The sequence below is a fragment of the Candidatus Omnitrophota bacterium genome (assembly GCA_025453395.1).
Taxonomy (GTDB): domain Bacteria; phylum Omnitrophota; class Gorgyraeia; order Gygaellales; family Profunditerraquicolaceae; genus JAlOQK01.
The window spans coordinates 227,153-284,823 of sequence record JALOQK010000002.1 but is presented as its reverse complement, the minus strand read 5'-3'; the positions used below and the strand labels follow the sequence as shown (position 1 = coordinate 284,823).

Below are 57,671 nucleotides of genomic sequence, written 5' to 3'. Positions count from 1 at the left end.
AGAAATGGGCACGATATTAAGCTCCCTAACCGACCGAGAAAGAAAAATTCTTGTTTTAAGGTTTGGCATAACCGATGGTTGCCCAAGGACCCTTGAAGAAGTAGGCAACGTATTTAAAGTTACCCGCGAAAGGGTGCGGCAAATAGAGGCCAAGGCATTAAAGAAACTGCGCCACCCTACGCGTTCACGCAGGCTTAGAGCATTCTTAGACATGACCATCGAGCACCAAAGAGAGTAGGAAGATCGGTTTTAAGGTTTAAAGGTTACTCCAGGCGGCTGCTTACCAGCCGCCTTTTTCTTGTAAAAATCCCTTTGAAGCTTTTCCTTTGTATGATATAATTATTATTCTCTGTAATTATACTTTTTTGCCTGTTTTAGGGCCCATAGCTCAGTGGTTAGAGCAGGTGACTCATAATCACTTGGCCCGGGGTTCAAATCCCTGTGGGCCCATCGGGCGCATAGCTCAGTTGGTTAGAGCGCTACATTCACATTGTAGAGGTCATAGGTTCAAGTCCTATTGCGCCCATATATATAAAGAAAAGGATGCGGTTATGCCAGCTGATTTAAAAGCGCAAATAGCGGTTCTCTTAAGATTACAGGATATAGACCGGCAGATATACCTTTTGAATAACGAAAAACAAAATCAACCGCTCAAGCTTAAAGCAATTGATGAAGCCTTTGACCTTAAGAAACAAGTTCTTGCGCAATTAGAAAAAGCTTACCTTGACCTACAGAAAGCGAAAAAGGATTTTGAGCTTGAACTAGGTTCAAGAGAAGAGGCTGTTAAAAAGTTGCAGGGCCAGCTTTACAGCTTAAAAACCAATAAAGAGTACAATACTATGCTTGGACAGATACAAGACGCAAAAGCGGATATGTCTTTGATAGAAGACAAAATCCTTTCTTCTATGGATCAGATAGATAAAGCCAAGCAGGATATGGATAAAGAAAAACAGATGCTTGCTCAAGAAGAAAAGGCTGTTAATGAAGAAAAAAAGAAAATAACTGACAGCATCAAGTTAATAGACGAGAAAATCAGCCAATTAGAGGCGCAAAGAAGCCAAGTCATCCCTGAAGTAGATAAAAAGATCTTCGCAGAGTACGAAAGAATACTAAGCAATAGAAACGGCCTTGGCATAGTTGCGGTAAAAAATAATTCCTGCCAGGGATGCAATCTTTTTATGCCTGCCCAGGTGATTAATCTTATCAAGATGTACGACCATATTATTACCTGCGAGAATTGTAACCGCATGCTTTACATAGAAGAATAGATGCGAAAACTTGAAATTTATATAGATGGGGCATCTAAAGGAAATCCCGGGCACGCGGGGATAGGCGTTATCATCCTTGAGGGCGAGCAGGTGATTTGTAATATCGCCAGATACATAGGAGAGGCCACAAATAATATCGCGGAGTATACTGCTCTTATTTACGCCTTAGAAGAGGCTTTAAAACTAAAAGCGGGCCAAGTAGAAGTAAAAACTGACAGCCAGCTTTTGCATCGGCAAGTTATCAAAGAGTATAAAGTAAAAGATAAAAATATCGCTGTTTTGTACGGCCGGGTAACTCGGCTTTTGGAATCTTTCCCGCATTTTAAAATAGAGCATATCCCGCGGGAAGAAAATAAAGGCGCAGACAAACTGGCTACGATTGCCGTAAAAGAAAAATTAAGAGAAACCGCTCTTTGATAGCAGGTAAAATGTGGCTGCCCCCGCGTCTTGTTTTGCTTTTGCTTTTGCAAAAGCAAAACAGCGGGGGGGAGGAAAGTCCGGGCTCCGCAGGGTAAACGTAGTGGGCAACGCCCATCACTCAATTAATTTTGAGTAGGATATCCTTAATTTTAGGATCCCGCCGCTTAAGCTGGTTTTTCCAGTATTGGCGCCGCTTTGCTTCGCAAAGCGAAGCAAAGCGGCGGGGGGTGAAACGAGCAATCTCTACGTGGAGCAAGGCCAAATAGGCCCGGCGTTCCTATCGAAAGATAGGACGGAGAAGTCCCAGTCGATGCCTCTGATTTTGAGGAAGCCGGGCGGGTAGGCTGCTTGATCCTTTGCTGTAAGGCTTTAAGGACTAGAGAAATGGCCACAATTATACAGAACCCGGCTTATTTTACCTGCTATTTTAAAAACTAAAAACGTAAAGCGAAAAGCCTAAAAGTATAGAGTAAAATTCAAAATTTCTAATTTTGCTTATCATTTTGCGCTTTAAGCTTTTTGTTTTCAAAGTTTTAGATTTTACGCTGTAATTTTTAATTTTACACTTTAAATTTTTAATTAACCTAGTATTAAAGGAGGATTAAAATTATGTCCGGCCATTCAAAATGGAAGACGAATAAAGGCAAGAAAAGCTTAGCGGACGCCAAAAAAGGCGCGCTCTACACTAAGATTATCAGGGAACTTACTACCGTGGCCCGTGAAGGCGGAGGCAATCCCGACACCAATCCTAGGCTGCGCGCGGTAATGCTTAAAGCCAAAGAAGGCAATATGCCTTCGGATAATGTCAAGATGGCAATTAAAAGAGGCACCGGCGAGCTTCCCGGCGTTATTTATGAGAACGCTATTTATGAAGCCTATGGGCCGGCAGGAGTAGCCATATTAGTTGAAACCCTTACGGACAATAAAAATCGCACCAGCGCTGAAATAAGAAGTATTATGTCTAAACGAGGCGGAAATTTCGCCGGGGCGGGAGCGGTAAGCTGGATGTTTGCTAAAAAAGGATACTTTCTTATTGAGAAAAGCTCTGCCAAAGAAGAAGAGCTTATGAATTTAGTGCTTGAAGCCGGCGCGGAAGATATGAAAAGCGATGATAAAAATTTTGAAATCACCACCGACCTGCAGAATTTTGAAAAGGTTAAAGCTGCCATTGACCAAAAAGGCATAAAATGCCAGGACGCTGAAGTAACCATGATCCCTTCATCCACCATAAAGCTCGGTGAAAGTGAAGCAAAACAGCTGTTAGCCTTGATAGATGCCCTGGAAGAACACGATGACGTACAGCAGGTTTATGCTAATTTTGATATCCCGGATGAAATCATGGAAAAGATCTCAAACGAACAGTAGGAATTAATGGTGATCTTAGGGATTGACCCGGCGATAAATACCACCGGTTACGGCGTAATTGATTTTGGAAAAAACAGTTTACGCCTTTTGGAGGCGGGGGTAATTACCACTTCCGGGAAAAATGATATCGCTTCAAGGCTGGGTAAGATCTATTCTGAAGTATCAGCCTTGATTAAAGAAACAAATCCTAAGATAATGGTGCTTGAAAAGATCTATTCACATTATCAGTATCCGACTATTTCATATATGCTTGGCCAAGCAAGAGGAGTAATTTGTTTAGCCTGCTCTACCTGCCGTATTACGATGGTTGAATACGCGGCAACAAGAGTAAAAAAAGCTATTGTCGGAAACGGCCTGGCGTCAAAACATCAAGTGCAGCATATGATTGCCAATATACTGGGCATCAAGGACCTGCCCAAATATACTGATGTTACCGATGCCTTAGGCTTAGCGGTTGCGCATTGTTACATATCCAAGAGGGTATTATGATTGCGCGTATAAGCGGAAAATTGATTTCGCATGACCAAACAAGCGCCATTATAGATGCCGGTGGTATTTGCTATGAGGTATTAATCCCTCAAGCAATAATCCAGCGTATAGAGAAGAATATTACCGAAGATAATAAAATAACCTTGATTACTTACCATTACCTGCAGGCCGAGCCGTCAAAAAATACGCCGGTATTAATAGGTTTTTTGAATCAAATAGAGAAAGATTTCTTCTTAAGTTTTATTAGTGTCTCTGGCATCGGGCCAAGAGCGGCGGTTAAAGCTATTGATAAGCCGATTTCCCTTATTGCCAAAGCCATATACGAAGCAGACATGGATTTCTTGCGGTCTCTTCCGGGGATAGGCCAGCAAAAAGCACGAGATATAATAGCAAAGCTGCAGAATAAAATCGGAAAGTTCGGCCTTATGCAAGACGCCTCACAAGGACGGTTGCAGCCCGCGCAATCGGATTTAATTAAAGAAGCGGTTTCTGTTTTAATGCAGCTGGAATATAATAAATCCGAAGCGGAAAATATGGTCAAGAGGGCTTTTGAGAGGGCGAAAGATATAAAGACTACTGAAGAGCTGTTAAACGAAGTTTACAAACAAAAAAAGGCAATCTAAAATGGCAGAGAATAACTTGAAGGCTGTTGTAGAAGCAATGCTTTTTTCAACTGATAAACCGCTTACCATTGAGCAGATAAGAAAAGCCCTGGATAATCTGCCTTCGGCAGATATAAACGCGGTTATTCAAGAATTAAAAACAGATTACCAGGTTTCCAACCGCGGCTTAAGGATCAATGAAGTCGCAGGAGGTTTCCAATTAAGCACTCCCGTTGATTTCGCCCCATTACTAAAGAAACTGCATAAAGGGCGCAAAGTGGAAAAACTGTCGCGCCCGGCCCTGGAAACCCTGGCAATAATCGCCTATAAACAGCCGCTTACCAAGATAGAAATAGAGACATTGCGTAATGTCAATGTGGACGGGGTTATAGATAGCTTGTTGGAAAAAGATCTGGTCCGCGTAGCCGGAAGAAGAAATACGCCTGGATGCCCTTATGTATTCGGCACAACCAAAAAATTCTTAGAATATTTCGGGTTAAACAATCTTGAAGATTTGCCGAAAATCGAAGAATTAAAAATACCGGAAAATATAGAAATAGAGGAAATTGAAACGCAAAACACAAAAACCGAGGTCACGGAAAATGAAAATACAGAAGCTTCGTCAGAAAATAGATAAGTTAGATAAACAGATAGTGGGCGTCTTAAACAAACGCGCTAATCTGGTCTTGGAGATCGCCAGCAGCAAGAAAGACCAGGGCAAAAGCGCGTATGCCCCGGAAAGAGAATACGAAGTCTTAAATAAAATAAAATCTTTCAACAATGGCCCTTTCCCGTCTTCGGCTTTAGAAGCTGTTTACCGCGAGATCATGTCTTACAGCCTTGCGATCGGACGGAAGTTAAAAGTGGCATACTTAGGCCCGCAGGCAAGCTTCACGAATTTGGCCGCGATCAAACGTTTTGGATTACAGGTAGAATATATTCCCTGCGAAAGCATCTTTGATGTTTTTAACAGCGTTGAAAACAATCAGGCGGATTACGGCGTTGTCCCGATAGAAAACTCTATCGAGGGAGCGGTAACCCATACCTTAGATATGTTTATGCAGTCCGATTTGAAAATATGCAGCCAGATATTGCAGCCGATTGCGCATAATTTACTTGCTAAATGCCAGCTCAAACAGATTAAGAAAGTATACTCTATTTTACAAGTTTTCGGGCAATGCCGCAGATGGCTGCAGGATAATCTTCCCCACGCGGAAAGAATTGAAGTTTCCAGCACCACCAAGGCGGCACAAATTGTAAGCAAAGAAAGAAACAGCGCTTGTATCGCATCGCTTTTAGCGGCTAAGGTTTATAAATTAAAAGTCCTCTCTAAAGGCATTGAAGATTCGCCGCACAATATAACTCGTTTTATGGTTATCGGCAATACCCAGGTGCCGCAGATAAAACACAGCCGGACGTCACTTCTTTTTTCCATAAAAGACAGGGTAGGGGCCTTACATGATATGCTGAACACCTTTAAGAAATATAAAATAAACTTAACAAAAATAGAATCCCGGCCGTCTAAAGTCAAGGCATGGGAATATTATTTCTATGTGGACCTGGAGGGGCACTTGCAGGACAAGAATGTTTCAAAAGCTATCGCAGATTTGGACAGTAAATGCAAGTTCTTGAAGATTTTAGGCTCGTATCCGGAATCTTAATTGAAACAATTTCTATAATCGCAGGAGATAAAATGCAGCTGGCAAGAAAAAATGTGCAAAATATTACACCCTATGTTGGCGGAAGGCCCATTGAAGAAATAAAACGCCAATTCCGCCTTAAAGAAGTTATTAAGCTGGCTTCCAATGAAAACCCGTTAGGCGGCTCTCCAAAAGCGGTAAGGGCAATGCAAAAGGCCTTAAAATCGGTCAACCGCTATCCTGACGGACAGGGTTTTTACCTCAAAAAGGGATTGGCTGAATTTCTGAAAGTAGAACCGGAAAATTTAGTTTTGGGCAACGGCTCGGATGAGTTAATTGATATTATCATTAAGACTTTTGTCGAGGATGATGAAAATATCGTTACCTCTGAAGTAACTTTTCTGGAGTATGAAATCATTTCTAAAGTCAACAATAAAAAGGTAATAACTGTTCCTCTTAAATCTTTTAAATACGACCTGGCGGGGTTAAAAAACGCGATTTCAGATAAAACCAAGCTTGTATTTATCGCCAACCCCAATAACCCCACAGGAACATATCTTACAAAAGGCCAAATCCAGGATTTCTTAAAGGGCCTGCCCGAACATGTTATTGTGGTTTTAGATGAAGCCTATGATACATTTATTGATGTTGATGATTACCCCAGCGGCCTTGATTATTTTAAGGATGCCAATGTTATAACCTTGAAGACATTCTCCAAAGGTTACGGTTTGGCGGGCTTGCGCATTGGTTACGCTATAGCAAGAAAAGAATTCACTTCTTTTATGGAAAGGGTCAGGCAGCCGTTTAATACTAATCTTATTGCGCAAGAAGCAGCCCTTGCCGCCTTAGGCGATAAGGCCTTCCTGAAGAAAGCCCGCAGAATAAATGCGGAAGGTAAAAAATACTTTTCTTCAGCCTTAAAGCAATTAGGCATATTTTATGTAGATTCTGTCACGAATTTCATACTTATGGACGTGCAAGAGGATGGCGTAGGCCTATTTAAGAAAATGCTTGAAAAAGGAGTAATTGTCAGGGATATGAAACAATATAACTTAAATAATTTTATACGCGTTACTATCGGGACTGAAAAAGAAAACAAGAGATTCATTTCCGTGCTAAAAGAAATTAAGTTTGATAAGCGGAGGGCAAAATGATCATTGTATTAAAACCCGGCGCTGCAGACGCCGATATAAATCATATAGTCGAAAAGGTAAAAAAGATCGGGCTTACCCCGCATATATCCAAAGGCACAGAGCGCACTATTATTGGGGTTATTGGCCCGGAAGATATATTAAGGGTTACCCCACTTGAGGCTTTCCCCGGAGTAGAAAAAGTTATTCCGGTTTTGGCCCCCTATAAACTTGTATCCCAAGAATTCAAGAAAGAATCTTCAGTTATTGATTTAGGCAAAGGCGTTTTTATAGGAGGCAACAAGATTATTGCTATGGCAGGCCCCTGCGCCATAGAAAATTATGATACCCTTTATGAAATAGCCAAAGAAATCAAACAAATGGGGGTAAAAGTATTAAGAGGCGGAGCTTTTAAGCCTCGCAGTTCTCCATACAGTTTTCAGGGATTAGGAGAAGAGGGGCTGAAATATTTAAACAAGGTTGGCAAAGACCTGGAGATGGTCACATTAAGCGAGGTCATGGATACCCGCGACGTGGAATTAGTTGCCAAATATGTGGATGTCTTGCAGATAGGCGCGCGCAATATGCAAAATTTTAACCTGCTTAAAGAAGTGGGGCTTACCAAGAAACCGGTCCTTCTTAAAAGGGGCTTGTCTTCAACAATAAAAGAACTGCTTATGTCCGCGGAATACATTGTTTCCGGGGGTAATTTCAATGTGATCTTATGCGAAAGGGGCATACGCACCTTTGAAGATGCCACCCGCAATACCCTTGATATAAGCGCTGTTCCGCTTGTGAAGCAATATTCGCATCTCCCAATTATTGTTGACCCCAGCCACGCTGCGGGAAAATGGGGCCTGGTACCGGCTTTAGCCAAGGCCAGTATCGCCTCTGGAGCAGACGGGCTTCTAATTGAAGTGCATTCTCATCCTGAAGAGGCAATGTCAGACGGAGCGCAATCGCTTACTCCGGCCAACTTTGCTAATCTTATCAAGGAACTTAAAAATATCGCAAAAGCTATTGAAAGAGAAATTTAAACTGATGAATAACTTTAAGAATGTTTGCATATTCGGAACAGGATTAATCGGAGGCTCTATTGCCTTGGGGCTAAAAAGAAATAAACTATGCTCTTACATTACCGGGATAAGCTTGCACCAAAGCTCCATTATTAAAGCTAAAAAACTAAAAGTTATTGATCAGGGCTCAACAAATTTAAATATCGCTTCTAACGCGGATTTAATCATCTTGGCTGCCCCCGTTAAAACAATAATCTCTCAAGCTGCTAAAATAGGCAGAATCATAAAGCCTGACTGCATAGTTATTGACGTCGGAAGCACAAAAAAAGAGGTTGTTTGCGCTTTAGATAAAATCTTTCCCGGCAGGTATATCGGCACTCACCCCATCGCGGGGTTAGAGAAAAAAGGCGTTTCTTACGCGAGGCCGGATTTATTCCAAAGCTGTTTATGCGTGTTTACTCCGACTAAAGCCACAAGCAGCAAAGTCAAACAGCAGATTGCCGATTTATGGAAGAAATTAGGGGCGAAAGTCGTCTTCTGGGATGCGCGCAAGCACGATAAGATACTCGGGATTACCAGCCACTTGCCGCATGCAATAGCCTTTTCGCTTATAAGCTGCGTGCCGAGAGAATATTTGCCTTATGCTTCAGGCGGGCTAAAAGATACTACGCGCGTGGCGGCGTCAGCAGAGAACATCTGGGCGGATATATTTTTAAGCAATCCCAAATATCTGCTGGCAGGTATCAAAGAATTTAAAAAGAATGTTGCCAATTTGGAACAGGCTATCCAGAAAAATGGCCGGCAGAAACTTCTAAGGTTATTAAAAGAAGCCCGTTTAAAACGTGAGTCTATTATTTAAAAAATATGATTATTGCCATTGACGGACCGGCGGGAGCAGGAAAAAGCACCATTGCTAAGATATTAGCCCAGAAGCTTGGGTTTTTATATATTGACACCGGCGCCATGTACAGAGCGCTGACCTTAAAGGTCATTGAAAAAGGCCTGCCTGTTGATGATCTAAACGGCATTATCCATTTGGCAAAGCAGACAAAGATAGAATTGCTCCATGACAGCTGTACAGCGGAACTAAAAGTCCTTCTTGATGGAAACGATGTTTCAAAATCCATAAGGGAAACCCGGGTGACCAAGTTTGTATCTGATGTTGCCAAAATCAAAGAAGTCCGCGAAATAATGCTTGGGCTGCAGAGAAAACTGGGCTTAAGTACCAATAGTATCCTTGATGGCAGGGATATCGGAACCGTTGTTTTTCCTGACGCCCAGAAAAAAATATTCTTAGACGCAAATTTCCAAGAACGGACCTTGCGCCGTTATAAAGAGCTAAAAGATTCAGGATATCCGGTTTCTTTGCAGGAAATAGAAAATGACTTGTCTAACCGCGATAAAATAGATTCTACGCGTGAAACTGCCCCGCTTAAAAAAGCCGATGACGCGATACTTGTGGATACTACCAGCCTTTCCATTGACCAAGTTGTAGATAAGATCTTAAACATACTTAATTCGCCCAATGAATAAAGAGCTCATCAGGAATTTTTCTATCATAGCCCATATAGACCATGGCAAGTCTACCCTTGCTGACCGGATACTAGAGATAACCGGAGTAGTGGACCGCTCTCACAAGGGAGACCAGCTTTTAGATGATATGGACCTTGAAAAAGAAAGAGGCATCACCATCAAAGCTTCCATGGTCAGGCTTAATTTCTACTCCAAGAAAAACAAAAAAGAATATGTTTTAAACCTGATTGATACACCCGGGCACGTGGATTTTACCTATGAAGTCTCTAAATCGCTTGCCGCCTGCGAAGGGGCTCTTCTTGTGGTTGACGCGGGGCAGGGTATTGAAGCGCAGACAGTAGCGAATTACTATCTGGCTTTGGAAAACGACCTGCAGATGATCCCGGTAATAAATAAAATTGACCTTTCTTGCGCGGATGTGCCTAGGGTAAAAAAGCAGATTGTTTCTGTACTGGGATTCCGCCAGGAAGATGTTTTATTAGCTTCTGCCAAAGAAGGCACAGGGGTCCAAGAGATATTGGAACGCATCGTAGAAGTAATCCCTCCTCCAAGCGGCAATCCCGATAATCCGCTCAAAGCGCTTGTTTTTGATTGTAGATTCGATATCTATAAAGGAGTGGTAGTTTTTATCAGGATTATGGACGGGAAATTAGATGACAGAACCCCTCTTACCATGATGCATTCGGGCACAAGTTATAAAATAGAGGAACTGGGCACATTTAACTTAAAATACACGCAAACCGACGCCTTATCTTGCGGAGAGGTAGGTTATTTTACCGCTAATATCCGTGATCCGCGTGAAATAATCATAGGCGATACAATCACCGATAGTAAAAACCCGTGCAAGCAAGCGCTGCCCGGATACAAACAGTTGAAACCGCTTGTTTTCTGCGGTATATACCCGGTAAATCCCAGTGATTTTCCTTATTTGCGTGATGCTATGGATAAACTTAAATTATCCGACGCATCATTTGTTTTTGAGCCGGAAAATTCACAGTCGTTTGGCTCAGGTTTTCGTTGCGGGTTTTTAGGCTTATTGCATATGGAAATAGTCCAGGAGAGATTAGAGCGCGAGCATAATCTTAATCTTATTCTTACTGTGCCTAATGTAGTCTACCGCGTAACAACAAATAGCGCAGAAATTATTGAGGTAGACACTCCGGCAAAATTACCTGCCCCGCAGGACATCCAAGACACACAAGAACCCTATGTCAGCCTGCTTATGATCGTTCCGGTAGATAAAATAGAGGACGTGTGCAATTTTACCAAGTCAAGAAGGGGGATTTTCCGCTCTAATGAATACCTCGGAGAAGACAGGGTAAAAATCATATTTGATATCCCGCTTTCTGAAATTATCGTGGATTTTTATGACCGCATAAAATCTTTGACCAGAGGATATGGCTCATTGGATTACGAATTCAAGCAATATACTCCCACCAAATTAGTCAGGCTTGACATTTTAATAAACGGGACTATTTGCGATGCCTTTTCTTCAATTATGTTCAAAGACCGCGCGTATTCCCGGGCCCATGCCTTGGTATCAAAATTAAAAGAACTTATCCCCCGACAGTTATTTGAAGTAGCCATCCAAGCGGCGGTAGGGAATCAAATCCTTGCTTCAGAAAAGGTAAGGCCCGCGGGAAAACACATGACCAGTAAATGCTCAGGAGGGGATATTACTCGTAAGCGTAAACTTTGGGAAAATCAGAAACAGGGCAAAAAAAGGTTGAAGCAATTCGGAAAAATAGAAATTCCCCAAGAGGCATTCCTGGAGGTTTTAAAAATATGAGGCCTAAATCAAGGATAAGGGAATGGACAGAGTCTATTCTGGTTGCTTTAGCGCTTGCCATAGTAGTAAGGATATTGTTTTTTGAGCCGTATAAAATACCTACCGGGTCCATGCAAAAAACGCTAATGGTAGGAGACATAATTCTGGTGAATAAATTTATCTACGGGCCCAGGCTGCCCTTTGTGGGCTGGAGGCTGCCCGGATTTAGAAAGCCCCAAACCGCAGATGTAGTAGTATTTATTTATCCTGAAGACCCGAAAAAGAATTTCATAAAACGCTTGGTTGCCAAAGAAGCAGATACGGTTTTAATAGAAAACGGCACCATATACGTAAACGATAAACCGCTTACAGAGAATGTTTTTAGCCGTAATTTTTATTATAATCACGGCAACTACGCGCGCGAAGGAGAAAAAATAACTGTGCCTAAGGGCTCATATTTTGTTTTAGGGGACAACTCCGCTAATTCCCAAGACAGCAGGTTCTGGGGTTTTGTCCCGCAGGGCAACATTCTCGGTAAGGCCATTCTTATATATTGGCCATTGAACAGGATCAGGGCTATTAAGTAAACAGATGAATTTCGCCAATAAAATATCCATTTTCCGCATCCTTACTGTTCCGTTTTTTATCGCTACCCTTATTTATTATCAACCCCAAAAAGATTACCTGCGTTTTATAGCCTTAGGGATCTTTGTCTTAGGCGCGGTTTCCGATGCCGTGGACGGATATATTGCCAGAAAAGCAAAACAGGTATCCAAGGCCGGCATGGTACTTGATCCATTAGGGGATAAACTGCTTTTAATGAGCTCTTTTATCATGCTTTCCATTATTGATCAATTCCCGGGCAACATTAAGCTTCCTATCTGGGTGAGCCTTGTAGTTATAAGCCGGGACGTGATTATTTTGCTTGGCGCGGTTGTAATCTACATCGTAAAACAAAATATTGACATTAAGCCTACGCGATGGGGAAAATTGACCACTACTTTCCAGATGGCATCTGTAATCGCGGTTCTTCTGCAATTACAGATCGCTTTTATTTTTTGGGGTATTGCGGTATTTTTCACGCTTATTTCCGGTATGGATTATATCAAGAGAGGATTTAATTGGCTTTATGTTATTGATAACCGCAATCATCATTAGCTATCTAGTCGGCTCTATACCCACCGCGTATCTTGCCGGCAGGATTTTGAAAGGCATAGATATCCGCGAATTTGGTTCCGGTAATATTGGAGCAACCAATGCGCTTCGCGTTTTGGGCAAGAAAACCGGGTTTATCGTTCTTTTGGTTGACGTCTTAAAAGGGATCGTCCCGGTAATCTTATTAGGTAATTATGTCTTATCGCAGAATAAGGCCTTAAGCCAAGAGTTTGTGTATATCTGTATAGCCGCAAGTTGCGTTATTGGCCACATCTGGACTATATTCTTAAAATTTAAAGGCGGTAAAGGCGTAGCTACTTCTTTAGGGGTATTAATCGGTATATCCTTAAAGCTACACGCGGTAGCAATCAGCCTAGGCATAATGCTGGTGATATGGCTGGCGGTTTTTATGATTTTCAGAATGGTATCCCTGGCCTCTGTGATAGCGGCTTTGGCCTTTCCTGCCTGCATTTTTATCCTAAAACAACCCTTAAGCTTGTTTATTTTCGCGTTTATTTTAAGTTTTTTAGTGGCCTGGCGCCATCGCGCCAACATCCTTCGGATCATTCAAGGTAAAGAACCCCGCCTTAAGCTTTAGAAATAACCCGCTGTAGTAAAACCCCTGGAAAGCGCTTTCTCAAAAAGCATCATATACCCTTGAAAGTACTAAACTTATGATGTTATACTTTTTGTGTAATATCTCCCCACCAGCCATGGCATTAAAGGGGAAAGTTGCCGGATTACTGATAAAACAGGGGGAATAAATTATCCAGTAGTCCGGCTGTTTCTAAAAAAGGGGCCGAAATGAGGGATCTAGTATTTAAAAACCTGACTTGCGAAGAAAAAAACAGACGCATAATCTGCGCTTCGGAAATCGTGGACAAAGAAGGCATTAGAAGCGTTATCCGCAGGCATTTTATTTGCACGGTGCGCGAAGTGCGCCCGGAGAAAATAGAAAAGCCCCAGCCATACCTATATGTGTTAAAAGAGCATAACGATCAAAAACAGCAAGAAAGGTTTTTCTGCCGCCTTAAAGGCAGCATCTACGCCATAAATAATGGCAAAACTTATTTGATCTGTTTCATGCATTCGCTTAGGATTACTTTTAGCTCTATACCCAGCAACCTGATGCAATATAAAGATGAATAATTGAAGAATTTAATTATTTTTTCTTGACAAAAAGGAGGGATTTTATATAATTAGGACTTAATGAAACAGATACATGCGCAATATAAACTTAACCGGATTGGCCAAAAAGCCAATGCGGTTTTTTTATTGGTCAATTGATGAAGAAAAACTTTGCTAAAATATTCATAATAGCTTTTATCTTGCAGGGAATAGCAAATTTAGGCTATTCTCAAAGTATGGCCGCAGAGTATCTCTGCCAGAATGGGGTAAAATACTATAATCAGGGAGATTTTACTGCATCACTTAGAGAATTCTCAAAAGTCCTTATACTAGAACCAGATAATCAAACCGCCAATTATTATATCGCTAAGATCAATGCCCCCGCGCAAGGTTCTGCCGCGCAAGCCAAAACCAATAAGCTACATTCGGATAAAGCGTTAGAATTTGAAGATTCCGTAAAAAGAGAAAAGGAAATGGCCCGCTTGCTAGATTCTTTAGACAAAACGATCCCCAAAGAACAGCCGGATCAGGCAAAAACACAGCTTGCTTACGCAAGCCCTTATTACGCCGCGAAAGATAAAACCGCATTAGATACCGAAACCCAGAAAGAAGAACTTAAGGTAGGCAATATTGCTGTTGAGGGAGAAGCCCAGATTTCTCTGGGGGCGGATACTGATGATTTTATAGTCAACAGGGCCAACGCTGATTTGGATGAAAAAAACTGGAGAATACTTTCTACTGCCGGGTATAACCGCAAGGCTAATACCTTTGACACGCGCGTATATGACCGCTTAAGGGTTAATTTAGATACTCAAAATAAAGAAGGCTTGAACTTCCATGGCAATATTACCGCTGACCCGTGGAGTTATATCGGTAAAAGCGATAAGTTCACCGTGACAAGCGGCTGGGGTGATCCCGCCCAGATGCAATTATTATATCTAGGAAACACCAATTACACTCTGGCGCAAACTATCTACACCTTACAAAATGGAAATTCATTAAGCCTGCCGGAATTAAAAGTCCATAGCGGCAGCACAAGCCAAGCCACGGTACTTGGCGCTTTTGCTGATGTTGGCACCGGATTACACGACACCTTTATCATTCCTTCAAAGAAGATTAACGCTTACTTTCAGCCGCTGCGCGAATTCTGGGCGGATTACAAGCAAGAAGGGATAAAATTACGCGTGTTCCCCATAGCTTATCAGGACCAGGCTTATACATCAGATGATCCGCTGAAGCTTTCCAACAACCATATCTGGTGGCAAGAAAGCCCATGGATTGACGCCTGGAGGCAAGGTGAATATAACGATGGGGTTTCTGATTTTACTAAAGGCGGCATGGACGATTCTCTGGCCTATTTGGTGCGTGATTCAGACGGGACAAGGCTTACTAATTTGCGCGGCGCCAGCCTTTCATTAAGCACAATCGATAACCTGTCTATTGATTCCACGATTGCTGCTCCTAAAACACTTTGGGAAGATTACAGCTATATCAACAATATTATCAATGCCACGCGCCTGAAATATCATATGGCGGATAATTTCAATATCGGCTCCACCTTGACTTACCGCATGGGCTTTGATTCCGGCCAACGGGAAGATATGGTAAATTATGTATATTCGGTTGATACCGAATATGAGATTACAGACGGAGTTAAAACATATATGCAGGCGGCTGCCTCTAAAACGCGCCAGGATCTAAGCAATGAAACTTATAAATCAAGCTACCGGGGCAATGCCTACCATTTATCATTGATCGGTAATTTCTCCGGAAGAAGCATCATGAACCAGGAATACGGCTATTACGGCATGAAGCCGCAGGAAGGCGATGAGGCGTTTTGCAGATACAGATTATTCTTTACGCATATGGATGAAGGGTTTGACACTAAACTTTCTAATTATCATCAAACGCGCAATGACGCCTTTTGGTCGCGCCATCTGCATTTTCAGAAACCATTCGATTATTATTATACCGGTCTATACAAGCCCACAAATACCTGGGAAGACATCGAACCTTATAAAATAGGCGATGGTGTTGATATCGGAAGGGACGCGGTAGGCGCGCGCGTAGAAAATACATTTTTTGATAATAGCGCGAATAATTTGTTAGATGTCAGAAATGTGCATAAAACTAACGGCAAGCAAGTGGAGACTGTTGCCCGTGATGAATTTACCTATAAGATAAACCAGCGCCTGACTACAAAACTGCTGGGGATTTATCAGTATCTTCCTAAGACTAAAAACGGCATAGACCCATTTATAACTGATCCTAACACCGGAGAATACATTAGCAACTCTTCTATAACTGATGGCAAGGACCCTTCATTAAAAACCGGATCCCTGGGTTTAGAATACGAGTTTTTTGATGGGGTTTCTTTATCCGGTATCTGGGAACATACAAACGACTATACTTTAGCTTATGATAATTTTCCAAGAAGCCTGCTTAGTAATGCTAATTTAGGCACCACTTATTATGAATACGGAAATAAATACCGCGAGGAATTAAACTCGCTTTACAGCCAGGGGTTATTTCCGTTACCGCCTTATCCTTTTTATGATATTTGGAAAACAGGCTTAAAGCTTAAACCAAGCGATCAAATGCAAATCTACCTTGATTACACGCGCAATGAATTTAAAAGCGCCGGCGGGATTGATAACAACATCAACCACATAGGCATGGAATTAGCGTACCTGCCGACTAAGAAGCTTAACTTCTTTTTGCGTTACACCTATTCACGCTGGAACGACGTGAACAGAATGCTTGATGGAGAAAATAAGGTTTACTTAGGCCACCATAATTTCTTTGCCGAAGCAAGATATGCTGCTTCAATTGACGATGAGCTTATTATGCAATATGGCGATGGAGGAATAACCCCGTCAGCTATAAAATCTTACGATCCATTCTCAGGAGGGTATTCTGTCTTAGATACCCGCCATATAGTACGCCTCTATTACCGCAGAAAATTTTAATAGCAATCATTAAAATAACCAATAATCAAATTCCAATCACCAAATAATAACCAATTACCAATTTTCCAATAATCAAACCGTTTGGCATTTGGTTATTGATTATTGGATATTGTTTGCAACTTGGGATTTGGTAAATTGGTTATTATCCTAAATAGATGTCTATTTTCCCAATTTGGCAGGACCTGATTTGTTCGGCGTAAGGCGGACAGATAAAAGATGATTCTATTTCTATAAGTTTGGCATTTTTATCAAGGAAGGTGATTTTCTTAACCTGCGCCATATTTGCCCCAAAGGTATTCTTTCTTTTTGGGTTGTGATAAGTAACCATAGTTTTATTCAAAAATTTAAAAGAATAACTGCCGGTTTTTTTATCAAACATCCAAGCCTCAAGCGCGGGCTGAAAACGTAAAGCAAGCTGGCCTTTGTTATCCATAAAGAATGGCTGTTTGCCGGTATTGATTAAAAGCCAGATCTGCAAAAATTCTGCCGTTGAGCCGGATAGCCGCGCCACAAAACCAGCTCCATGTAATTTTTTGTCAAAATAGGCGCTTCCCACGATAAAAGAAGAATTTTCTAATATACTTCTTCCATAGACAAAAGGGTCAAGAAAGGGGATCAGCACATTCTTAAAATCAGCGTAAAATTCATCATAAAGCCCCTGCTTTAAGAGTTCAAGCAAATACTTATACTCCATATGCAGCCATATAGATTCATTTTCAAGCCAGCCGGGAGTAAACACGCGGCATCTGCCGATTTCTTCAGGCATAGCAGATAACGGGGCGTTTACCTTATACATTTTAAGTTTATTATCGTAAAGAGCGCTTTTCATAACTGCCTGATGCAATTGGCGAGCCTGCTTTTCATCAGAAGCTAATCGCAAAGCGTGCACTTGAGATTCCAAGAAAAAGGGCAATCTTATTTGCCTGAACTTAAGCGGCTTGATAAACCCATGCTCCAACTGGGAAAATTCAACTACCTCGTGCATAAAATACGCGTAGTACATCTTTGCTTTAGGATCATAGGCCTTGTTAATAGCCGAGTCAATTTTCTTTAAGGCATTATCCAAAACAGGCAATACATCTTTTGCTAAGATCTGAATATCATTTCCGCTAAATCCAAGAATGGTCTTTTTACGGTAAGCCTCTTTAAGGCTGGTTGCCTTATCCCAATAGACATAGTCTTTTTCATTGGAATCGCTCTGCAGGCTTTCTTTTATAATAGGGTCAAGGCTAAAGATAAAATCAATTACTTCTTCCGAAATCTGTATTCTCATGTTAGGCCCCAGATCCACGATATCCTTTAAAAAGAGGATCAGGCGCTTTAATTCAAAGGTCTCGCAGGATGATGAGCCAAATAAAGCCGGAAGCCCGTTTAAGGCATCATACCAGCCGGGTTTATTTGCTTCCATTTCAATGCCTGCCCCAAACGGGTCAAGAGAGGACATTTTATTCACGAACAAGCACAAAAGCTTAGCAAAGAGGCTGGTGGTATAAATATCTGCTGTTCCATATCCAGAGTGCATTGCGTGGGAAAGGCTATGGCGCTTTTTGATCAATTCTTTTTTATGGGAATCAACTCCCACGCAGTGTAATTGCCTTGGCTGTCCGTGATAAAGCAGGTATTTCTCAGCGCGCGGCTTAACCACCTCGCTATTATCAAAAAAAGTAAAGATTTTCTTTTCAAAACATAAATTTAATTTGTCTTCGGGATACATGGAGAAATAATTTTCCAGAAGGTCCAGATTATACGCCCAGTGGTCAATCCAGAAACCTTCGCCATGTTCAGCCTCTTGATACTCAACCGACAAAGATAGTATCTGGCCGATAAAATTTTCTAAAGAAGAAAAAAGCTTGATATCCTTCTCCAGTATAAGCTGAGCCAGGTCTCCAGGGGTAAACGGCTTGGCAAAGAAATCAATCAGGGTTTTTTCATCTTCTCCCCGCACAAAAGATTTTAATCGTGATCGAAGCAGATCCTGATCTTGGATAAGAAAACTTACGCCCTTAACCACTAAAGGGTTAAACCCGTCAGTTTGAATCAGATTCAAGAAAGAAACGATATTGTTTTCCTTTACCAGCGGGTTAAACCAGCAGTCAAGACGTCGGTTTTGGTTGATATCGCGGTAGTTACCATTGCCCTGGGAGAAATAGGTCGGCTGAATTTGGAAACGATTATAATCGCGCTCCAGATCTCCGTGTTTTCTCGAATACAGGTAAAAAATATGCTTTTTATCCCCGGTTTCTAAGGTAAGAGGCAGCCCACCGCGCATAATATTATCCAGAAAAGTCTGCTTGGCATAAAAGTCAAAAGCCAAGGAAGAACTTTTTGTTTCAATCATCTGAGTAATGCCGCTAATAATAGCTTGATTTTCATCGCGCTTACGGCTTAAATATCCCGGACTGAGCATACGCTTCAATGCCTTGTTTAAGGCATCCACGTTAAAAGCATACCCCAGCATGGAATAAAATATCTTATCTTCATTGGTTTTAAGATTAAATGCGCTGTGGATAAAACCGCAGGGGATCTTATTTTTTACAGCCTGTCTTGAAAGATCCGGGAGGAAATCTTTGCCGCGCAAAAAAGATGCCGGGCAAGAGAAGTCGGTTACCTCTGCGAAAATAACATCCGGGTCAACTATCGGGTCTAAAAGAAGCATCTGGGAATTTTCATCAGTTGCGCCAAAATAAAAATTACCTTCTTTTATGTGGGTTACTTCCGGGCGGTCAGAGGGGTCAACAAGAAGCCGCAAGAATGCGGCCTTTTGCTTTAAATTATCAACCACCATCCAGGCTTCAATAGTGCGGCTCATTTCTTTCATCAGCCAGTTATTCATTCCAAACGGTATTATCTGGGAAGCACCGTCTAACATCTGAATATGCTGATTTCTTTTTGAGATATTGCGTATGGTAACAGCGCGCACTAAAGCGCCAAAGCTGTCGTTGGGCAGGGTAAAATATTCTACTTCGGTTTGAACGCCTAAAGTATAGTTTGTTTCTTCTATTTTTAAACCATAGGAGGATACCTTCATTTTGTTCTCTATTGTATATGGCAAATTAGAGAATCCATTGTGGAACGGCTCATAAAAAAGATTGCTTTTACCGCGGCTTATCTTCAAAAAAGTGCGAAACCCCTGCAAAGAGGTATGCTGCCAGGCTTTATTGGCAGGCGAGAACTCCATTATGGCGTGGTCCTTATCTTTAGTGCCTAGGCTGGCGATGCACTGCCCGCGATTAACGTAGAAAACCCAAATGGGAATGCCAAAACAACCCGCTATCGCGGGAAAGAAATTGGCAAAAGGCTTGGCGTGATTATAGTTTGTGATGACAAATTCGCCGGTTTTAGAAAGTTGAAAGCTTGGCTTTTTCATGCAGACTATTTTAGCGTGTTCCTGGATTTTGTCTATATATTTTATTATTTTGACTTAAGGTAATAATAATGTTAAAATATGAAAATTCTTAAAACAGGGACAAAAATGGGCATTAATAAAGATACTGTAAAACTATCCGCGAAACTGGCGCGCATTGAACTTTCACAAGAAGAAGCTTCTGGCTTAGCTATACAGCTTGAGGGAATAGTCAATTTCATTGATACCTTAAAGAAAGCAGATATTAACCAAATACCCCCCACAAGCCATATCCTGCCTTTAAATAACGTGTTAAGAAGCGATACCGTAAAAGAATCATTACCCATTGATGAGGCGCTTCTTAACGCCCCGGAAACAGAAGAGAAGTTCTTTAAAGTAGCAAAAATAATTGAATAAGCTAATGGAAAATATACATTTAAGCGTTACTGAAATCCTAGATTTGATTCATCAGAAAAAGGCTTCTGGCTTAAATTATAATCAAGAATTGAGGCAGAGGATCAAGTCTATAGGAGATAAAACCAACGCCTATGTGCGCAGAAATGATCTCTCGCAACAAACCCAGCAAGAAGAGCACGGCGAATCAACGCTTCCCCTTAAAGGCCTTGCCATATCTGTTAAAGATAACATCTGCACAAAAGGCAGCCTTACGCAATGCTGTTCAAGAATCCTTGATAAATTTAAGCCGCCTTACGACGCCACGGTAGTAGGCAAATTAAAGCAAGCGGGTGCCAGCATATTTGAACTAAAAACTAATATGGACGAGTTTGCCTTCGGCTCATCCACAGAAAATTCCTTTTTCGGCGTAACTCATAACCCCTGGGATTTAAGTTGTGTTCCCGGGGGCTCTTCCGGAGGTTCGGCGGCCGCAGTCTCATCAGGCGAGGCTTTTTTTGCTTTAGGTTCAGATACCGGCGGCTCCATACGCCAGCCCGCTTCTTTCTGCGGGGTAGTAGGACTAAAGCCTACATATGGCAGGATTTCACGCTATGGATTAATCGCTTTTGCCTCCAGCCTTGATCAGATAGGCCCGATCACCAAGAATGTTGAAGATTGCGCTTTATTGCTAAAATACATAAGCGGGCATGACCCCATGGATTCCACATCAGCGGATATGCCTGTTCCGGATTACACTAAGATACTCGGGGCGGACATCAAGGGGATTAAGATTGGCATGCCCAAAGAATACTTTGTGCAAGGTTTAGACACAGAAGTAAAAGCAAAGATACAAGAAGCAAAAGAGAAACTCAAAAGTTTAGGCGCGATAATAAAAGATATAAGCCTGCCGCATACTCAATATGCCGTGCCAGTATATTATATTGTGGCAACCGCTGAAGCCAGTTCAAATCTGGAGCGTTTTGACGCTGTGCAGTATGGATTGCGCAGCGCGTCATCAAATCTAATGGATATGTATAAAAATACCCGCCAAGATGGATTCGGGATAGAGGCCAAAAGAAGGATTATTTTAGGCACATTCGTGTTATCGCATGGTTATTATGATGCCTATTATCTGCGCGCGATGAAAGTCAGGACGCTGATCAAAAATGATTTTGACGCGGTTTTTAAGGAATGCGACTGCATCATCACGCCTACTTCGCCAACGCCTGCGTTTAAGATAGGCGAGAGGATAAGCGACCCTTTAAAAATGTATTTATCCGACGTCTATACCATTTCAGCTAATTTGGCGGGGATCCCGGCTATATCCATACCTTGCGGTTTTACCAAATCTAATCTTCCTATTGGAATGCAGCTTATGGCAAAGGCATTTGATGAAGAAATGCTTTTGCGCGTAGCTTACATATATCAACAGGATGCACAGCTGTATAAGGTTAAACCTAAAATATAACTATGAACTATCAACCAGTTATTGGATTAGAGGTGCACGTTCATTTAAAAACCAAAAGCAAGGCCTTTTGCGCATGCTCCACGGAATTCGGCAAAAGCCCTAATTCACAAACCTGCCCGGTATGCCTGGGGTTTCCGGGGTCGCTGCCGGTTTTAAATGAGACTGCCCTTGATTTTGCGATAAAAACCGGCCTGGCATTAAACTGCAAAATCAATGAGTTTACCAAGTTTGACCGCAAGAATTATTTTTATCCCGACCTGCCCAAGAATTACCAGATCTCGCAGTATGATCTTCCTGTAGCTGGCAAAGGCTTCCTGAAAATAACCCTTGATGGAAAGACAAGGCGCATTGGCATAACCCGCGCGCATCTGGAAGAAGACGCAGGCAAACTTATCCATAAATCCAGCTCAAGCCTTGTGGATTTTAACCGCGCAGGAGTGCCCTTGCTTGAAATCGTAAGCGATCCGGATATGCACAGCCCTCAAGAAGCGTATGAATACTTATCCACCCTAAAAAGCATATTGGAATATTTAGAAGTATCGGATTGCGATATGGAAAAGGGCTCACTTCGTTGCGATGCCAATGTTTCTATCCGACCTGAAGGCTCTAAAGAGCTGGGGGTAAAAACTGAAATAAAAAACATGAACTCATTCAAAGGCGTAAAAGACGCCCTTGAATACCAGATAAAAAGGCAAATAAAAATGTCCGAAGCCGGGGAAAAGATCCTGCAGGAAACCCTGCTTTGGGATGCTAAAACCATGACTACATCTTCCATGAGAAGCAAGGAAGAGGCCAAGGATTACCGCTATTTTCCTGAGCCAGATTTACCGCCATTTATTATTGCTTCTAATAAAATCCAAAAGATAAAAGAAACTATCCCAGAACTGCCGCAAGAGAAAATCAAACGTTTTATGAAAGAATACGCAACCAGCGAATACGAAGCTAAGATTCTTTGCGCAAGCCATAAGTTCGCTGCAGCCGCCGAATCAGCAATAGCCAGATATCCGATAAAAAATAAAAAAGCTATGATTAATTGGTATATTGGCCCGGTATTAGAAGAGGCGGGAAAATTAAATACCCCGCCGCATTTATTAGAGATTCCAGGCGGCAATGAAGAGCTGATCAAGCTTGTTCAATTTATAGAAGAAGAGAAAATTTCTAATTTAACCGCTAAATCAGTCTTTAGCAGATCAATAGCCGCCAAGAAACCCGCGTCGCAAATAATACAGGAAGAAAGCCTTTTTCAGATATCAGATGCGTCAGAACTGGAAAGTAAAATAGATCAGGTTATCAAGGAAAACACCGCTTCGGTAAATGATTATAAAGCCGGCAAAACCAACGCGCTTATGTTTTTAGTGGGCCAAGTAATGAAAAAATCAAAAGGTAAAGCCAATCCTAAGATAGCCCAGGAACTTTTAAAACGGAGGCTGGATAATGCTTAAAAAGCTAACAGCGTTTTTATTTGTAATCACGGCAATTATTATCGCGGCAGCTTGTTTCTCCTGGGCTGCGGATAAACAGGATAAAAAAGACGACCTTTACAAACAAGTCGAACTTTTTTCTAATACTCTGGCTATTGTTAAAGCTGAGTATGTCAACGAAACTTCCCCTAAACAGCTTATCTACGGGGCGCTAAAGGGAATGATCTCAAGCCTGGACCCTTACAGCCAATTTATGGACCCGGATTCTTATAATGAATTAAAAGTTGATACTGAAGGTAAATTCGGCGGCTTAGGCATTGAAATTACTATTGATAAAGGCCTTTTAACCGTAATTACTCCTATTGAAGACACTCCTGCCTGGAAGGCGGGAATTAAGCCCAACGACCGCATCGTTAAAATAAACACAGAGCTAACCCGGGATATAACCCTTTCTGACGCAGTAAAGAAAATGCGCGGCAAGCCCGGAGAACCTGTTACTTTAACTATACTACGCGAAAAAGAAAAGAAAGTATTAGATATTACCGTTATCCGGGATATTATCAAGATCAAAGATATTAAAGAAGCCAGGATATTGGAAGATGGAATAGCCTATATCAAGCTTATAGAATTCAGAGAAAATACCTGCGCGGATTTGCAGGCTGCCCTGGATAAGCTGAAAGAAAAAGGTATGGCTTCTCTGATACTTGACTTGCGCAATAATCCCGGAGGCCTTTTAGACGCGGCAGTAAAGGTCTGTGAGAAATTTATCCCCAAAGGAAAAATAATAGTTTCCACTAAGGGCCGCCAAGACAAACAAAACCTTGAGTTTGTTTCGCGTTTAGAATCAAGCTTAGTGGATTTACCGATGGTAATACTTGTTAACGCGGGATCTGCTTCCGGAAGCGAAATTGTCGCCGGGTGCATGCAAGACTATAAACGCGCCATCATACTTGGAGTAAAGTCCTTTGGCAAAGGTTCTGTGCAGTCGGTTATTCCTTTAAGGGATGGCTGCGCCTTAAGATTAACTACCAGCAAATATTTTACGCCGCTTGGAAGAGAAATACACAACAAGGGCATTATCCCTGACATAGTAGTAGAAGAAGAAACTTCTAATAATGATAAAGAAAAAACCTCTGAAGACTTAAAGAATGAGATCTTTGAAGATTTGGAGAAAAACGCTCAACCGCAAGAAGTTGAGTTTAAGCCGGACAAACAGGTTAACCACGCGATTGATGTTCTAAAAGCAATAAGCATATACAAGAAATAAGAATGAAAAAAGAAAATATTATCATCATAATATTGTCAGCAATAGTCCTGATCCAGGCGATAATCATATTTGTGTTCTTAAGGCCTCAGCCAAAAGCAAGGCCTCATATTAAGAAGCCGCCTGTTGCCTTCAAACAGGAAAAGATAAAAGGCGAAATTGCCATTGTCCTGGATGATTGGGGGTATAATCAAAGCAATCTTGAAGCTTTAAGAGGCCTGAGTAAATACCCGCTTACTATAGCAATTTTACCGAATCTTCCATATTCTTCTTTTATCGCGCGGGAAGCGCGCGCTATGAAATTTGAAACCATACTGCATCTTCCGCTTGAACCGTACGGCAATTATAAACTGGAAAACAATACTATTGTTACCTCTATGAGCAAAAAACAGATAAGAAACATCATAGAAAACAGCCTAAAAAATGTGGGGGAGGTAAAGGGAGTAAATAACCATATGGGTTCTAAAGCTACGGCTTCAAAGCAAACAATGGCGGTTGTCTTAGGGGTACTAAAAGAAAAGGGGCTGTATTTCTTAGACAGCCTTGTATCAGATAAGTCTGTATGCCAAAAACAGGCGAAAGAAGCAGGGGTTGCTTTTGCCAAAAGAAATGTTTTCTTGGATAATCAAAATAATGCTGTCTACGTAAGAAACCAGATCTATAAACTAAAAGCAAAGGCCAGGGTTTCTGGTTACGCCATAGGCATAGGCCATGACCGCGCTAATACAATTGTTTTGCTCGAAGAAGAACTTCCCAAAATGGAAAGAGAAGGGTTTAAACTGGTGTTTGTTTCACAAATCGCTAAATAATGTTTGTCCTGGGCATAGAAACATCATGTGATGAAACTTCTGCCGCGGTAGTTAAAGACGGAATTGATATTCTTTCCTGTCATACTTCTTCAAGCCTTTTGTGGCATAAGAAATACGCGGGCGTGATCCCGGAAATCGCCTCGCGTAAACATCTTGAAGTAATTGATTCAGTAGCCAGAAGCGCGCTTGAAAGCGCAAAGCTTACTCTGGACAAAATAGGATTGATTGCGGTTACCTGCTCACCCGGGCTTTTGGGGTCATTGCTTGTGGGATTATCTTTTGCCAGAGGCTTAAGCTTGGCCAAAAGAATCCCCTTGATGGAAGTAAACCATCTTTACGCTCATATATACGCCTGCGTATTGACTGACCAAAAACTGAAGCCGCCTTTTATATCATTAGTGGTATCAGGAGGGCATACTAGCTTATTTTTGGTTAAAAGTTTCAGAAATATTTCCCTTTTAGGGCAGACTTGCGATGATGCCTGCGGAGAGGCCTTTGATAAAGTGGCGAAATTGTTACAATTGGGCTACCCCGGCGGACCGGAAATTGAGAAAAAAGCGCGAGAAATAAATCACAGCCTCTTGAAATTAAAATGCTCCAATACCAGCAGGCCGTTAGATTTTAGTTTTAGCGGGATTAAAACCGCTGTCCTTTATATTACGCAAAACAAACTTAAGAAATATTCCAAAGGCGAACTGGCGTATTCTTTCCAGAAAACAGTTGTAGACGCGTTAATAGAGAAATCTTTGCTTGCCTGCCGCCAAAAGAAGATTAAAACACTTGCTGTGGGAGGAGGCGTAGCCGCAAATTCTTATTTACGCGATACCTTTAGGCGCTTGGCAGAGAAAGAAAAAGTAAAAGTTTTTTTTCCTTCTAAGGCTTTGTGCATGGATAATGCCGCTATGATCGCGGGATTAGCATACAGGATAAAAAAGGAGGGCAAATAATCATGGTCACAGATTTCCAGGTTTTTTTCAGACTTTCTGCTTCAGTAGTCTTAAGTGGACTGATCGGGTTTGAACGGCAATTCCATCGCAGGAACGCTGGCCTTCGCACCCATATCATGGTTTGCTTAGGCTCCTGCCTTATGATGTTGACATCTATATATATTTTTGATATATATAAGGACATAGTACCCCTTGATCCAGTGCGTTTAGCTGCCGGGGTTATTACTGGCATAGGCTTTTTAGGCGCAGGAACGATTATGCGCGACCGCACTGAAATAAAAGGCTTAACTACCGCAGCCAGCCTTTGGGTGGTCTCTGGCATCGGATTATCAATAGGATGCGGTTTTTACACCGGGGCTATTTTCGCAACCTGTTTGGCATTAATAGTCCTTCTTGTTTTAAGGCGCGCGGAACCGCTTGTTTTTGAAAAACTGCAACAGCCGCATGAACATAAAAAATAGGAGGTAAGGTTATGGCCTTTAAAAAGAAACAAGAAGAAAAAATCCTTGATGTGGACGCAGCAATGCAAGGGTCATTAAGCTTTAAGGAACCGGTAAATTTACGCATCAATGGCAGGTTTGAAGGCAACCTGGAAATAAAAGGAAATTTAACCATAGGCCAAACTGCGGTTGTCTGCGCGGATATAATCGGGGATAACGTTATTGTTGGGGGGAAAGTCAAGGGGCATATTACCGCCAGGGAAAGATTAACCCTTCTGCCATCAGCGCTTGTAGAAGGCGATATCTACCCGGCAAAATTAAATGTGGCCGAAGGCGCGATACTAGAAGGCAAATGCATGATGCTGCACGATTTTCTGAATACAGATGAGCTTTCGCGGTACCTTGAAGTTGATTTAAATTCCATATTAGAATGGGCCAATTCCGGAAAAGTACCCGCAATCAAAGAAGGAGAAGGCTGGAGATTCGACAGGAAAGCTATTGACTCCTGGATAGCATCAGGAAAAATCGGAAAGTAACCTTTCTTTTAACAAAATCAACCGCGACTACCCCGAATCTTGGTCTGGGCTTGTTAAAGTTGATGATTAGCCGGGTTTTTCAATCGGCTAATGTACAATATCTATATAAAAATGGCTGACGAAAAACTTATTACCATAAGAGATGTTTCTATTGCGCTGGGAGTAACAGAAAAAGAAGTTATTGAGCTGGCGGAAAAAGGCGAAATCCCTGCCTATAAAATAGCAGGGGTATACCTTAGGTTTAAGCGCCATCAGGTAGAAGAATACCGCCAAAAAAACAAAAACCTGCTTAATAAACAACCTTCTTACAGCGGATACTGCTTAAAAGAAAGAATAAGCGACTTTTTGTATTTCAACGATTTTTACATATTAAGCACTATCCTGATCGTATTGATTATCTTAGTGATTTTGCGAGGATATTAACTAAATGAATTGTGAAAATTCCGGCTTTTGCGATTTAGGCTTTGCAAAACTGGATACAAATAGAAGGCAAAGAAGGGGTTATCCTGAGGCGGTATATTCACCGGGCAAGAATAAAAAACAGCTTAAAGAAATTACCGCGGCCCTTTTAAAGAATAAGGAAGATGTCATCTTAACCCGCCTTGACAGGGATAAATTTTCTTACCTTAAAAAATTCTACCCTTCTTTAAAATACAGCGGCGAAGCAAGGCTTGCTTTCATAACTTTTAATAAACCTGTCAAAAAACACAAAATTATTGCCGTTGTATGCGCCGGCACTTCAGATATCCCGATAGCTGAAGAAGCCGCCATCGTCGCGGAAATAGGCGGCAGTAAAGTAAAAAGGCTTTACGATGTTGGGGTAGCTGGAGTACACCGTCTTTTTTCTAATATTGATATAATCAAGCAGGCAAATGTTATTATTGTTGTGGCGGGCATGGAGGGGGCGTTAGCAAGCTTGGTCAGCGGCTTAGTAAAATCTCCGGTTATTGCTGTTCCCACAAGCTGCGGATACGGAGCCAGTTTCCAAGGGCTATCGGCGCTGCTTACCATGTTAAACGCCTGTTCCGCTGGGATAACGGTAGTAAATATTGATAACGGTTTTGGCGCGGGATATTTCGCTAACTTGATAAACAAATAAGGAAACTAAAAATTAAAAACTAAAAGCGTAAAATTATAATTTAAAATTAAAAGCAAAAAAGACCACAAATATAATAAAATACACGCAGTGAATAATATCTTACTTATTTTTTGGATTTAATTTTTAGTTTTGAATTTTAATTTTGCATTTTTCACGTTTAATCTTTAACAAAGTTCATTTTTAAAAGGAGTTGTTAATTATGGCGCTTTCGGGATTAGACATCTATAAGTTATTGCCTAAAACAAATTGCCGGCAATGCGGCATCGCAACCTGCCTTGCCTTTGCCATGCAATTAGCAAAAAAGGGGATAAGCATCGATAAGTGCCCGTTTTTATCCAATGAATCAAAGAAAATACTTGAAGAATCTTCCCAGCCTCCAATAAAATTAGTATCCATCGGGACAGGCGAAAATAAACTTGATATTGGCAATGAAAGCGTCTTGTTCCGGCATGAAGAAAAGTTCCACAATCCTTGCGGAATCGGCATAATATTAGAAGACACTTTAAAAGAAACAGAGATATTGCATCAGATCAATAAAATAAATAGTTTTGTATTTGAGCGCGTAGGGCAAAAATTAGAAGTTAATTTAATCGCCCTAAAGCAAACCGGCTGCCTGCAAAATTTCATCAAATTAGTGCAGACGGCTTTAAAAAATACAAAATTGGCCATAGTTTTAATGGTAAGCGACATAGCTTCTTTGGAACAGGCTATAAAAATAAGCAAAGATCAAAAGCCGCTTATTTATCCGGATGAAAATATTAGCCAAGAAGCAGCTGCCTTAGCCAAAGAAAACAAGCTTGCTATGGTAGTTAAGGCCGGAACAATAGAAGAGGCGGCAGCTAAAACTGAAAGCCTGGCCAAGGCAGGGCTTAACGATCTGATTATTGATTCTGGAGATAAGAATACCCGGGAAAAACTCTGGGACTTAACCCAAATCCGCCGCCAGGCGCTTAAAAAATCAAACCGCTTATTAGGATATCCCGCAATAGTAACTATCAACAAGGCCGATCCCCTTGATGAAATCATGGAAGCGGCAACCTACATCTGTAAATATTCCGGTATTGTTTTATTGAAACATGCGCTTGCGTGGGAGGCCCTGTCGCTTTTAACCTTAAGGCAAAATATTTATACCGATCCGCAAAAGCCTCTTCAGATTGAACCAAAAATCTACACCATAGGAAATGCCACTGTCAAATCTCCGATCATGATCACCACAAATTTCTCGCTTAGTTATTACACGGTCCTGGGAGAGGTAGAAGCCAGCAAAATCCCCTCGCACATAATAAGCATGGATACGGAAGGCATGTCGGTCTTAACTGCCTGGGCGGCGGAGAAATTTACCCCGGAGAAAATAGCTAACGCCCTTATTAAGCTTAATGCCGATAAAGCTGTATCGCATAAAAACCTGATCATACCCGGTTATGTCGCAGTTTTAAGCGGAGAGCTGGAAGAAAAATCCGGTTGGAAAATAACCGTGGGCCCAAAAGAAGCATCGGGTCTGCCAGCTTTCTTAAAGAACTACTCTGCTGGATAATACATGGATAAATGTAAAGTAACTTTTTACCCTGAAGGAAAAACAGTAGAAGTCCCCAAGGGGACAACTGTGCTTTCCGCGGCAATATCCTGCGCAAACTATATTAAATCCGCCTGCGCAGGCGAAGGCACCTGCGGGCAATGCAAAGTGATCATCAAGGATAAAGGAATTTCCGTATCTAAACTTGCCTGCTTAACCATAGTAAAAGAAGATATGCAGGTAGAAATACCGGAACAATCAAGATTGATCTTTGAAAAAACCGATGCCCAGGAAATAGAACTGTCTAAAATATCCTTGGGCAATACCGGCTTTGAACAATTACCGCTGGTTAAGAAAATATTTTTGAAATTGCCTGCGCCCAAGCCAAATGACCCTTTAAGCGATTGGGAAAGGATAACGCGGGAAATAGACAAATATAACCTTGGAAGCATAACTATAGGCATAACTACTTTAAGGCAAATCGCAGAAATTCTGAGAGATTCAAACTGGCAAATTACAATTACCCTTGCTTACAGGGAAACAATATTTGAAGTTATTCACATAGAGCCGGGTGACACAACAAGCAAAAATTACGGTTTCTGTTTTGATATCGGAACCACTACCATAACCGGCGAGCTTGTAGATCTAAACAACCGAAAGTCATTGGGGGCTTCTGCCTGTTACAATAAGCAAGCCAGTTTCGGCAGTGACGTGATTACCCGCATTATCTTTGCCAAGAACTCTGAAGGGTTAGAGAAACTGCACAGTATTGTTACCGGGCAAATAAATGATATTATCCGGGAATTGATCCAACAGCACCAGGTAGACTTAAACAATGTATACTTTATAATCTGCGCCGGCAATACCACTATGACGCATATCCTCTTAAAAACCGACCCTTCTTTTATCCGCCGTGACCCGTATACCCCCGTAGCTAATTCTTTCCCGTCTATACATGCGGTTGAAGCCGGTATCATTATAAATCCGCGCGGCGTACTTATGCCCATACCAGCAGTAGCAAGTTATGTGGGAGGGGATATCACAAGCGGAATACTGGCTTGCTCATTAGACCAACAGGAACACCTTTCGCTCTTGATTGATATAGGCACAAACGGAGAAATAGTCCTTGGCAATAAAGAATTCCTGATATCTTGTGCCGCCAGCGCCGGACCGGCTTTTGAAGGCTCAGGAGTATCCTGCGGCATGCGCGCTTCTCGGGGGGCGATCCAAAAAGTATCCATAGATAACAGAAGCCTTGATACAAGCTTTCAGATAATAGGCGGGGATGTGCCGGCTTTAGGCATTTGCGGGTCTGGATACATCTCGCTTATCGCCCAAATGCTGGAAAAAGGGATTATTGACAAAGCAGGCAATATCCAGATTAAAAACCCCTCAAAAATAAAAGATACTGATCTGGGAAGAGCTTTTATTGTCTGCCATCAGGGCCAATCCAACGCAGCTGAAGAAATAATTATTACCGAATCAGATATTGAGAATATTAAGCGCGCTAAAGCTGCGATTTATTCCGCGGCAGAAACATTAATAAAACACATGGGATTTTCCTTTAAAGATGTGCACAAATTCTTTATTGCCGGAGGCTTTGGCACTTATTTGGACATTCAAGACTCAATAGCAATAGGACTGCTTCCAGATTTAGAAAAAGGCAAATTTCTGTTTGTCGGAAACAGCTCCATTAGAGGAGCCAGGGAGATCATTTTTTCAATCCCGGCAAAAGCAAAATCTCTAGAAATAGCCAATAAAACAACATATATAGATCTGTCTAACCAACCCGGATATATGGAAGAATATATGGCGGCATTATTCTTTCCGCATACGGACTTAGAAAAATTCAAAATGAGAAATTCAAAATGAAAAATAACAATTCAAAATTAAAAAGCTACAGATACAAAGAAGTATAAGAAACGGCTAAAGATAGTGATAAGAAAAGATTTAAAATTTAAAAATCTAGATACAAAAAATTAAAAAGATCATAAAAAATAGCGAAGTAACAAGAAAATAAAGAATCAGGACGATTTATCATAGATTTTTAATATTTATTTAACGCACACTTGTTTGAATTCTAAGCTTTTATTTCTTAACACTATATTATATTCTTGGTTTTATCTTTTGATTTTACATTTTTCATTTTAAATTTTTAATTTTATGGGTTACATAATCGCGTTATCAGGAAAAGGCGGCACAGGAAAAACCACCATCGCTGCGCTTTTGGTCAGGATATTAAAAGAAAGAAAATCCGGGTCTATCTTAGCGATAGATGCTGATCCTAATAGCAATTTGGGACAGGCGCTTGGGATTGAAGAGGGGAAAACTATTGGCTCGCTATTAGAAGAGATATCTTCTCATCCGGAAAAGATCCCCGCCGGAACCAGCAAAGAGAATTTCATTGAATACCAAATCCACACGGCTATTTCTGAAGAAGAGGGTTTTGATCTTTTAACTATGGGCAGGCCCGAAGGCCCGGGATGCTACTGCTACGTGAACAATCTCTTGCGCAATATGATGGGCAAATTAGTTGCTGAATATGACTATGTCATTATGGATAACGAAGCAGGCCTGGAACATTTTTCCCGGCGCACCACGCGCCATGCTGATAGTTTGATTATTCTGGCAAACCCAAATGCGGTCAGCATGAAAGCTGCCGCGAGAGTAAATGAACTGGTAAAAGAATTAAAAGTAAAAACAAAAAAGATATTGCTGCTTCTAAACTGCGCTGATGAAAATATAATACTTAAAAATACTACCGGCATGCAAATCGCAGGGTACATCCCGCAAGATGCCGAATTAATAAAAATAGGCATTAACGCTAGTTGCGTTTTCTCGCTTGAAAACAATTCGCAAGCATTGACAGCCTTAAAACAAATAACTGACAAAATAATTTAACTAAACAGGAGATCTTTATGACCCAAGAGGCAATGATTGAAAAATGGCCCGGCGAAGTTGCGATAGTAAGAATAGGGGATACCATTAGCGTGGGAGGAGAAAAAACCCTGCCATTCTTATTTAAGGAGGCTTCTCTGCCGCATAAACCGGTTGTGGCATATGAAATCTGGGATGTGTTTCCCAGAGAGTGGCCTGAAGAGCTATTAAGCATATACGGAAACTGCCTGAAAGATCCAATTGCCTGGGCGAAAAAATGCGCCAAAGAATATAAGGCACAGCTTCTTTGCCTTAGGCTTTATGCCGCGCATCCGGACCAGGGAAATATAAAAATAGAGCAAGAGGCGAAGCTTGCTTGTGATATAATAAAAGAAACTAATCTGCCGCTTATTATCCTGGGCTGCGGAGACGACGCTGTGGATAACCAAATGCTGCCCCTGTGTTCGGAAAAAACAAAATCCAAGCGCTGCCTTTTGGGTTGCGTTACTCAAGATAACTACAAAACTTTAACCGCTGCGGCATTAGCCGATGGCCACAATATTATCGCGGAATCTCCCATTGACATAAATATAGCCAAACAGCTCAATATTCTTATTTCGGATATGGGGTTAAGTTTGGACAGAATAGTTATCAATCCTACTACCGGATCTTTAGGATACGGCTTAGAGTATGCCTATTCAATTATGGAGCGCGCCAGGCTTGCAGGCCTATCCGGAGACAAAACAGTGGCAAGCCCGTTTATTTGTTTTGTAGGGCAAGAGACATGGAAAACTAAAGAGGCCAAAATAAAAGATCAAGGCGTTGCCTGGGAAGTAATTACCGCCACCTCATTGCTTCAGGCAGGGGCGAATATCCTTGTAATGCGCCATCCGGAATCTATCGCAAAAGTCAAAAGCTACATTGACGCAATGTATGGAGGAAACTAATGTTCATAGTGGGAGAATTAATAAACGGGATGTACTCAAATGTAGCCGCTGCTATCCGCGAGAGAAAAATTGATCTGATACAACGGATTGCCCTGGAGCAGATACAAGCTGGCGCTGATGCGCTTGACGTAAATTGCGGCCCAACCGCCAAAAACCCCAAAGAAGATATCCAGTGGCTTATAGACGCCATACAACAGGTCACTGATAAGCCGCTGGCTGTTGATTCAAGCAGATTTGAAGTAATTGAAGCCGGGTTATCCCGGATGAAAAATCCGGCTATTATTAATTCCACTACCTCTGATCCAGAAAAACTTAACAAGTTTATCCCTTTGGCTAAAAAGCATAACGCCAAATTAATCGGGTTGACCATAAGCCAAAAAGGCATACCGCAAAATAAAGACCAGCGCCTTGAATTAGCGGCTATTATCGTATCCACATGCCAAGAACAGGGATTCCCCATTGAAGATCTTTTTATTGACCCAATTCTGCTTCCGGTAAATGTCGCCCAACAGCAGATGAAGGAAATACTTGAATCTATAAAAGAGTTTAAGATGCTTACAGAGCCTTCGCCTAAAACTATAATCGGATTAAGCAACGTATCCCAGGGGGCACATTTTAGAAGCCTGATAAACCGCACCTTCCTTACCATGGCCATCAATTACGGATTAGACGCGGCAATATTAGACCCAAAAGACAAACAGCTCATGGACACAAGCATTACCACTGAATTAATCCTGAACAAGCATATCTATTGCGATTCATACCTTGAGGCGTATTTAAGAAAATGAAGCGGGTAAAAATATTAAGGCATATTTTTCGTTTTCACGGCTTCTGGGAAAGCATGCGCCTGGCAGTAACTGGCATAGCGTACCTGTTTGTCTATCACCGCAATATGCGCATTATTTTTCTTTCAGGTATCGCCGTTTTTCTTTTAGGGATCATGCTTAAGCTGAAGGGAATGGAACTTGTATCCATTTTTATTGCGGTAACCCTTGTTTTTGTCGCAGAGATATTCAATACCGCCATTGAAATGATGCTTGATATGGCTACCAGAAAATACAATCCTATGATAAAATTAATCAAAGACATCGCTGCCGCGGTAGTCTTGATTACTTCGTTAAACGCCATAGCGGTAGGAGTGATACTTTTTTTGCCTAAAATATGCAGATAAAACCGATAAAAATCATTTTCGCATTATTAACGCTTGCCGTAATTGCCGGATTAGGGCTATTTCTCTGGCATTATTTCAATAGCACAATTCCGCAGATGGTAGAAAATATTTCCGCAAAACAGCAGGCAATCAATACCTTGCGCGAAAGACAGGCGCGCATTGATGAAGCAATAGAAAGGACAGTCAAGCAAATAGAAAAACGTATGGAACAAAAGCCAGAAGAAAGGCCCGCTTTTATGCCGAAAATGCAAATACAAAATGAAATTATCGCCTTTGAAAATTCTTTGGCATCGGTAGAAAAGCCGGCGCTAGAAGCCTTAAGCCGGCAAAACGAAGCAATATCTTTATGGGGACAAAAACGCCTTGAGACAAAAGAGGCTTATCTTATGCTCAAGCAAGCAATAGGACAATGCGAGAAAATAACCCAGGATATTAAGTTTATTTCCATATCAGCAGATCTGCCTGCGCAGATATCAGAGGCGCTAAAAAATGCCAAATACAACCTTATCCAATCCTATAACCAGAAGCTGTTGGCATTAGAGCAAAGATTAGAACTTTTGGGCACCAATGATAAAAACTGTGAATACAAATACCAGCAGATCATAAAACAATCCCGCCAGTTTGCGGCGGAATCCGCCTTAAATATCATTGAAGCTAAAGAGGCTTCGGGGATTGACGTTTTAAGCCAAACTCTTCTTGCTCAGCAGGACAAACCGCGCGCGCCTTGCAGAATAGACGCGATATTCTACTCGCAGGTAAGCCCATTTGTTTTCATTGACCGGATAATCTACCATATCAATGATCAAACCTGCGCAGGCACTATAACCCAGATCAAGCCAGACTGCGTAGTCATGCGCTTCGGCAATGTTGATATGCAATACCGCGTAGGAGAAAACATCCAGTGAAAAAGCTTGCCAAAGGATTAAAGTTTATCCTCATAGCGGCTTTTTCCGCTTTCGCTATCTACCTGTATATTTTAAGCAACCCCCAGATACTTTCATTCCTGCCAAAAACAAAAGCCAAAATAAATACAGAGAATATAAGCAAACTAAGGCCAGGGATGCAAAGAAAAGCTGTTATTCAGCTGATGGGAACGCCGAAACGCATAGAAACATATTTCTGGAATGGCCTGGTAATTGAATTTCTATTTTATGCCACAAAACAGCCTAAATTATTCTCAAAGTTACAGGAAAAAGATTATACGCCTATTGCCATAAATAACCAAACTAATACGCTTTTAAGCTGGGGGTGGAGCTTTTATGATCAAGTTGCATCCAAAAAGCCTTAAGCACTGCGATCCTTGTCTTTTGTATTTTTTATGCTAAAATACAACAGTATAACAGCTCAAGCAGCTATAGGATACAGGCGGATAATCTTCAAGCAAACACAGGCCTTGATAATTTAAATTTGACGGCGTAGCTCAGCCTGGTAGAGCAAGCGGCTCATACCCGCTCGGTCAGTGGTCCGAATCCACTCGCCGTCACCAAACCTATTCATTAGCAAGCTTAAAAAGGAGCCAGAAATGCTCAGATTTATCTTAATCATCATATTCATATGGATTGGCTGGATAGGCTACCAATACTATGACAAGTCAAGCCTGGCAACCATTCTTTCCGATAAGAAAACAGAAGAGTTCTACGCTACAGACACAGAAATCCTCTTAAAACAAATAAAGCAAGGCCCCCAAAAACAGGTAGAAAATATTAACGGCAAGAAGTTCTGGTTATCATGGTCGCTGCAAAAAACAAATGACAATAATATAGAGCTTGATGGGCGCACAGATTTTATCGAAATCTTCCCTTTCAGCGATCTTAAGGTGGGGCATCATTTTAAATCAAGGCTGCAAATAAAAAATTAAAAAGGAGGCGATATGGAAGACGTTTTAACTGTTATCACAGCTTTAAGGGTTATTTTCTTTTGGTCCAGCCCGTTACTTTTTGTTATAGGAGTAATTATCGCTGTCTACTCTAATTACCGCATCCTTGAAGAAAAACTGGCGCAAAATATCATGCCGGTAAAAATAAAGAAAATACTGGTTGTAGAAAAAAACATAATGACCTTTCATGAGTGGCTATTAAACAAGCGAGTGGCCATAGGGATTCTTTGCATTATCTCTTCGGTAGTATTCTTTATAACCCTGAAATCATAATATGAGCATGCGGCCTACGCTTCTTACTTCCCGTAAAACCCAGGACATGCTCATCCAGTCGGAAAAAATGGCCCTTGCCGGGCAATTATCCGTGGGGGTGGCCCATGAAATTAAAAACCCTTTGGCTATTATCTTTCAGGCGAATGAAGCGATAAAAAATACCCTGCTGAAAAGTAAATTCAAAGAAAAGGAAAAAATAGCTAAATATTCCGAGATGATCAAGCAGGCGTCTTTGCGGGCGAATAAAGTCATTTCCGAGCTATTAAATTTTTCACGCCCCGCGCAATCAGAATTAAAGCATGTTTTTCTCAAAGATATCATAACCAGGGCGCTATATCTTATCCAGAATAAAGCCAAGATATGCGCGGCAAAAATATGTATCCATTATCCGCAGGAAGATTTATTGATAAATGCCGACATGGTGCTCATGGAAGAGGTGTTCTTGAATTTAATGAATAACTCTCTGGAAGCCCATTGCCGCAACATCAAGATAACAATCAGCAGTTCAAGCGACCGCAAATACGCGGTTATACATATTGAAGATGACGGCAGCGGCATTGAAAAAGATTATCTTAATAACATATTTGACCCGTTTTTCAGCACTAAGAAGGAGGGCACCGGCCTTGGCCTGGCGATGGTTTACCATATCTTAAAACGCCATAATGCCACAATTCAGGCAAAAAGCCTCAAAGGTAAATGGACAAAATTTGCCATTCACATACCGAGGCTAAAAGGAGAGCGCTGTGTTTACAACAAGCAAAGAAGATAAAAACATCTATAAACTGCTGGTTGTTGACGATGAAGAAGACCTTTGCAGCTTGATAAAGGTAAACCTTGAATCTACGGGCAGGTTTAAGGTTGTTACCACAACAAATCCCCTGGACGCAGAGAAGCTATGCCAAGCTATTGAACCGGACCTGATCATTCTTGATGTAGTTATGCCGCAAAGAAAGGGTTCCTTTATAGCGGAATCATTAAAGAGAAACCCAAGCACCCAAAACATACCCATTATCATCATGAGCGGATTCGGAGAGATGAACTATTGCGCAAAACAAAAGAAATGGAAGTGGCTTCCCAATAACCCTATTGCCATTGCGCAGAGCAAAGATATGCCGCATGATAAAATCCCGCGAATAGCAGCGGATACCTATGGAGTAGATGATTATATATCCAAACCTTTCACAACCGATGAGCTTATATCGGTAATAAGACGCAACCTGCCTAAATCATAGGAATTAGAAATTGCCGCGATGGTTATAGAACAACTAAAGAAAACTTCCCAAAGATACAGGCTGATTAACAAAAATGACAAAATCCTAGTTGGCGTATCGGCTGGCCCGGATTCAAGCGCGCTTTTGCGCGCGCTTGTGGAGATAGCCCCTTTCTGGGGCTTGAAACTTCACCTGGCGCATTTAGATCATGCCTTAAGGCCAGACTCATATAAAGACAGAAAACTGGCAGAGAAGCTTGCCAAAAAATATGGCTTAAAAATTACTACCGCGAGGATAGCGGCAAAAAATATCCCCAGGAATAATATTGAAGAAACCGCGCGTAACGCGCGGCTTAAGTTTCTTTTTGAAACTGCCAGAAAAAACCATATAAACAAAATAGCCCTGGGGCACAACCTTGACGATCAGGCAGAAACTGTTCTAATGCGTATTATCCGGGGGACCGGGCTTTATGGGCTGCGGGGCATTTTGCCAAAAAGGCAATTGCATGGGTTTACCATTATCCGCCCGCTTGTTGAAACTTCGCGCAAGGATATCAGGATTTTCTTGAAAAACAACCGCATCCCCTTCAGGATAGATAAAACAAACGCTGAGGATAAATATTTGCGTAACCGCCTGCGTAAACAGCTTATCCCATTGTTAGAGCAAAAGTATAACCGGAATATAAAATCGGCGCTAAGGACACTCGCTGTAAACGCGGAAACTGACCACGACTATCTTTACGAAAAAGCAAAAAAGATCGTCAGCAATAGAAAAACAGTAGAGATCGCAAACTTTGTAAGGTTACACCCGGCGATGCAAAATCTTGTTATCCGCCTGCTTATTGAAAACTTAAAAGGAGATACCCGCCGGATCGCTGCCTGCCACATCCACGAAATTGTGGACACCGTTTATAACCGCCCCAATAACTCAATCGTTGACCTGCCGGCAGGCATTGCTGCTGTCAAGAAATCCGGATATTTAAAACTTCAATTAGCCCGATAACACTTGATTTTATGCTTAATTGTAATATAATTATAAATCTACTCTATAAACTGATCTGCAGACTTAAGGAGAAATAATGCCGGTAAAAAATAATAAATCACCAAAAAAGAATGCCCCAGTACCCAATATGCCATGGATATGGATTTTTATCGGCCTAATGGCTTTGTATTTATTCGCCAATTTGCTGAATACAGGGGTGAATGTAAGCACGAAAGAAATGACCTACGGAGAGTTTTACCGCATATTATACAACACCCCGCAAAGAATAAAATCTCTTGTAAAAATAGAAACCGACCTTATGGGCGAGTTAGACGATAACAGCCATTTTAAGCTAACGATACCGGAAAACGACCAAGAGCTGCTAAGCAAAGTCCAGGAAAATGTTGCTAACAAAAATATCCCTAATTTTGAAGTAAAGCCGGCCCGCACATTCCTGACTAATCTTTTGTTTAATTTGGGGCCGATACTTCTTTTAATATTCTTTTTTTGGATAATGTCAGCGCGCGGCGAACAGATGGGCAACAGGGTAATGGGATTTGGAAAGATTCGCCCGAAAATACATGATGAGGCAAAAAAAGAAAAAGTTACTTTTGACGATGTGGCAGGCGTGGATGAAGCTAAGGAAGAGCTAAAAGAAGTTATAGAATTCTTAAAAGACCCCAAGAAATTCCAGCGCTTAGGAGGAAAAATCCCCAAGGGAGTGCTTTTAGTCGGGCCTCCGGGATGCGGAAAAACATTGATCGCTAAAGCAGTAGCAGGCGAAGCAGCAGTGCCATTCTTTGGAATATCCGGCTCTGACTTTGTAGAGATGTTTGTCGGAGTAGGCGCCAGCCGGGTAAGGGATCTTTTTGATCAAGGCAGGCGCGCCTCAAAGGTATCCGGTAAGGGAGCGATTATTTTTATCGATGAAATTGACGCAGTGGGAAGGCTGCGTTTTTCCGGCATTGGAGGTGGCCACGATGAAAGGGAACAGACCTTAAACCAGCTTTTAGTAGAGATGGACGGATTTGATACTGAACATGGAATAATCCTTATTGCCGCTACTAACCGGCCTGACACTTTAGACCCGGCGCTTCTTCGCCCGGGAAGATTTGACCGCAATATCATAGTTAATTTGCCTGACATAAAGGGCAGAGAAGAAATATTAAAAGTGCATACGCGTAAAATTAAAGTAGCCCCGGAAGCGGACATGAGATCTATTGCTTCGCAAACTCCCGGATTCTCTGGAGCAGACCTGGCAAACCTGTGTAATGAAGCCGCATTATTGGCGGCAAGGTACAATAGAGAATCTGTGGGCATGATTGAATTTGAAAAATCCGTTGAGCGCGTCCTGATGGGCCCGGAGAAGAAAAGCCATATCATGTCTAAGAAGGAAAAAGAAATAACCTCGGTGCATGAATCAGGGCACGCGCTGTTGTCGCTATTAATGCCTGAAATTGACCCCTTGAAAAAGGTTTCGATTATCCCCCGCGGATTAGCCGGAGGCTATACCTTTGTCGCTCCGCTTGAAGATAAACATTATCTAACCCGCAGTGAAATCATGGCAAAGATTTCGTTGACCTTAGGCGGCAGGGCTTCTGAAGAAATAAATCTTTCGGATATAACAACTGGGGCGCAGGATGACCTGGAAAAAGCCACTCATATGGCGCGTTATATGGTATGCCAGTTAGGAATGTCCGAGAGATTGGGGCATTTGACTTTAGGCAAACGCGAAGGATTGATTTTCTTAGGGCGCGACCTTATGGAAGAAAGAAACTACAGCGAACAAACCGCCAGGATCATTGATGAAGAAATAAAAAAGATAATTGACGACTGCTACGCAAAGGCTAAGAAACTTATCATAGAAAATAAAGACAAATTGCTTCTTCTTTCTAAAACCCTTTTGGAAAAAGAAGTTTTAAGCGGCGAAGAAGCAAAGGCGCTTTTAGGATTATAAACCTAAAACCCCATGGATATGCGCATTATTGAAACAAATAACTCTGAAACAATTAATAAAATAATGCGGGGAATAAACGTAGATGCCTACGGGATTAAAATAATGTCTCCTAAAGCATCAAGCTTAATGGTTGAAATCCCCTCCATAAGCAATCCTTCCGCTAATATCCTGAAGCAGCAAATGCTTTCCTTGGGAGCGGACGCGGCCGTAAGCCGCAGCAGCTTAACCGGACAAATAAAAAAAACGCCCTGTATCCTAATCGGAAACTTATCCCAATTCCATAAGCTGCAAGAAAAAATGAAATTACAGCCTTTTGGTATGGCTGATTTCGCCAAACAGCTTAAAACACTTTTTGCTAACTATCAAAGAAACTCTTTTACGGTAGATCTAGGGTCTACCCGGCTTCACCTGAAAGAAGGCCAAGCTTGCTTGATGGGGATATTAAACATTACCCCTGATTCTTTTAGCAACGACGGGTTATACCAAAACAATAGTATTGACACCGGAAAAATACTTGATGCGGCGTTAAGCATGGTTAAAGAAAAAGCGCAAATAATAGATGTAGGAGGAGAATCAAGCCGCCCGCAGGCAAAGCCGGTATCAGAAAAAGAGCAATTACGCCGGGTTATCCCGGTAATCAAGCTTTTAGCCAAGAAAATCCGGATACCGATTTCTATTGATACCTATAAACCCGAAGTAGCAAAAGCTGCCCTTGATAACGGGGCGGCAATAGTAAATGATATAAGCGGATTGCGCGATAAAAAAATGCCCAAAGTAATAGCAAGATATAAAGCCGCGGTAGTTATTATGCATATGCGCAACAGGCCTAGTAATATGCAGAAGAATATCAGTTATGCCAACCTTATTGCGGATATAAAAAGCTTTCTTTCTGAATCTATAAACAAAGCCCACGATGCGTCTATACCTAACAATAAGATCATTATTGATCCCGGAATTGGCTTTGGAAAGACGCTGGAGCATAACCTGGAAATATTAAACAGGCTTCGGGAATTTAAAACCCTTGGGATGCCTGTTCTTATCGGGCCATCGCGCAAATCATTCATCGGTAATATCCTTGGCATAGAAGACCCCCAAAAAAGAATAAACGGTACCATCGCCGCCTGCCTTTTAGCAGTAAAAAATGGCGTGAATATCTTAAGAATACATGATATAAAACAGATAAATGAAGCTCTAAAGATTTGGGAGGCGGCCTCTAAAATATGGAATTCTTAAACTGGCAAATGATACTGGAAATACTTATCTTGTGGTTTATCATCTACAGCATAATATTGTTCTTTTACGGGACAAGGGCCATCCAGGTATTAAGGGGGATTGTGCTGATAATGTTTGCCTTTTTTGTATTCCAAAAACTTAATCTTCAGGTAGTAGATTGGATATTCACCAAATTATTTGCCATCTCGGTTATCGCTATACTTATCATATTCCATCCGGAGATAAGGCACGGGCTTGCGCGGCTGGGCCAGCAGCACCTGTTTGGGGCGACCTTGCGCGATGAAGATGTGGATTCAATGCTGGACCAGGTCATGACTGCCTGCGAAAACCTCGCGCGAAACAAATATGGAGCGCTCATTGCCCTTGAAATAAAAGACCCTCTGGCCAATTATGTGGAAAAGGGTATCACGATAGACGGTAAAATATCCGCGGAACTGATAGAGTCAATTTTTACCCCTAAAAGCATCCTTCATGATGGCGGGATTATCATACAACACGGAAAAATAAGCGCTGCGGGCTGCATTTTTCCTTTAAGCGAATCCTCTAACCTGAATCGCATATTCGGAACGCGCCACCGGGCGGCAATCGGCTTAAGCGAAGAAACAGACGCGATCATCATAGTTGTATCAGAAGAAAGAAATGATATATCGCTTGTCTATAACGGTAAAATGCATAAAGACCTAAGCAGGGAAAGCATTTTTACTCTTGTAAAAGAAATACTAAAACAAAAATATGCACAGGATTAATAAAATCTACGATTCCCTGAAGAAATGGATTTTTTCTCACCCCTGGCTGAAACTATTAGCTCTTGGCATTGCCATAGCGCTCTGGTTTTATGTGCGTGACGAAATAAACCGTTTCAACTATTAATATGATGGAACTTGGGGTTAATATTGACCACGTTGCCACCTTAAGGCAAGCCCGTCTGGGCGATACCCCTGACCCGATATTGGCCGCGGTAACCGCACAGAATGCCGGAGCGGATTCCATTGTTGCGCATCTAAGAGAAGACAGAAGGCATATACAGGACCGGGATATTTTTATCCTTAAAAAGATTTTAAGAATTAAATTTAACCTGGAAATGTCTGCCTGCAAACAGATAGTGGATATTGCCTGCAAAGTAAAACCTCACCAGGCAACACTTGTCCCGGAAAAAAGGCAGGAACTTACCACCGAAGGCGGATTAGATTTAGTTTCGCAATACAAAAAGATAAGCCCTGCGATAGAAAAACTTCAACAAGCAGGCATAAAAGTAAGCCTATTCATAGACCCCGATAAAAAACAAATAAACGCGGCTAAAAAGATGGGCGTACGGTTAATAGAATTACACACGGGAGCTTTTGCGCAAGCGCAGAATAAAAGCCAACAACAAAAATACTTAAAACAATTAAAAGACGCGGCCGTGTTCGCTAAAAGCAATGACTTACGGGTTTTCGCCGGCCACGGGCTTGATTATAATAATGCGGGAGAAATACTGAAGATAAAAGAAATAGAAGAGCTTAATATCGGTTATGCTATTATTTGCAGGGCGTTGTTTACCGGAATTGCCCAAGCCGTAAAAGAAATGAAACAACTTATGGAAAATACATGATCATAGGAACCGGGGTAGACATTACTGAAGTCAACCGTTTACGTAAAGCCATTGAGAAATGGGGCGATTCCTTCACTAAGCGCGTTTTCACAAACCAAGAATTAGTTAATGCTAAAACAAGATCCGCTTACTATCAGCATCTTGCCGGCAGATTCGCGGCCAAAGAGGCGGTATTCAAAGCCCTGGGAGATAAAAACTTAAGCTGGCATGACTTGCAGATATTAAACGATAAAGATGGCAAGCCCTATTGCGAATTAATTGACGGCAAAAAAAGAAGTGTGGATATACATATATCCATATCCCACGTAAAAAATTATGCGGTTGCCAACGCAATTGTCACCAAGAAAGAAAAACACACATAAAGGCGATTATGGGCACGTCTTCGTGCTCGGCGGCTGCGCCAGGCTTTCTACCGCGCCAGTATTAGCGGCAGAAGCAGCGCTTCACTCTGGGGCAGGCCTTGTTACTATCGGAATCCCGTGTTCTTTGAATAATGCAATCATAAAGATTAAAGCAAAAGAAGCGATGACCTTGCCGCTACCTCAAACAAAAGAAGAAACTCTCAGCTTAAAAGCGGAAAACAAAATCATAGGTTTCTTAAAGAATGCCGATGTTTTAGCAATAGGCCCGGGATTGTCCCTTAATCCGCAATCCAGCAAATTGGCGCTTAAGCTGATTTATACGGTAAAAAAGAAGATGGTCATTGATGCTGACGCGCTTAATGCCTTATCTTTAGACTTTAAGAAATTCCGCGAGATCAAGGTCATTACCCCGCATCCTAAAGAGATGGCGCGGCTTTTAGGGGTATCTGCGGAGGCAATTAATAAAAATAGAAAAGAAGTTGCCAAAAGGCTGGCTTGCGATTATAATTGCATAGTCGTTTTAAAGGGGCATAAGACAATAGTCGTTTCACCTTGCGGGCGAATATACATAAATCATACCGGAAACCCCGGTATGGCTAAAGCCGGAACAGGCGATGTTTTAACCGGGATAATCGCCGCGTTCTTAGCCCAAGGCTTGAGTGATTTTGAGGCTAGTAAATATGGGGTATACTTGCATGGCCTAGCCGGTGATTTAGCGGCAAAAGAAAAAACAGAAATCAGCATGCTTGCTTCGGATATTATTGACATGATCCCCAAAGCAATGAAAAAATGCTCTTAAGATTTGCCGGCGTAGCTCAGTTGGTAGAGCAATTGTTTTGTAAACAATGGGTCGGGGGTTCGATTCCCTTCGCCGGCTTATAAATTGCAATCGTTCTTTGTCCAATTCTTCCTTTTGACTTTTTAGTTTTAACTTTTTATTTTTTTATGGGTAGGTACCCAAGTGGCCAAAGGGGGCAGACTGTAAATCTGCTGCACTTGTGCTTCAGAGGTTCGAATCCTCTCCTGCCCATTTAAATTTGCTATAGTTTTTCTGTGTCAGCAAATTTACCCCGAAGCGTGCGAAGTAAATTGTGGAGCATTATGCCAAGGCAGAATGCGACAGAATTTACGAGTGCTTACGCGAGGAGCAACAATATAACAAAAAACACAGCGAGCTTAGTGCCTGAAACAAAATTCTTACGATATTTAAAGATATTCTTGGCGATTATTTCTTCAAAATAAAGGAAGGGGTGACAGGAGCCAGAATGTCGCTTAATCTGTCGCCCAAGCGACGCGAGCGTAGTTCAATGGTAGAACAATAGCCTTCCAAGCTATATATGTCGGTTCGATTCCGATCGCTCGCTTAAATGAGGCCACAACTTATAAAATTTAAAAGAAAGAATATAAAAATGGAAAAAGAATTTCTAGAGCCGGCTTTTATTGATGCCTTTGACCTGGACGATGCCTGGTTTCAAACCCTTTCCGCGATATTAGAAAAGGGGCATATTTATACTATCACCAAAGGCAGCTATGAAGGCCAGAGAAGATTAGAATTTGATTTCGCGGTAGTAAAAGTAAAAAAACCCTCCCATCAAATAATCCCGATTATTCCTGAAGGAATGAGTATCCCCGCGCCTACAGATATGGACTATATTCAAGGATATTTAAGCTATCTATTAACCGGCACAAAAACCGCAACCGAAGATTATACCTACGGAGAGCGGCTGGTTGATCCTAAGGTGAAGTTAAAAGGAAAATATGCCGTCCAAGACCCGCTCGAAAAAGAGATGCCTCTTGAAGTAAACCAAATCGAAGAGGTAATAAATCTTTATAAAACCAAAGGCTTCGGAACGAATCAAGCGACTATGGAAATCGGCATGCCCTCGGACATTAAATTAATTGACCCGCCATGCTTAAGGATCATTGACACAAGGATCCGTTATGGCAAATTACATTTTATCTTGTATTTTCGCTCCTGGGACTTGTGGGGAGGCTTCCCGTCAAATCTAGGGGGCCTACAACTAGTTAAACAATATATGGCTGATGAGATCGGGGTTGACGACGGAGAAATTATTGCTGTCAGCAAGGGGCTGCATCTTTATGAATACAGCTGGGAATTAGCGAAACTGCGCACCAATAAAGAAATAAGGGGGTTAAATAAAAATGGATAATATTCCAGAAAGACGGTCTTCTTCAAGGCTTACCTATGTTACTCCGCTTAATTACAAAGTCTGCAGCAAAGAAACTATTGATAAACTCTTCAACGGCTATACTCTAAATGTAAGCGAAGCAGGGCTCTTATGCAACATAAAAGAGAAAGTAGCTAAGGATGATATCCTTTGGCTTTCTTTTGATAAAGGCACTTTGTCCGTATGCACAGAAATGGATAGAAAAAGCCTGGTTTACCAAAATGGGGTCTTAGCGCTTGTGGTCAGAGTTGACGATAAAGTCCCCGAAGGTTACGATGTGGGAGTGCGCTTTTTAATAAGGGAGGAGCAATACGACAGCCATATTTACCCTAAGGTGCACTTCCTAAAAGATAACAGCCCTCAGCAAGATGAAGAAGAAGATGAGAATGCTTCCGAATAAATACAAGATCGCCATTTTAGGCGATGGAGGATGGGGCACTACCTTAGCTATCATCTTAGCAGAGAAAAATTACTCTGTAACTTTGTGGGGCGCGTTTCCAGAATATATTAAAACGCTCCAACAAAAAAGGATTAACAGTAAATTCCTGCCCGGAATTAAAATCCCTTCATCAGTTAGCTTTAGCGCAGATTTAAACCAAACTATTATCTGCAATGATATCGTCGTCATTGCTGTGCCTTCCCAGTATTTGCGCGATGTCGTAAGAAAAATAAAAAATATCCCCGGTTATAAAAATAAAATATTCTTAAGTGTTACCAAGGGCATTGAATTAAAAACCCTAAAAAGAATGTCGGAAGTAATAAGAGAGCTTTTGGGTAATATAAAATTGGCGGTTTTATCCGGGCCAACTATTGCCCATGAAATAGCCGTGAAAAACCCGGCTACCGCGGTTATCGCATCCGGCGATAGAAAAATCCGCAAAACCTTACAGCATATTTTTATGACTGAAAGATTTCGCATTTACACCAATAGTGACATTATCGGCGTGGAATTAGGCGGCAGCTTAAAAAATATTATCGCTATTGCTTCCGGAATTTGCGATGGCTTAGGTTTTGGCACAAACGCCAAGGCTGCGCTTTTATCGCGCGGATTAGCGGAAATTTCCCGTTTAGGCAAGGCTATGGGGGCCAAGAAAGAAACCTTTAGCGGCATAAGCGGCTTAGGAGATCTTGTTACAACCTGCGTAAGCTCATACAGCCGAAACCGCTATGTGGGAGAACAAATCGGCAAAGGCAAAACTTTGGAGCGAATACAATCACATATGCAAATGATCGCCGAAGGAGTCCCTACCACAAAATCCGCTTACAATTTAAGCAAAAAATATAACGTGCGCATGCCGATAACCTCTGAAGTCTATGCTGTTTTATATAAAAATAAACCTGTTGCCAAAGCAGTTAAAGACTTGATGACCCGCGACAAAAAAGAAGAGACTGATTAAAAACTAAGGGGCGGTTGTTAATGCTCAAAAATTAGGCAAATTTTTTGGTTATGCTATAGGTTAACACCAGCTTGGTTACCACAGCCTAAGAAACTTAACCTAAGAAAGTTACCTAATTATTGAGATAGTGCAGCCGTCCCCTAGTTTTTTCTAGATCCAATATTAAATGGCCTTTTGGTTACGCTCCAGACAGGGCAACTTGGGAAAAAATTCTTTGATAAGAGGCAAAGATGTGTTATAATTTTTTGTCTTTACGGGGGATGGCTCAGTTTGGTAGAGCGCTTGAATGGGGTTCAAGAGGTCGTGAGTTCAAGTCTCACTCCCCCGACTTATAAGCAGTTTAAAAGAGTTTTCTACTAAAGGAGGCTAGGATGGGTTATAGCGGTCCAGAACGGCGCAGAACTCAACGTATAAGCGGCAGATTCATTGTCTCCTACCGCATCCTTGAAGAAAGTGACAATGTAGATATTACCCAAACCAAGAACATAAGTTTAGGCGGGATGCTCTTAACCACAAACCGCCGCCTGGATTTGGGAACAAATTTAGCGGTAGAGATCCGCCTGCCATTTGACCCGCATCCAATTATGCTTATCGGCAAGGTAATAGAATCAAAGGAGATCACCCGAGATTTAATTTACGACACCAGACTGCAATTCTTGGCAGTAGATGAGAGGCATCGCCACATTATTTCACAAACGCTTGATTATTACATAAAAAAAGGCCAATAACAAATTTGCGCTTAGCAAGGAATTAAAGAAAATGGAAAAAATTAATATCGGGTTAATTGGCTTCGGAAATGTTGGATCGGGAGTGGTGAAGATCCTGCGTGAAAGAAAGAGTTTCTTAAGCGAAAAGATAGGCTTAGAGCTAAACATTAAGAAAATCTGCGATAAGGATACTTCGTCAAAACGAAATGTTTCTGTTGATAAAGCCCTCTTGACCCGTGACCCCAAAGATATTATCAATGACCCCCAGATAAATGTGGTAGTAGAGTTAATAGGCGGGATAAACCCGGCAAAAGAAATCATCGCTTCCGCCTTAAGCAGGGGAAAGAATATTGTTACTGCCAACAAAGCCCTTCTTGCTGAGCATGGCAGGGAATTATTTGCCTTAGCCAAAGATAGGGCGAAGAATATCTATTTTGAGGCCTCTGTAGGCGCAGGCATCCCGATCATAAAATCCTTGCGCGAAGGCTTAGTGGCCAATAAATTTAACAGTGTCATGGGAATTGTAAACGGCACTTCAAATTATATCCTTTCAGAGATGTCGCTTAACAACACTGGATTCGCCCAAGCGCTTAAAAGCGCCCAAGATAAGGGATTCGCGGAGAAAAACCCAACCCTGGACATCGAAGGAATGGATTCAGCGCATAAATTAGCACTACTTGCCTACTTATGTTTTGGCAAACTGGTAAATCTGCAGGATATCTTTGTTGAAGGTATCTCAAGAATATCAATAGCTGATGTAAATTACGCCAAACAGCTGGGATTTGAAATAAAACTTCTGGCCATCGCTAAAAAAGATAATAAAGAACTGGAATTGCGCGTGCATCCTACGCTTATCCCCAAGGCCCATCTTTTATCCTCGGTAAATGGCATCTTTAACGCTATCTATGCGGAAAGCGACTTGGCAGGAAATCTATTATTCTACGGCCCCGGGGCAGGACAGCTCTGCGCGGCATCAGGCGTAGTTTCTGACATCGTAGACCTAGCCGCGGACATTAAAGCTGGCTTATTCCGTCCGACCATGAATATTGCTGTTGATAAAAGTATCCAATCTTTACGCAAAATAGAAGAGATCGAAAGCAGGTATTATATCCGTTTCAGCGCCCTGGACAAACCCGGGGTATTAGCGAAAATATCCGGAGTGCTTTCCAGATTCGGCATAAGCATTGCCTCTGTAACCCAGAAGGAGAGACGCAAAGCGCAAGTTGTTCCGATCATGATGATCATACATGAAGCCAAGGAGAAAAATCTGCGCCAGGCATTAGAAGCTATTGACCATCTTGGCGTAATAAAAGAGAAATCTGTCGCCATAAGAATTGAAGAGCTTTAAACATGCTATATGAAGGCCTGATTAAGAAATACCGCCAATATCTTCCGGTTACCCCAAATACCCCGGTTATTACTTTAAACGAAGGAAATACCCCGCTTATTTACGCTTCATACTTAAGCAAGCTGCTCGGAAAAAATACCCGGGTCTATTTAAAATACGAAGGCTTAAACCCAACCGGTTCTTTTAAAGACCGCGGGATGACCATGGCCATATCCAAGGCCTGTGAAGAAAAATCCAAAGCGGTTATCTGCGCCTCAACCGGAAATACTTCCGCATCCGCCGCAGCGTATGCCGCGCGCGCCGGAATTAAATGCATTGTGCTTATCCCCAACAAAGCTATAGCCCTCGGAAAATTAAGCCAGGCGCTTATCCATGGAGCAACTGTACTTGCCGTAAATGGTAATTTTGACCAGGCGCTGGAACTGGTAAAAGAGATTTCCGCTAAATACCCCATAACCCTGGTTAATTCTCTTAATCCTTACCGCATAGAAGGCCAAAAAACCGCCAGCTTTGAAATCTCGGAATCCCTGGGTGAAGCCCCGGATTTTCAGGTAATCCCCGTGGGCAATGCCGGTAATATCACCGCATACTGGAAGGGTTATAAAGAATACTACAATTTAAAAATCAACAAAAAACTTCCCCGGATGCTGGGATTCCAGGCAGAGGGAGCAGCTCCAATAGTAAAAAAACGCCCCGTCAAGAATCCAAAAACAATCGCTACCGCCATTAAAATCGGTAATCCCGCAAGCTGGAAACAGGCTGAAGCTTCTCGCGATGAATCCGGAGGGCTTATTGATATGGTAAGCGACAAAGAGATACTTAACGCTTACAAAATACTTGCCCGATACGAAGGAGTTTTTGCCGAACCAGCCTCTGCCGCAAGCGTAGCCGGCCTTTTAAAACTTAATCAGCAAAAATTCTTCCGCCCAATAACCCATCAACCGGTCGACCAGATAATCAATATTGTCTGTATACTAACAGGGCACGGCCTCAAAGACCCTGACCGGGCGATAAAAACAGTAAAGGCGCCAAAGGTTATCAAGCCTTCGCTTAAATTAATACTAAAAGAAATTGGCTACTAAAGAAATCCTGATTACTACCGGACCGACGTGGGTGGCGCTTGACGCGGTAAGAGTCATTACAAACCGTGCCAGCGGCAAAACCGGGATTATTTTAGCCAAACAATTAATTAAAAAAGGTTTTAAGGTTACATTACTGCTTGGCCCGGTAACCGACAGCCAAATAGAAGTTCCATCCGCGGTTAAGGTAATACGTTTTCAGTTCTTTGAAGAATTAGAAAATACGCTTTTAGGGATGCTTAAAAGGAAAAGATACCACGCGGTAATCCATAGCGCGGCGGTATCTGATTATAAACCGGCGAAAATAACGCCTTTTAAAATACCATCGGGAAAGAAATCTCTTAGCTTAAAACTTTATCCCACAAATAAAATAGTAAACAAGATCAAAAAGATTTCTCCGCAAACCATTTTAACTGCTTTTAAATTTGAGCCCATGATAAAAGACGCCCGGCTTTTAAAAGAGGCAAAAAGCTTGATGCGTAAATCCCAAGCTAATATTGTAATCGCAAATACAACCCGGCATGAAAAATATAGAGCTTTTGTATTGTCAGAAAATAAAATAAGTAAGGCGTTTAGTTCAAAAAAAACACTTAGCCGCGAATTGGCGCGGATCATAGCCCAGAAAATCCATGATTAAGAAATATATCGTTTGCTTTTTTGCCCTGATATCTCCCATTCTTATTTGGGCGCAAGAAATCCCAGAGCCCCAAGGATGGATCAATGATTTTGCCGGGGTTTTAAAAAGTGACTATAAAGAAAAAATTTACCAGACACTTGTAGAATTAGAGCAAAAAACCTCAACTGAAATAGCAGTAGTAACCATAGACAGCATTGCCCCTCTTGATGAAAAAGCATATGCCCGAAAGCTTTTTGATCAATGGAAACCCGGTAAAAAGGGAAAAGATAACGGCGTGCTTGTTCTCTTAGTGGTCAAGGACCGTTTGTGGAGGATCGAAACCGGATACGGGATAGAGGGATTGTTAACTGATGCCAAGTGCGGGGTTATCGGACGCGAATATATGGTACCGTATTTCAAAAACAATAAATACGAGCAGGGGCTTTACTATGGGGCAAAAGCCATCGCGCAAACTATTTATGACAAGCAAGGGATAAAAACAGGCTCGTCTTTTAAGCTAAAATCGCCTAATGAACAAAATATCCCGTTTCTCTTATACCCATTTCTGTTCTTCTTCTTTCTTTTATGGAATATACCCTGGCCGATATTTATTGGATTGCCGTTTACTTTAATTTTTGCCGCTGCGTTATCACAACAATCAGACATTGCGGGTGGGCTTATCATAGCCGGTTATATTGGCGCGACATTGATCCGTTACCATATTTGGCTTAAGATGCCCGCGAAAAATAAAAGAAAATTCATCTGGTTTATCATATTTGGACTGATGGCCTCTGGGAATAAAAGCGCGCCCGGGAAAGGCGGCTCTGAAGGATGGCACGGCGGCGGATATTCCGGAGGTGGTGGCGGAGGAAGTTTTGGCGGCGGAGGCGGCGGAGGCGGCGGAGCCGGAGGTAAATTCTAAACACCCGGCGCTTACTTGTATTGCGAGGGTGTGCCCTTTCTGGGCAAAGGAGGTAATATGCAAAAATTTCTTATAATCGTATTAGCAGTTGCAATATTATGCGCGTTGGGAATTGTTTCGATTTACAATTCAATTATTACCAAAAACGAAAATGTGAAAGCCAAGTGGGCGCAAATTGAAAACCAGCTTCAGAGAAGAAACGATCTTATCCCGAATCTAGTAAACACAGTCAAGGGCTACGCTGTCCACGAGAAAAATCTATTCACGGATATAACCCGCTTAAGGACACAATGGGCGCAATCAACCAATGTTGATGATAAACTAAAAGCTGCCCAGGGCATGGACGCAGCCTTATCGCGGCTTATCGCGGTAGCGGAAAATTATCCCAACCTGAAAGCCAATCAAAATTTTCTTGCCCTTCAGGATGAATTATCCGGGACAGAAAACCGTATCGCGGTTGAAAGAATGCGTTACAATCAGGCAGTTAAAGAGTATAATATTACCGTGCGCACTTTTCCCGGAAATTTGATCGCTAAAAAATTCGGGTATAAACCGGCAACAGAATATTTTAAAGCTGAAGAAAAAGCTAAACTTGTGCCGGAAGTAAAGTTTTAGAGGAGAAAAGAATGAAATATATTGTTATCGTACCCGACGGCATGGCAGATTACCCTATGCCGGAATTAGAAAACAGGACCCCTTTGGAAGCGGCACGCACCCCAAATTTTGATATGATCGCTAAATTCGGGATTTTGGGCAGGGTAAAAACTATTCCCCCAAGCCTAAAACCAGCTTCTGACGTGGCGAATTTGTCTATCCTGGGCTACAACCCGCAAACCTACTACACCGGCAGAGGGCCTTTGGAGGCGGCAAATCTCGGAGTAGAATTAGGGCAAGATGATGTGGCATTTCGCTGCAACCTTGTTACTGCTAATTCAGACACGCTTACTGATTACAGCGCAGGGCACATACGTTCTCAAGAAGCCGCGCAAATAATAAAATTCATAGACAGTAAGCTTGGCAGTGAAAATATTAAATTCTTCCCCGGGGTAAGTTACCGGCATCTGATGCTGGTAAAAAATGCCGCGGGAGAAGACCTGGAAAAAATAGAATGCAAGCCTGCCCATGATATTACGGGGGCAAGTATTTCCAAGAATCTTCCTAAAGGAAAAAACTCTGAACTTTTGATTGATCTAATGCAAAAATCCCGGGAAATATTATCCACGCATGAAATAAATTCCGTGCGTATAGACCTTAAAGAAAACCCGGCGAATATGATCTGGCTGTGGGGGCAAGGGAAAAAACCTAACCTGCCAAGTTTTTATGAAAAATACGGAGTCAAGGGAAGCGTCATATCCGCGGTAGACCTAATTAAAGGTTTAGGAAAAATACTTGGCCTTGAGGTAATAAACGTCCCTGGAGCAACCGGCTACTACGACACTGATTACGAAGCCAAGGCAAGAGCGGCAGTAAGAGCGCTGGAACATAGAGATTTTGTTTTTGTGCACATAGAAGCGCCTGATGAGGCCGGACATAACGGAGATTTGCGCGAGAAAATCACTGCCATTGAACGCTGTGACCAGCTTGTTTTGGGCACAATACTTAAATCTATGGAAAAGAAAAGGAATTTCAGGGTGATGGTCATGCCCGACCACGCCACCCCCATAAGCCTTAAAACTCATGTTTCAGACACGGTATTCTTTGGCATCTTCGGGAAATCAATCATGGGAAAAGGATATTTAAACTACAGTGAACAGCAAGCGCAGAAGGCCGAGCTTTTCTTTGAAAAAGGCCACGAGTTAATGGAATATTTCATCAAGCATAACGATTGAGCGAAGCGAAATCCCGACTTCCGACGCGCTCACTTTGTTCGCGGGGCGAAAAAATTACGCTTTACTTTACGGCATATTTATGATAATAATTACCGTTTACAAGGAGAAGAATCAGAAATGCAGCACAAGTTAATTGTTCAAAAATTCGGCGGTTCTTCCGTAGCGAACGCGGAGAAAATCCAGAATGTCGCCAAAAGAGTTACTGCCTACAAAAAGAATGGCTACAACATCGTAGTTGTGGTTTCCGCCCTTGGGGATACTACCGACCAGCTTATTGAATTAGCAGCCAAAATAAACCGCGAACCTTCGGAAAGGGAAATGGATATGCTTCTTTCCACAGGAGAGCAGATATCAGTGGCGCTTCTTGCTATGGCCATACACAAATTGGGGCACGAAGCAATATCTTTTACCGGTGCCCAAGTAGGCATCATAACCGACAAAAGCCATACCAGAGCGCGCATCATCAAGATAAACGCCGACAGGATACACGAGGAACTTAAAAAAGGCAGGATTGTCATTGTCGCCGGATTCCAAGGGGTATCCATGTCGCAGGATATAACCACTCTTGGAAGAGGCGGCTCGGATTTAACTGCTGTGGCTTTGGCAAAAGAACTTAAAGCCGACGAATGCGAAATCTACACTGATGTGGACGGTATTTATACCACTGACCCGCGCATTGAACCGCAGGCCAAGAAAATAGAAGCAATAACTTATGATGAAATGCTTGAGATGGCCTCGCTAGGGGCACAGGTAATGCAGGCGCGCTCTATTGAAGTAGCCAAGAAATTTGATGTGCCCATACACGTAAGATCTTCTCTCTCTAATAAAACTGGCACCATGATCATACGGGAGGTAAAAAGAATGGAAGATGTACTAGTTTCGGCAGTAACCTTAAATAAAAATGAAGCCAAGATCACTGTCTGCAATGTCCCAGACCGCCCGGGAGTGGCAGCCCAAATATTCACCCAGCTTGCCGAAAACTCAGTAAGCGTGGATATGATCGTGCAAAATGTCAGCCACCTGCGCCAAACAGATATTTCTTTTACTGTAAATAAGGCCGAACTGGGTAAGGCCATACGCATAACCAAAAAAATAGGCAAAGACATTGGCATTGGAGAAATACTGCAAGATGAAGATATCGCCCGCGTTTCAATAGTGGGAGTCGGCATGAAATCGCATCCCGGAGCGGCAGCTTCTATGTTCAGGACTATGGCCAAAGAAAAAATAAATATTGAGATGATCTCAACTTCGGACATAAGTATCTCCTGCATAATCCAAAAGAAATTCGCGGAAACAGCGGTAAAGAAACTGCACGCGGCTTTTAATTTAGGCGCTTTATGAAAAACGTTAAAATCTACGACACAACCCTAAGAGACGGCTCGCAAGGCGAAGGGATATCATACTCTGCGCATGATAAAATCCGCATCACGACTGCGCTTGATAGATTCGGCATTCATTATATCGAGGGCGGATGGCCGGGCTCTAACCCCAAAGACATGGAATTTTTTCTTAGGGCAAAAAGCCTGCGCCTTAAAAGCGCCAAGCTTGTGGCCTTCAGCATGACCAGAAGACAGGGCATCAAGGCCCAAGATGACGCAAGCCTCAAAGCACTTCTTAAGTCCGGCGTAAAATATGTGACCATCGTGGGAAAAACCTGGGATTTGCACATAAAAGATGTGCTGAAGGTTTCTCTTGAAGAAAATATCGCCATGATCAAGGATACAATAAATTTCTTGGTGGAAAATGGCATTATTGTATTTTATGACGCTGAACATTTCTTTGACGCATACCTAAGCAACAAAGACTACGCCCTGAAATGCCTTAAAGTTGCCCAAGAAGCAAAAGCCCAGGCGATCTGCCTTTGCGACACAAATGGCGGAATGCTTCCCAGCCAAATACAGGCAATTGTAAAAGAAGTGCTTGCTTATGCAAAAGTAATGCTTGGCATACATTGCCATAACGATGCGGGAGTTGCCGTTGCCAATTCAATTTGCGCCATAGAGGCAGGCTGCGATCTGGTGCAGGGCACCATCAATGGTATTGGCGAACGCTGCGGCAATGCCGACCTGGTTGCGATTATGGCAAACCTTCAGCTAAAGCTTAAAAACAATTGCGTAGGCGAGAAATTAAAAGAGCTTGTGCACCTATCGCATTTTGTAAATGAAATAAGCAATATGCGCCAGAAAAACGACCAGCCTTATGTCGGTGATTCGGCATTTGCCCATAAAGGCGGAATGCATATTAACGCGGTAATGAAAAACCCAAAGACATATGAACACACCAACCCCGAATCCGTGGGCAACCGCCGCAGGATGCTTGTTTCAGAACTGGGAGGAAAAACCGGAATTATTTTAAGAGCAAAGAACCTTCAACTTGACCTGACTAAAGATAACCCCAAGACTAAAGAAATACTTAAGACCATACAGGAACTTGAACATCAAGGTTACCACTTTGAAGCTGCGGAAGCTTCTTTTGAATTATTAATGCGCAGGGCCTTTAATCAATACAAGAGTTTCTTTGAGCTGGAAGGCTTCAGGGTAGTTATTGAAAAGGTATCTGACAAGAAAATAACCTCCGAAGCTATTATCAAGGTAAAAGTCAAAGGGCAAAAGGAACACACCGCCGCCGAAGGCGACGGCCCGGTCAATGCCCTTGATAACGCCTTAAGAAAAGCCCTTAAAGAATTTTATCCTACTCTATCCAAGATGCACCTTTCGGATTTTAAGGTGCGCGTTTTAGATGAAAAGTCCGGTACTGCCGCCAAGGTGCGCGTTTTAATCCAGTCACAGGATGAAAAGGATACCTGGAATACTATTGGAGTATCCGAAAACATCATTGAAGCCAGCTGGCAGGCGCTCTTAGACAGCGTGGAATACAAACTGCTTAAAGACCATCCCAAGAAGTCTTGATAATAAAAATGCAAAAAGAGCTTAAATCCCAATACAATCCTCAATCTGCCGAAGATAAATGGTATAAACTTTGGGAAGAAAATAAATATTTTAGCGCTAAAACAAATAAAGACAAAAAGCCCTACGCCATCGTTATCCCGCCGCCTAATGTCACCGGCATCTTACACATGGGCCATGCGCTTAACAACACCATCCAAGACATCCTTATCCGCTACCACCGCATGAAAGGCTTTGAGGCGCTTTGGATGCCCGGCATAGACCACGCAGGGATTGCCACCCAAAACGTAGTAGAAAAATCTATTGCCAAAGAAGGCCTGAAAAGGCAAGACCTGGGAAGAGATGAATTTATAAAAAGAGTCTGGAAATGGAAAGAAGAATACGGGTCAACTATTATAAAACAGCTAAAGAAACTAGGCGCTTCCTGTGATTGGGACCGCCTGCGTTTCACTATGGACGCGCAATATTCAGAAACCGTTA

At 42.0% G+C, this 57,671-nt stretch carries 62 protein-coding genes, 7 tRNA genes and 1 other RNA gene (2 of these 70 running past the window's edge); 69 read left to right on the top strand and 1 reads right to left on the bottom strand.

The features are described 5' to 3' along the window. The 21 genes from rpoD to MUF05_02640 form a co-directional block, all read left to right on the top strand. A protein-coding gene (gene rpoD, locus MUF05_02740) for an RNA polymerase sigma factor RpoD (protein ID MCU0665991.1) crosses the window boundary here: on the top strand, positions 1–238 show its final stretch. 1,304 nt of this gene lie to the left of the window's left edge; 238 of the gene's 1,542 nt are visible here — the last part of the coding sequence; the start codon falls outside the window, past its left edge; its stop codon occupies positions 236–238. Positions 239–377: 139 nt separating this feature from the next. Further along, positions 378–450: transfer RNA gene (locus MUF05_02735), tRNA-Ile, on the top strand. Between the two features lie 2 nt (positions 451–452). After that, positions 453–526, top strand: a tRNA-Val gene (locus tag MUF05_02730). A 25-nt stretch (positions 527–551) separates the two neighbouring features. After that, positions 552–1,268 carry a C4-type zinc ribbon domain-containing protein gene (locus MUF05_02725; protein ID MCU0665990.1) on the top strand — a complete coding sequence of 239 codons (717 nt, stop codon included), beginning with the start codon at positions 552–554 and terminating at the stop codon, positions 1,266–1,268. Further along, positions 1,269–1,685 carry a ribonuclease HI family protein gene (locus MUF05_02720; GenBank protein ID MCU0665989.1) on the top strand — a complete coding sequence of 139 codons (417 nt, stop codon included), beginning with the start codon at positions 1,269–1,271 and terminating at the stop codon, positions 1,683–1,685. It abuts the gene before it with no gap. Further along, an RNA gene (gene rnpB / locus MUF05_02715) (RNase P RNA component class A) lies at positions 1,686–2,117 on the top strand. A gap of 180 nt (positions 2,118–2,297) precedes the next feature. Then, positions 2,298–3,053 (top strand): YebC/PmpR family DNA-binding transcriptional regulator, encoded by a 756-nt coding sequence (locus tag MUF05_02710; protein MCU0665988.1) that lies wholly within the window; start codon positions 2,298–2,300, stop codon positions 3,051–3,053. A 6-nt stretch (positions 3,054–3,059) separates the two neighbouring features. Then, positions 3,060–3,542 carry a crossover junction endodeoxyribonuclease RuvC gene (gene ruvC, locus MUF05_02705; GenBank protein MCU0665987.1) on the top strand — a complete coding sequence of 161 codons (483 nt, stop codon included), beginning with the start codon at positions 3,060–3,062 and terminating at the stop codon, positions 3,540–3,542. Further along, on the top strand, positions 3,539–4,165 hold the full coding sequence (locus tag MUF05_02700) for a helix-hairpin-helix domain-containing protein (GenBank protein ID MCU0665986.1): 627 nt from the start codon (positions 3,539–3,541) through the stop codon (positions 4,163–4,165). Before ruvC ends, MUF05_02700 begins: the two co-directional genes overlap by 4 nt. 1 nt (position 4,166) lies before the next feature. Then, positions 4,167–4,781, top strand: a complete 615-nt coding sequence (gene scpB, locus MUF05_02695; protein MCU0665985.1) for an SMC-Scp complex subunit ScpB — start codon at positions 4,167–4,169, stop codon at positions 4,779–4,781. Then, complete coding sequence (gene pheA / locus MUF05_02690) at positions 4,747–5,805, top strand: prephenate dehydratase (GenBank protein ID MCU0665984.1); 1,059 nt, start codon at positions 4,747–4,749, stop codon at positions 5,803–5,805. The genes scpB and pheA overlap by 35 nt, the downstream gene beginning before the upstream one ends. Next, positions 5,763–6,938 carry a histidinol-phosphate transaminase gene (gene hisC, locus MUF05_02685; GenBank protein ID MCU0665983.1) on the top strand — a complete coding sequence of 392 codons (1,176 nt, stop codon included), beginning with the start codon at positions 5,763–5,765 and terminating at the stop codon, positions 6,936–6,938. The genes pheA and hisC overlap by 43 nt, the downstream gene beginning before the upstream one ends. Continuing rightward, a complete protein-coding gene (gene aroF / locus MUF05_02680; protein ID MCU0665982.1) occupies positions 6,935–7,951 on the top strand; it encodes a 3-deoxy-7-phosphoheptulonate synthase in 1,017 nt (338 codons plus the stop codon). Before hisC ends, aroF begins: the two co-directional genes overlap by 4 nt. A gap of 4 nt (positions 7,952–7,955) precedes the next feature. Continuing rightward, on the top strand, positions 7,956–8,789 hold the full coding sequence (locus MUF05_02675) for a prephenate dehydrogenase (protein MCU0665981.1): 834 nt from the start codon (positions 7,956–7,958) through the stop codon (positions 8,787–8,789). Between the two features lie 5 nt (positions 8,790–8,794). Continuing rightward, entirely contained in the window at positions 8,795–9,463 is a 669-nt protein-coding gene (gene cmk, locus MUF05_02670; protein MCU0665980.1) for a (d)CMP kinase, read from the top strand. Continuing rightward, a complete protein-coding gene (lepA, locus tag MUF05_02665; GenBank protein MCU0665979.1) occupies positions 9,456–11,252 on the top strand; it encodes a translation elongation factor 4 in 1,797 nt (598 codons plus the stop codon). The genes cmk and lepA overlap by 8 nt, the downstream gene beginning before the upstream one ends. Then, positions 11,249–11,818: a signal peptidase I gene (gene lepB / locus MUF05_02660; protein MCU0665978.1), complete on the top strand. Its 570-nt coding sequence runs from the start codon at positions 11,249–11,251 to the stop codon at positions 11,816–11,818. Before lepA ends, lepB begins: the two co-directional genes overlap by 4 nt. Positions 11,819–11,822: 4 nt before the next feature. Next, positions 11,823–12,389, top strand: a complete 567-nt coding sequence (locus MUF05_02655) for a CDP-alcohol phosphatidyltransferase family protein (protein ID MCU0665977.1) — start codon at positions 11,823–11,825, stop codon at positions 12,387–12,389. Further along, positions 12,361–12,984, top strand: coding sequence for a glycerol-3-phosphate 1-O-acyltransferase PlsY (gene plsY, locus MUF05_02650; GenBank protein ID MCU0665976.1), 624 nt, complete (start codon positions 12,361–12,363; stop codon positions 12,982–12,984). The genes MUF05_02655 and plsY overlap by 29 nt, the downstream gene beginning before the upstream one ends. A gap of 206 nt (positions 12,985–13,190) precedes the next feature. Continuing rightward, positions 13,191–13,535: a hypothetical protein gene (locus MUF05_02645; protein ID MCU0665975.1), complete on the top strand. Its 345-nt coding sequence runs from the start codon at positions 13,191–13,193 to the stop codon at positions 13,533–13,535. Positions 13,536–13,672: 137 nt separating this feature from the next. After that, the gene (locus MUF05_02640; GenBank protein MCU0665974.1) at positions 13,673–16,483 is read left to right on the top strand and encodes a hypothetical protein; all 2,811 of its coding nucleotides are present in this window, start codon (positions 13,673–13,675) and stop codon (positions 16,481–16,483) included. A gap of 142 nt (positions 16,484–16,625) precedes the next feature. On the opposite strand, the gene MUF05_02635 is transcribed toward MUF05_02640, so the two are convergent. Further along, positions 16,626–19,850, bottom strand: coding sequence for a hypothetical protein (locus MUF05_02635; GenBank protein MCU0665973.1), 3,225 nt, complete (start codon positions 19,848–19,850; stop codon positions 16,626–16,628). A 78-nt stretch (positions 19,851–19,928) separates the two neighbouring features. On the opposite strand from MUF05_02635, the gene gatC reads away from it, so the two are divergent. From gatC to MUF05_02395, 48 genes are all read left to right on the top strand, one after another. Beyond that, positions 19,929–20,243, top strand: a complete 315-nt coding sequence (gene gatC / locus MUF05_02630) for an Asp-tRNA(Asn)/Glu-tRNA(Gln) amidotransferase subunit GatC (protein MCU0665972.1) — start codon at positions 19,929–19,931, stop codon at positions 20,241–20,243. A 4-nt stretch (positions 20,244–20,247) separates the two neighbouring features. Then, positions 20,248–21,690, top strand: a complete 1,443-nt coding sequence (gene gatA / locus MUF05_02625; GenBank protein ID MCU0665971.1) for an Asp-tRNA(Asn)/Glu-tRNA(Gln) amidotransferase subunit GatA — start codon at positions 20,248–20,250, stop codon at positions 21,688–21,690. Positions 21,691–21,692: 2 nt separating this feature from the next. Continuing rightward, positions 21,693–23,132: an Asp-tRNA(Asn)/Glu-tRNA(Gln) amidotransferase subunit GatB gene (gene gatB / locus MUF05_02620; protein ID MCU0665970.1), complete on the top strand. Its 1,440-nt coding sequence runs from the start codon at positions 21,693–21,695 to the stop codon at positions 23,130–23,132. Then, positions 23,125–24,378, top strand: a complete 1,254-nt coding sequence (locus MUF05_02615; GenBank protein ID MCU0665969.1) for a S41 family peptidase — start codon at positions 23,125–23,127, stop codon at positions 24,376–24,378. The genes gatB and MUF05_02615 overlap by 8 nt, the downstream gene beginning before the upstream one ends. Positions 24,379–24,380: 2 nt before the next feature. After that, the gene (locus MUF05_02610) at positions 24,381–25,184 is read left to right on the top strand and encodes a divergent polysaccharide deacetylase family protein (protein MCU0665968.1); all 804 of its coding nucleotides are present in this window, start codon (positions 24,381–24,383) and stop codon (positions 25,182–25,184) included. Further along, entirely contained in the window at positions 25,184–26,131 is a 948-nt protein-coding gene (gene tsaD / locus MUF05_02605) for a tRNA (adenosine(37)-N6)-threonylcarbamoyltransferase complex transferase subunit TsaD (GenBank protein MCU0665967.1), read from the top strand. The genes MUF05_02610 and tsaD overlap by 1 nt, the downstream gene beginning before the upstream one ends. A gap of 2 nt (positions 26,132–26,133) precedes the next feature. Beyond that, positions 26,134–26,592: an MgtC/SapB family protein gene (locus MUF05_02600; GenBank protein ID MCU0665966.1), complete on the top strand. Its 459-nt coding sequence runs from the start codon at positions 26,134–26,136 to the stop codon at positions 26,590–26,592. 11 nt (positions 26,593–26,603) lie between these two features. Beyond that, the gene (locus tag MUF05_02595) at positions 26,604–27,107 is read left to right on the top strand and encodes a polymer-forming cytoskeletal protein (GenBank protein ID MCU0665965.1); all 504 of its coding nucleotides are present in this window, start codon (positions 26,604–26,606) and stop codon (positions 27,105–27,107) included. Between the two features lie 90 nt (positions 27,108–27,197). Continuing rightward, positions 27,198–27,530, top strand: coding sequence for a helix-turn-helix domain-containing protein (locus MUF05_02590; GenBank protein MCU0665964.1), 333 nt, complete (start codon positions 27,198–27,200; stop codon positions 27,528–27,530). A 4-nt stretch (positions 27,531–27,534) separates the two neighbouring features. Beyond that, positions 27,535–28,206 (top strand): nickel pincer cofactor biosynthesis protein LarB, encoded by a 672-nt coding sequence (larB, locus tag MUF05_02585; protein MCU0665963.1) that lies wholly within the window; start codon positions 27,535–27,537, stop codon positions 28,204–28,206. Positions 28,207–28,405: 199 nt separating this feature from the next. Next, on the top strand, positions 28,406–29,740 hold the full coding sequence (gene acsC, locus MUF05_02580) for an acetyl-CoA decarbonylase/synthase complex subunit gamma (GenBank protein ID MCU0665962.1): 1,335 nt from the start codon (positions 28,406–28,408) through the stop codon (positions 29,738–29,740). Between the two features lie 3 nt (positions 29,741–29,743). After that, complete coding sequence (locus MUF05_02575) at positions 29,744–31,591, top strand: ASKHA domain-containing protein (protein ID MCU0665961.1); 1,848 nt, start codon at positions 29,744–29,746, stop codon at positions 31,589–31,591. Positions 31,592–31,882: 291 nt separating this feature from the next. Beyond that, positions 31,883–32,620 (top strand): AAA family ATPase, encoded by a 738-nt coding sequence (locus tag MUF05_02570; protein MCU0665960.1) that lies wholly within the window; start codon positions 31,883–31,885, stop codon positions 32,618–32,620. A 17-nt stretch (positions 32,621–32,637) separates the two neighbouring features. Next, complete coding sequence (locus MUF05_02565; protein ID MCU0665959.1) at positions 32,638–33,543, top strand: acetyl-CoA decarbonylase/synthase complex subunit delta; 906 nt, start codon at positions 32,638–32,640, stop codon at positions 33,541–33,543. Then, on the top strand, positions 33,543–34,331 hold the full coding sequence (locus MUF05_02560) for a dihydropteroate synthase (protein ID MCU0665958.1): 789 nt from the start codon (positions 33,543–33,545) through the stop codon (positions 34,329–34,331). The genes MUF05_02565 and MUF05_02560 overlap by 1 nt, the downstream gene beginning before the upstream one ends. Next, positions 34,328–34,714: a diacylglycerol kinase family protein gene (locus tag MUF05_02555; GenBank protein ID MCU0665957.1), complete on the top strand. Its 387-nt coding sequence runs from the start codon at positions 34,328–34,330 to the stop codon at positions 34,712–34,714. Before MUF05_02560 ends, MUF05_02555 begins: the two co-directional genes overlap by 4 nt. Then, positions 34,705–35,619 (top strand): hypothetical protein, encoded by a 915-nt coding sequence (locus MUF05_02550; GenBank protein MCU0665956.1) that lies wholly within the window; start codon positions 34,705–34,707, stop codon positions 35,617–35,619. Before MUF05_02555 ends, MUF05_02550 begins: the two co-directional genes overlap by 10 nt. Beyond that, on the top strand, positions 35,616–36,002 hold the full coding sequence (locus tag MUF05_02545; protein ID MCU0665955.1) for a DUF3192 domain-containing protein: 387 nt from the start codon (positions 35,616–35,618) through the stop codon (positions 36,000–36,002). Before MUF05_02550 ends, MUF05_02545 begins: the two co-directional genes overlap by 4 nt. Positions 36,003–36,123: 121 nt before the next feature. Further along, positions 36,124–36,200, top strand: a tRNA-Met gene (locus tag MUF05_02540). Positions 36,201–36,236: 36 nt separating this feature from the next. Then, positions 36,237–36,572, top strand: coding sequence for a hypothetical protein (locus MUF05_02535; GenBank protein ID MCU0665954.1), 336 nt, complete (start codon positions 36,237–36,239; stop codon positions 36,570–36,572). A gap of 12 nt (positions 36,573–36,584) precedes the next feature. Beyond that, a complete protein-coding gene (locus tag MUF05_02530; protein ID MCU0665953.1) occupies positions 36,585–36,863 on the top strand; it encodes a hypothetical protein in 279 nt (92 codons plus the stop codon). Between the two features lies 1 nt (position 36,864). Beyond that, positions 36,865–37,632, top strand: coding sequence for an ATP-binding protein (locus tag MUF05_02525; protein ID MCU0665952.1), 768 nt, complete (start codon positions 36,865–36,867; stop codon positions 37,630–37,632). Next, on the top strand, positions 37,607–38,095 hold the full coding sequence (locus MUF05_02520) for a response regulator (protein MCU0665951.1): 489 nt from the start codon (positions 37,607–37,609) through the stop codon (positions 38,093–38,095). Before MUF05_02525 ends, MUF05_02520 begins: the two co-directional genes overlap by 26 nt. Before the next feature lie 18 nt (positions 38,096–38,113). After that, positions 38,114–39,076 carry a tRNA lysidine(34) synthetase TilS gene (gene tilS, locus MUF05_02515; protein ID MCU0665950.1) on the top strand — a complete coding sequence of 321 codons (963 nt, stop codon included), beginning with the start codon at positions 38,114–38,116 and terminating at the stop codon, positions 39,074–39,076. 76 nt (positions 39,077–39,152) lie between these two features. Next, positions 39,153–41,012 (top strand): ATP-dependent zinc metalloprotease FtsH, encoded by a 1,860-nt coding sequence (ftsH, locus tag MUF05_02510; GenBank protein MCU0665949.1) that lies wholly within the window; start codon positions 39,153–39,155, stop codon positions 41,010–41,012. Positions 41,013–41,030: 18 nt separating this feature from the next. Continuing rightward, positions 41,031–42,245 carry a dihydropteroate synthase gene (folP, locus tag MUF05_02505; GenBank protein ID MCU0665948.1) on the top strand — a complete coding sequence of 405 codons (1,215 nt, stop codon included), beginning with the start codon at positions 41,031–41,033 and terminating at the stop codon, positions 42,243–42,245. Then, positions 42,233–42,991: a diadenylate cyclase CdaA gene (gene cdaA / locus MUF05_02500; GenBank protein ID MCU0665947.1), complete on the top strand. Its 759-nt coding sequence runs from the start codon at positions 42,233–42,235 to the stop codon at positions 42,989–42,991. Before folP ends, cdaA begins: the two co-directional genes overlap by 13 nt. After that, positions 42,978–43,115, top strand: coding sequence for a hypothetical protein (locus MUF05_02495; protein ID MCU0665946.1), 138 nt, complete (start codon positions 42,978–42,980; stop codon positions 43,113–43,115). The genes cdaA and MUF05_02495 overlap by 14 nt, the downstream gene beginning before the upstream one ends. Further along, a complete protein-coding gene (locus tag MUF05_02490) occupies positions 43,111–43,836 on the top strand; it encodes a pyridoxine 5'-phosphate synthase (GenBank protein ID MCU0665945.1) in 726 nt (241 codons plus the stop codon). Before MUF05_02495 ends, MUF05_02490 begins: the two co-directional genes overlap by 5 nt. Beyond that, positions 43,833–44,198, top strand: a complete 366-nt coding sequence (gene acpS, locus MUF05_02485) for a holo-ACP synthase (protein ID MCU0665944.1) — start codon at positions 43,833–43,835, stop codon at positions 44,196–44,198. The genes MUF05_02490 and acpS overlap by 4 nt, the downstream gene beginning before the upstream one ends. Beyond that, entirely contained in the window at positions 44,152–44,997 is an 846-nt protein-coding gene (locus tag MUF05_02480) for an NAD(P)H-hydrate dehydratase (protein MCU0665943.1), read from the top strand. Before acpS ends, MUF05_02480 begins: the two co-directional genes overlap by 47 nt. 5 nt (positions 44,998–45,002) lie before the next feature. Beyond that, positions 45,003–45,075 (top strand) — tRNA-Thr (locus tag MUF05_02475). Positions 45,076–45,145: 70 nt separating this feature from the next. Further along, positions 45,146–45,228 (top strand) — tRNA-Tyr (locus tag MUF05_02470). A gap of 263 nt (positions 45,229–45,491) precedes the next feature. After that, positions 45,492–45,562, top strand: a tRNA-Gly gene (locus MUF05_02465). Positions 45,563–45,607: 45 nt separating this feature from the next. After that, positions 45,608–46,369: a thymidylate synthase gene (locus MUF05_02460; protein ID MCU0665942.1), complete on the top strand. Its 762-nt coding sequence runs from the start codon at positions 45,608–45,610 to the stop codon at positions 46,367–46,369. Beyond that, a complete protein-coding gene (locus MUF05_02455) occupies positions 46,362–46,787 on the top strand; it encodes a PilZ domain-containing protein (GenBank protein MCU0665941.1) in 426 nt (141 codons plus the stop codon). Before MUF05_02460 ends, MUF05_02455 begins: the two co-directional genes overlap by 8 nt. After that, a complete protein-coding gene (locus MUF05_02450; protein MCU0665940.1) occupies positions 46,756–47,784 on the top strand; it encodes an NAD(P)-dependent glycerol-3-phosphate dehydrogenase in 1,029 nt (342 codons plus the stop codon). The genes MUF05_02455 and MUF05_02450 overlap by 32 nt, the downstream gene beginning before the upstream one ends. Positions 47,785–48,038: 254 nt before the next feature. Continuing rightward, positions 48,039–48,112 (top strand) — tRNA-Pro (locus MUF05_02445). 43 nt (positions 48,113–48,155) lie between these two features. Continuing rightward, complete coding sequence (locus MUF05_02440) at positions 48,156–48,512, top strand: PilZ domain-containing protein (protein MCU0665939.1); 357 nt, start codon at positions 48,156–48,158, stop codon at positions 48,510–48,512. A gap of 31 nt (positions 48,513–48,543) precedes the next feature. Continuing rightward, the gene (locus tag MUF05_02435; protein ID MCU0665938.1) at positions 48,544–49,839 is read left to right on the top strand and encodes a homoserine dehydrogenase; all 1,296 of its coding nucleotides are present in this window, start codon (positions 48,544–48,546) and stop codon (positions 49,837–49,839) included. A 2-nt stretch (positions 49,840–49,841) separates the two neighbouring features. Next, positions 49,842–50,921 (top strand): threonine synthase, encoded by a 1,080-nt coding sequence (gene thrC / locus MUF05_02430; protein MCU0665937.1) that lies wholly within the window; start codon positions 49,842–49,844, stop codon positions 50,919–50,921. Next, a complete protein-coding gene (locus MUF05_02425) occupies positions 50,911–51,555 on the top strand; it encodes a phosphopantothenoylcysteine decarboxylase (GenBank protein ID MCU0665936.1) in 645 nt (214 codons plus the stop codon). The genes thrC and MUF05_02425 overlap by 11 nt, the downstream gene beginning before the upstream one ends. Then, on the top strand, positions 51,548–52,456 hold the full coding sequence (locus MUF05_02420) for a TPM domain-containing protein (protein ID MCU0665935.1): 909 nt from the start codon (positions 51,548–51,550) through the stop codon (positions 52,454–52,456). Before MUF05_02425 ends, MUF05_02420 begins: the two co-directional genes overlap by 8 nt. Positions 52,457–52,513: 57 nt before the next feature. Further along, positions 52,514–53,071 (top strand): LemA family protein, encoded by a 558-nt coding sequence (locus MUF05_02415; protein ID MCU0665934.1) that lies wholly within the window; start codon positions 52,514–52,516, stop codon positions 53,069–53,071. An 11-nt stretch (positions 53,072–53,082) separates the two neighbouring features. After that, entirely contained in the window at positions 53,083–54,285 is a 1,203-nt protein-coding gene (locus MUF05_02410) for a cofactor-independent phosphoglycerate mutase (protein ID MCU0665933.1), read from the top strand. Positions 54,286–54,402: 117 nt separating this feature from the next. Continuing rightward, positions 54,403–55,626 carry an aspartate kinase gene (locus MUF05_02405; GenBank protein MCU0665932.1) on the top strand — a complete coding sequence of 408 codons (1,224 nt, stop codon included), beginning with the start codon at positions 54,403–54,405 and terminating at the stop codon, positions 55,624–55,626. Further along, positions 55,623–57,194, top strand: a complete 1,572-nt coding sequence (cimA, locus tag MUF05_02400; protein ID MCU0665931.1) for a citramalate synthase — start codon at positions 55,623–55,625, stop codon at positions 57,192–57,194. Before MUF05_02405 ends, cimA begins: the two co-directional genes overlap by 4 nt. Before the next feature lie 8 nt (positions 57,195–57,202). After that, a protein-coding gene (locus tag MUF05_02395; GenBank protein ID MCU0665930.1) for a valine--tRNA ligase crosses the window boundary here: on the top strand, positions 57,203–57,671 show its beginning. It continues 2,267 nt past the right edge of the window; the window shows 469 of its 2,736 coding nt (coding positions 1–469); the start codon lies at positions 57,203–57,205; the stop codon falls past the right edge of the window.

Bases quoted from the DNA above. Each gene is read 5' to 3' on its own strand.
- MUF05_02725 (MCU0665990.1), top strand. From the start codon at position 552: ATGCCAGCTGATTTAAAAGCGCAAATAGCGGTTCTCTTAAGATTACAG.
- MUF05_02720 (MCU0665989.1), top strand. From the start codon at position 1,269: ATGCGAAAACTTGAAATTTATATAGATGGGGCATCTAAAGGAAATCCC.
- MUF05_02710 (MCU0665988.1), top strand. From the start codon at position 2,298: ATGTCCGGCCATTCAAAATGGAAGACGAATAAAGGCAAGAAAAGCTTA.
- ruvC (MCU0665987.1), top strand. From the start codon at position 3,060: ATGGTGATCTTAGGGATTGACCCGGCGATAAATACCACCGGTTACGGC.
- MUF05_02700 (MCU0665986.1), top strand. From the start codon at position 3,539: ATGATTGCGCGTATAAGCGGAAAATTGATTTCGCATGACCAAACAAGC.
- scpB (MCU0665985.1), top strand. From the start codon at position 4,167: ATGGCAGAGAATAACTTGAAGGCTGTTGTAGAAGCAATGCTTTTTTCA.
- pheA (MCU0665984.1), top strand. From the start codon at position 4,747: ATGAAAATACAGAAGCTTCGTCAGAAAATAGATAAGTTAGATAAACAG.
- hisC (MCU0665983.1), top strand. From the start codon at position 5,763: ATGCAAGTTCTTGAAGATTTTAGGCTCGTATCCGGAATCTTAATTGAA.
- aroF (MCU0665982.1), top strand. From the start codon at position 6,935: ATGATCATTGTATTAAAACCCGGCGCTGCAGACGCCGATATAAATCAT.
- MUF05_02675 (MCU0665981.1), top strand. From the start codon at position 7,956: ATGAATAACTTTAAGAATGTTTGCATATTCGGAACAGGATTAATCGGA.
- cmk (MCU0665980.1), top strand. From the start codon at position 8,795: ATGATTATTGCCATTGACGGACCGGCGGGAGCAGGAAAAAGCACCATT.
- lepA (MCU0665979.1), top strand. From the start codon at position 9,456: ATGAATAAAGAGCTCATCAGGAATTTTTCTATCATAGCCCATATAGAC.
- lepB (MCU0665978.1), top strand. From the start codon at position 11,249: ATGAGGCCTAAATCAAGGATAAGGGAATGGACAGAGTCTATTCTGGTT.
- MUF05_02655 (MCU0665977.1), top strand. From the start codon at position 11,823: ATGAATTTCGCCAATAAAATATCCATTTTCCGCATCCTTACTGTTCCG.
- plsY (MCU0665976.1), top strand. From the start codon at position 12,361: ATGTTATTGATAACCGCAATCATCATTAGCTATCTAGTCGGCTCTATA.
- MUF05_02645 (MCU0665975.1), top strand. From the start codon at position 13,191: ATGAGGGATCTAGTATTTAAAAACCTGACTTGCGAAGAAAAAAACAGA.
- MUF05_02640 (MCU0665974.1), top strand. From the start codon at position 13,673: ATGAAGAAAAACTTTGCTAAAATATTCATAATAGCTTTTATCTTGCAG.
- MUF05_02635 (MCU0665973.1), bottom strand. From the start codon at position 19,850: ATGAAAAAGCCAAGCTTTCAACTTTCTAAAACCGGCGAATTTGTCATC.
- gatC (MCU0665972.1), top strand. From the start codon at position 19,929: ATGAAAATTCTTAAAACAGGGACAAAAATGGGCATTAATAAAGATACT.
- gatA (MCU0665971.1), top strand. From the start codon at position 20,248: ATGGAAAATATACATTTAAGCGTTACTGAAATCCTAGATTTGATTCAT.
- gatB (MCU0665970.1), top strand. From the start codon at position 21,693: ATGAACTATCAACCAGTTATTGGATTAGAGGTGCACGTTCATTTAAAA.
- MUF05_02615 (MCU0665969.1), top strand. From the start codon at position 23,125: ATGCTTAAAAAGCTAACAGCGTTTTTATTTGTAATCACGGCAATTATT.
- MUF05_02610 (MCU0665968.1), top strand. From the start codon at position 24,381: ATGAAAAAAGAAAATATTATCATCATAATATTGTCAGCAATAGTCCTG.
- tsaD (MCU0665967.1), top strand. From the start codon at position 25,184: ATGTTTGTCCTGGGCATAGAAACATCATGTGATGAAACTTCTGCCGCG.
- MUF05_02600 (MCU0665966.1), top strand. From the start codon at position 26,134: ATGGTCACAGATTTCCAGGTTTTTTTCAGACTTTCTGCTTCAGTAGTC.
- MUF05_02595 (MCU0665965.1), top strand. From the start codon at position 26,604: ATGGCCTTTAAAAAGAAACAAGAAGAAAAAATCCTTGATGTGGACGCA.
- MUF05_02590 (MCU0665964.1), top strand. From the start codon at position 27,198: ATGTACAATATCTATATAAAAATGGCTGACGAAAAACTTATTACCATA.
- larB (MCU0665963.1), top strand. From the start codon at position 27,535: ATGAATTGTGAAAATTCCGGCTTTTGCGATTTAGGCTTTGCAAAACTG.
- acsC (MCU0665962.1), top strand. From the start codon at position 28,406: ATGGCGCTTTCGGGATTAGACATCTATAAGTTATTGCCTAAAACAAAT.
- MUF05_02575 (MCU0665961.1), top strand. From the start codon at position 29,744: ATGGATAAATGTAAAGTAACTTTTTACCCTGAAGGAAAAACAGTAGAA.
- MUF05_02570 (MCU0665960.1), top strand. From the start codon at position 31,883: ATGGGTTACATAATCGCGTTATCAGGAAAAGGCGGCACAGGAAAAACC.
- MUF05_02565 (MCU0665959.1), top strand. From the start codon at position 32,638: ATGACCCAAGAGGCAATGATTGAAAAATGGCCCGGCGAAGTTGCGATA.
- MUF05_02560 (MCU0665958.1), top strand. From the start codon at position 33,543: ATGTTCATAGTGGGAGAATTAATAAACGGGATGTACTCAAATGTAGCC.
- MUF05_02555 (MCU0665957.1), top strand. From the start codon at position 34,328: ATGAAGCGGGTAAAAATATTAAGGCATATTTTTCGTTTTCACGGCTTC.
- MUF05_02550 (MCU0665956.1), top strand. From the start codon at position 34,705: ATGCAGATAAAACCGATAAAAATCATTTTCGCATTATTAACGCTTGCC.
- MUF05_02535 (MCU0665954.1), top strand. From the start codon at position 36,237: ATGCTCAGATTTATCTTAATCATCATATTCATATGGATTGGCTGGATA.
- MUF05_02530 (MCU0665953.1), top strand. From the start codon at position 36,585: ATGGAAGACGTTTTAACTGTTATCACAGCTTTAAGGGTTATTTTCTTT.
- MUF05_02525 (MCU0665952.1), top strand. From the start codon at position 36,865: ATGAGCATGCGGCCTACGCTTCTTACTTCCCGTAAAACCCAGGACATG.
- tilS (MCU0665950.1), top strand. From the start codon at position 38,114: ATGGTTATAGAACAACTAAAGAAAACTTCCCAAAGATACAGGCTGATT.
- ftsH (MCU0665949.1), top strand. From the start codon at position 39,153: ATGCCGGTAAAAAATAATAAATCACCAAAAAAGAATGCCCCAGTACCC.
- folP (MCU0665948.1), top strand. From the start codon at position 41,031: ATGCGCATTATTGAAACAAATAACTCTGAAACAATTAATAAAATAATG.
- cdaA (MCU0665947.1), top strand. From the start codon at position 42,233: ATGGAATTCTTAAACTGGCAAATGATACTGGAAATACTTATCTTGTGG.
- MUF05_02495 (MCU0665946.1), top strand. From the start codon at position 42,978: ATGCACAGGATTAATAAAATCTACGATTCCCTGAAGAAATGGATTTTT.
- acpS (MCU0665944.1), top strand. From the start codon at position 43,833: ATGATCATAGGAACCGGGGTAGACATTACTGAAGTCAACCGTTTACGT.
- MUF05_02480 (MCU0665943.1), top strand. From the start codon at position 44,152: ATGCGGTTGCCAACGCAATTGTCACCAAGAAAGAAAAACACACATAAA.
- MUF05_02460 (MCU0665942.1), top strand. From the start codon at position 45,608: ATGGAAAAAGAATTTCTAGAGCCGGCTTTTATTGATGCCTTTGACCTG.
- MUF05_02455 (MCU0665941.1), top strand. From the start codon at position 46,362: ATGGATAATATTCCAGAAAGACGGTCTTCTTCAAGGCTTACCTATGTT.
- MUF05_02450 (MCU0665940.1), top strand. From the start codon at position 46,756: ATGAAGAAGAAGATGAGAATGCTTCCGAATAAATACAAGATCGCCATT.
- MUF05_02440 (MCU0665939.1), top strand. From the start codon at position 48,156: ATGGGTTATAGCGGTCCAGAACGGCGCAGAACTCAACGTATAAGCGGC.
- MUF05_02435 (MCU0665938.1), top strand. From the start codon at position 48,544: ATGGAAAAAATTAATATCGGGTTAATTGGCTTCGGAAATGTTGGATCG.
- thrC (MCU0665937.1), top strand. From the start codon at position 49,842: ATGCTATATGAAGGCCTGATTAAGAAATACCGCCAATATCTTCCGGTT.
- MUF05_02420 (MCU0665935.1), top strand. From the start codon at position 51,548: ATGATTAAGAAATATATCGTTTGCTTTTTTGCCCTGATATCTCCCATT.
- MUF05_02415 (MCU0665934.1), top strand. From the start codon at position 52,514: ATGCAAAAATTTCTTATAATCGTATTAGCAGTTGCAATATTATGCGCG.
- MUF05_02410 (MCU0665933.1), top strand. From the start codon at position 53,083: ATGAAATATATTGTTATCGTACCCGACGGCATGGCAGATTACCCTATG.
- MUF05_02405 (MCU0665932.1), top strand. From the start codon at position 54,403: ATGCAGCACAAGTTAATTGTTCAAAAATTCGGCGGTTCTTCCGTAGCG.
- cimA (MCU0665931.1), top strand. From the start codon at position 55,623: ATGAAAAACGTTAAAATCTACGACACAACCCTAAGAGACGGCTCGCAA.